Origin of the sequence: Caldimonas thermodepolymerans (assembly GCF_015476235.1) — a bacterium.
In the GTDB taxonomy this organism is placed as follows: domain Bacteria; phylum Pseudomonadota; class Gammaproteobacteria; order Burkholderiales; family Burkholderiaceae_C; genus Caldimonas; species Caldimonas thermodepolymerans.
Map to the genome: position 1 here is coordinate 2692866 of NZ_CP064338.1, position 54729 is coordinate 2747594.

General features: G+C 70.7%; 57 protein-coding genes and 1 riboswitch (2 of these 58 running past the window's edge). Of the genes, 28 read left to right on the forward strand and 29 right to left on the reverse strand.

Annotation, left to right across the window (positions count from 1 at the left end):
- Positions 1-173 carry the beginning of a bifunctional 4-hydroxy-2-oxoglutarate aldolase/2-dehydro-3-deoxy-phosphogluconate aldolase gene (locus tag IS481_RS12685; RefSeq protein ID WP_104355781.1) on the reverse strand. It extends 451 nt beyond the left edge of the window, so 173 of the gene's 624 nt are visible here — the first part of the coding sequence; its start codon is at positions 171-173; the stop codon falls past the left edge of the window.
- Positions 174-202: 29 nt separating this feature from the next.
- Positions 203-2017 (reverse strand): phosphogluconate dehydratase, encoded by a 1815-nt coding sequence (edd, locus tag IS481_RS12690; protein WP_104355782.1) that lies wholly within the window; start codon positions 2015-2017, stop codon positions 203-205.
- A 195-nt stretch (positions 2018-2212) separates the two neighbouring features.
- On the opposite strand from edd, the gene IS481_RS12695 reads away from it, so the two are divergent.
- Positions 2213-2857, forward strand: coding sequence for a gamma-glutamylcyclotransferase (locus IS481_RS12695; protein ID WP_194963300.1), 645 nt, complete (start codon positions 2213-2215; stop codon positions 2855-2857).
- On the opposite strand, the gene IS481_RS12700 is transcribed toward IS481_RS12695, so the two are convergent.
- Positions 2836-3465, reverse strand: a complete 630-nt coding sequence (locus tag IS481_RS12700; protein WP_104355783.1) for a nucleotidyltransferase family protein — start codon at positions 3463-3465, stop codon at positions 2836-2838. The two genes, IS481_RS12695 and IS481_RS12700, sit on opposite strands and share 22 nt — an antisense overlap.
- A 180-nt stretch (positions 3466-3645) precedes the next feature.
- Between IS481_RS12700 and pdxH the strand changes: the two genes are divergently transcribed.
- Positions 3646-4284, forward strand: a complete 639-nt coding sequence (gene pdxH, locus IS481_RS12705) for a pyridoxamine 5'-phosphate oxidase (RefSeq protein ID WP_104355784.1) — start codon at positions 3646-3648, stop codon at positions 4282-4284.
- A gap of 42 nt (positions 4285-4326) precedes the next feature.
- On the opposite strand, the gene IS481_RS12710 is transcribed toward pdxH, so the two are convergent.
- Positions 4327-4590, reverse strand: coding sequence for a hypothetical protein (locus tag IS481_RS12710; RefSeq protein WP_104355785.1), 264 nt, complete (start codon positions 4588-4590; stop codon positions 4327-4329).
- A gap of 144 nt (positions 4591-4734) precedes the next feature.
- A complete protein-coding gene (gene msrA / locus IS481_RS12715) occupies positions 4735-5283 on the reverse strand; it encodes a peptide-methionine (S)-S-oxide reductase MsrA (RefSeq protein WP_104355786.1) in 549 nt (182 codons plus the stop codon).
- 152 nt (positions 5284-5435) lie between these two features.
- Here msrA and IS481_RS12720 point away from each other — a divergent pair, with 152 nt between their 5' ends.
- Positions 5436-6248, forward strand: a complete 813-nt coding sequence (locus tag IS481_RS12720) for a YdcF family protein (RefSeq protein ID WP_104355787.1) — start codon at positions 5436-5438, stop codon at positions 6246-6248.
- A 214-nt stretch (positions 6249-6462) separates the two neighbouring features.
- Here IS481_RS12720 and ubiD read toward each other — a convergent pair whose 3' ends face one another.
- Entirely contained in the window at positions 6463-8028 is a 1566-nt protein-coding gene (ubiD, locus tag IS481_RS12725) for a 4-hydroxy-3-polyprenylbenzoate decarboxylase (protein WP_104355788.1), read from the reverse strand.
- Positions 8029-8279: 251 nt separating this feature from the next.
- On the opposite strand from ubiD, the gene IS481_RS12730 reads away from it, so the two are divergent.
- The 3 genes from IS481_RS12730 to nrdR all read left to right on the forward strand — a co-directional run bounded on the left by IS481_RS12730 (position 8280) and on the right by nrdR (position 11180).
- Entirely contained in the window at positions 8280-9194 is a 915-nt protein-coding gene (locus IS481_RS12730) for a lytic transglycosylase domain-containing protein (RefSeq protein ID WP_104355789.1), read from the forward strand.
- A gap of 63 nt (positions 9195-9257) precedes the next feature.
- Positions 9258-9386, forward strand: a riboswitch (ZMP/ZTP riboswitch).
- A gap of 84 nt (positions 9387-9470) precedes the next feature.
- Complete coding sequence (gene glyA, locus IS481_RS12735; protein WP_104355790.1) at positions 9471-10718, forward strand: serine hydroxymethyltransferase; 1248 nt, start codon at positions 9471-9473, stop codon at positions 10716-10718.
- 18 nt (positions 10719-10736) lie between these two features.
- Positions 10737-11180, forward strand: coding sequence for a transcriptional regulator NrdR (nrdR, locus tag IS481_RS12740; RefSeq protein WP_104355791.1), 444 nt, complete (start codon positions 10737-10739; stop codon positions 11178-11180).
- A gap of 73 nt (positions 11181-11253) precedes the next feature.
- Here nrdR and IS481_RS12745 read toward each other — a convergent pair whose 3' ends face one another.
- The 6 genes from IS481_RS12745 to IS481_RS12770 all read right to left on the reverse strand — a co-directional run bounded on the left by IS481_RS12745 (position 11254) and on the right by IS481_RS12770 (position 18066).
- Positions 11254-11703, reverse strand: coding sequence for a type IV pilin protein (locus IS481_RS12745; RefSeq protein WP_104355792.1), 450 nt, complete (start codon positions 11701-11703; stop codon positions 11254-11256).
- Between the two features lie 17 nt (positions 11704-11720).
- Positions 11721-15377 carry a pilus assembly protein gene (locus IS481_RS12750; RefSeq protein ID WP_170067424.1) on the reverse strand — a complete coding sequence of 1219 codons (3657 nt, stop codon included), beginning with the start codon at positions 15375-15377 and terminating at the stop codon, positions 11721-11723.
- A 64-nt stretch (positions 15378-15441) separates the two neighbouring features.
- Positions 15442-15960 (reverse strand): pilus assembly PilX family protein, encoded by a 519-nt coding sequence (locus IS481_RS12755; RefSeq protein WP_132763676.1) that lies wholly within the window; start codon positions 15958-15960, stop codon positions 15442-15444.
- Positions 15961-16058: 98 nt separating this feature from the next.
- Entirely contained in the window at positions 16059-16943 is an 885-nt protein-coding gene (locus IS481_RS12760; protein WP_165908627.1) for a PilW family protein, read from the reverse strand.
- Positions 16944-16945: 2 nt separating this feature from the next.
- A complete protein-coding gene (gene pilV / locus IS481_RS12765; protein ID WP_165908628.1) occupies positions 16946-17521 on the reverse strand; it encodes a type IV pilus modification protein PilV in 576 nt (191 codons plus the stop codon).
- Positions 17518-18066 (reverse strand): GspH/FimT family pseudopilin, encoded by a 549-nt coding sequence (locus IS481_RS12770; RefSeq protein WP_104355797.1) that lies wholly within the window; start codon positions 18064-18066, stop codon positions 17518-17520. The genes pilV and IS481_RS12770 overlap by 4 nt, the downstream gene beginning before the upstream one ends.
- Positions 18067-18205: 139 nt before the next feature.
- Between IS481_RS12770 and ribD the strand changes: the two genes are divergently transcribed.
- From ribD to tolA, 12 genes are all read left to right on the forward strand, one after another.
- Positions 18206-19318 carry a bifunctional diaminohydroxyphosphoribosylaminopyrimidine deaminase/5-amino-6-(5-phosphoribosylamino)uracil reductase RibD gene (gene ribD / locus IS481_RS12775; protein ID WP_104355798.1) on the forward strand — a complete coding sequence of 371 codons (1113 nt, stop codon included), beginning with the start codon at positions 18206-18208 and terminating at the stop codon, positions 19316-19318.
- 35 nt (positions 19319-19353) lie between these two features.
- Positions 19354-19986 carry a riboflavin synthase gene (locus tag IS481_RS12780; protein ID WP_104355799.1) on the forward strand — a complete coding sequence of 211 codons (633 nt, stop codon included), beginning with the start codon at positions 19354-19356 and terminating at the stop codon, positions 19984-19986.
- A gap of 47 nt (positions 19987-20033) precedes the next feature.
- Positions 20034-21137, forward strand: coding sequence for a bifunctional 3,4-dihydroxy-2-butanone-4-phosphate synthase/GTP cyclohydrolase II (gene ribBA, locus IS481_RS12785; RefSeq protein ID WP_104355953.1), 1104 nt, complete (start codon positions 20034-20036; stop codon positions 21135-21137).
- Between the two features lie 47 nt (positions 21138-21184).
- Complete coding sequence (gene ribH, locus IS481_RS12790) at positions 21185-21649, forward strand: 6,7-dimethyl-8-ribityllumazine synthase (protein ID WP_104355800.1); 465 nt, start codon at positions 21185-21187, stop codon at positions 21647-21649.
- Entirely contained in the window at positions 21646-22137 is a 492-nt protein-coding gene (gene nusB, locus IS481_RS12795) for a transcription antitermination factor NusB (RefSeq protein WP_104355801.1), read from the forward strand. The genes ribH and nusB overlap by 4 nt, the downstream gene beginning before the upstream one ends.
- A 15-nt stretch (positions 22138-22152) precedes the next feature.
- Positions 22153-23334, forward strand: coding sequence for a pyridoxal phosphate-dependent aminotransferase (locus IS481_RS12800; RefSeq protein ID WP_104355802.1), 1182 nt, complete (start codon positions 22153-22155; stop codon positions 23332-23334).
- A 111-nt stretch (positions 23335-23445) separates the two neighbouring features.
- Positions 23446-25068 (forward strand): serine/threonine-protein kinase, encoded by a 1623-nt coding sequence (locus IS481_RS12805; RefSeq protein ID WP_104355803.1) that lies wholly within the window; start codon positions 23446-23448, stop codon positions 25066-25068.
- On the forward strand, positions 25065-25454 hold the full coding sequence (locus IS481_RS12810; RefSeq protein WP_104355804.1) for a TssQ family T6SS-associated lipoprotein: 390 nt from the start codon (positions 25065-25067) through the stop codon (positions 25452-25454). The genes IS481_RS12805 and IS481_RS12810 overlap by 4 nt, the downstream gene beginning before the upstream one ends.
- 61 nt (positions 25455-25515) lie before the next feature.
- Entirely contained in the window at positions 25516-25941 is a 426-nt protein-coding gene (gene ybgC / locus IS481_RS12815) for a tol-pal system-associated acyl-CoA thioesterase (protein WP_104355805.1), read from the forward strand.
- Entirely contained in the window at positions 25938-26648 is a 711-nt protein-coding gene (tolQ, locus tag IS481_RS12820; RefSeq protein WP_104355806.1) for a protein TolQ, read from the forward strand. Before ybgC ends, tolQ begins: the two co-directional genes overlap by 4 nt.
- Position 26649: 1 nt before the next feature.
- Positions 26650-27078: a protein TolR gene (gene tolR, locus IS481_RS12825; protein WP_104355807.1), complete on the forward strand. Its 429-nt coding sequence runs from the start codon at positions 26650-26652 to the stop codon at positions 27076-27078.
- A 23-nt stretch (positions 27079-27101) separates the two neighbouring features.
- The gene (gene tolA, locus IS481_RS12830; RefSeq protein ID WP_104355808.1) at positions 27102-27989 is read left to right on the forward strand and encodes a cell envelope integrity protein TolA; all 888 of its coding nucleotides are present in this window, start codon (positions 27102-27104) and stop codon (positions 27987-27989) included.
- A 21-nt stretch (positions 27990-28010) separates the two neighbouring features.
- Here the strand turns inward: tolA and IS481_RS12835 are convergent, their stop codons facing one another.
- Genes IS481_RS12835 through IS481_RS12845 form a run of 3 tightly spaced genes read right to left on the reverse strand, consistent with a single transcriptional unit; the run spans position 28011 to position 31104 of the window.
- The gene (locus tag IS481_RS12835; RefSeq protein WP_104355809.1) at positions 28011-28574 is read right to left on the reverse strand and encodes a DinB family protein; all 564 of its coding nucleotides are present in this window, start codon (positions 28572-28574) and stop codon (positions 28011-28013) included.
- 47 nt (positions 28575-28621) lie between these two features.
- Positions 28622-29914 carry a GGDEF domain-containing protein gene (locus IS481_RS12840; protein WP_104355810.1) on the reverse strand — a complete coding sequence of 431 codons (1293 nt, stop codon included), beginning with the start codon at positions 29912-29914 and terminating at the stop codon, positions 28622-28624.
- Positions 29911-31104, reverse strand: coding sequence for a GGDEF domain-containing protein (locus tag IS481_RS12845; protein ID WP_146079500.1), 1194 nt, complete (start codon positions 31102-31104; stop codon positions 29911-29913). Before IS481_RS12845 ends, IS481_RS12840 begins: the two co-directional genes overlap by 4 nt.
- A 259-nt stretch (positions 31105-31363) precedes the next feature.
- Here IS481_RS12845 and IS481_RS12850 point away from each other — a divergent pair, with 259 nt between their 5' ends.
- The 4 genes from IS481_RS12850 to IS481_RS12865 all read left to right on the forward strand — a co-directional run bounded on the left by IS481_RS12850 (position 31364) and on the right by IS481_RS12865 (position 37061).
- Positions 31364-33931, forward strand: a complete 2568-nt coding sequence (locus tag IS481_RS12850; RefSeq protein ID WP_232529275.1) for a GspE/PulE family protein — start codon at positions 31364-31366, stop codon at positions 33929-33931.
- A 97-nt stretch (positions 33932-34028) separates the two neighbouring features.
- Positions 34029-35120 carry a sensor histidine kinase gene (locus IS481_RS12855; protein WP_104355812.1) on the forward strand — a complete coding sequence of 364 codons (1092 nt, stop codon included), beginning with the start codon at positions 34029-34031 and terminating at the stop codon, positions 35118-35120.
- Complete coding sequence (locus IS481_RS12860; RefSeq protein ID WP_104355813.1) at positions 35108-35809, forward strand: LytR/AlgR family response regulator transcription factor; 702 nt, start codon at positions 35108-35110, stop codon at positions 35807-35809. The genes IS481_RS12855 and IS481_RS12860 overlap by 13 nt, the downstream gene beginning before the upstream one ends.
- Positions 35810-35885: 76 nt before the next feature.
- A complete protein-coding gene (locus IS481_RS12865; protein WP_104355814.1) occupies positions 35886-37061 on the forward strand; it encodes an acyltransferase family protein in 1176 nt (391 codons plus the stop codon).
- A gap of 9 nt (positions 37062-37070) precedes the next feature.
- Here IS481_RS12865 and IS481_RS12870 read toward each other — a convergent pair whose 3' ends face one another.
- On the reverse strand, positions 37071-37616 hold the full coding sequence (locus IS481_RS12870; protein WP_104355815.1) for a peroxiredoxin: 546 nt from the start codon (positions 37614-37616) through the stop codon (positions 37071-37073).
- Positions 37617-37702: 86 nt separating this feature from the next.
- On the reverse strand, positions 37703-38680 hold the full coding sequence (locus IS481_RS12875; RefSeq protein WP_104355816.1) for a TraB/GumN family protein: 978 nt from the start codon (positions 38678-38680) through the stop codon (positions 37703-37705).
- A gap of 90 nt (positions 38681-38770) precedes the next feature.
- On the opposite strand from IS481_RS12875, the gene IS481_RS12880 reads away from it, so the two are divergent.
- Positions 38771-39814 (forward strand): NAD(P)H-dependent flavin oxidoreductase, encoded by a 1044-nt coding sequence (locus IS481_RS12880; protein WP_104355817.1) that lies wholly within the window; start codon positions 38771-38773, stop codon positions 39812-39814.
- A 17-nt stretch (positions 39815-39831) separates the two neighbouring features.
- Here IS481_RS12880 and IS481_RS12885 read toward each other — a convergent pair whose 3' ends face one another.
- On the reverse strand, positions 39832-40353 hold the full coding sequence (locus IS481_RS12885) for a DUF421 domain-containing protein (protein WP_104355818.1): 522 nt from the start codon (positions 40351-40353) through the stop codon (positions 39832-39834).
- A gap of 19 nt (positions 40354-40372) precedes the next feature.
- Positions 40373-40885 (reverse strand): hypothetical protein, encoded by a 513-nt coding sequence (locus IS481_RS12890; protein WP_104355819.1) that lies wholly within the window; start codon positions 40883-40885, stop codon positions 40373-40375.
- A gap of 83 nt (positions 40886-40968) precedes the next feature.
- Here IS481_RS12890 and IS481_RS12895 point away from each other — a divergent pair, with 83 nt between their 5' ends.
- On the forward strand, positions 40969-41664 hold the full coding sequence (locus IS481_RS12895; protein ID WP_104355820.1) for an aspartate/glutamate racemase family protein: 696 nt from the start codon (positions 40969-40971) through the stop codon (positions 41662-41664).
- 10 nt (positions 41665-41674) lie between these two features.
- Here IS481_RS12895 and IS481_RS12900 read toward each other — a convergent pair whose 3' ends face one another.
- The 5 genes from IS481_RS12900 to IS481_RS12920 all read right to left on the reverse strand — a co-directional run bounded on the left by IS481_RS12900 (position 41675) and on the right by IS481_RS12920 (position 45159).
- Positions 41675-42421 (reverse strand): sulfite exporter TauE/SafE family protein, encoded by a 747-nt coding sequence (locus tag IS481_RS12900; RefSeq protein ID WP_104355821.1) that lies wholly within the window; start codon positions 42419-42421, stop codon positions 41675-41677.
- On the reverse strand, positions 42418-42678 hold the full coding sequence (locus IS481_RS12905) for a hypothetical protein (protein ID WP_146079501.1): 261 nt from the start codon (positions 42676-42678) through the stop codon (positions 42418-42420). Before IS481_RS12905 ends, IS481_RS12900 begins: the two co-directional genes overlap by 4 nt.
- 164 nt (positions 42679-42842) lie before the next feature.
- A complete protein-coding gene (locus IS481_RS12910; RefSeq protein WP_104355822.1) occupies positions 42843-43685 on the reverse strand; it encodes an ABC transporter substrate-binding protein in 843 nt (280 codons plus the stop codon).
- Positions 43676-44446: an ABC transporter ATP-binding protein gene (locus IS481_RS12915; protein ID WP_104355823.1), complete on the reverse strand. Its 771-nt coding sequence runs from the start codon at positions 44444-44446 to the stop codon at positions 43676-43678. The genes IS481_RS12910 and IS481_RS12915 overlap by 10 nt, the downstream gene beginning before the upstream one ends.
- The gene (locus IS481_RS12920) at positions 44443-45159 is read right to left on the reverse strand and encodes an ABC transporter permease (RefSeq protein WP_104355824.1); all 717 of its coding nucleotides are present in this window, start codon (positions 45157-45159) and stop codon (positions 44443-44445) included. Before IS481_RS12920 ends, IS481_RS12915 begins: the two co-directional genes overlap by 4 nt.
- A gap of 70 nt (positions 45160-45229) precedes the next feature.
- Between IS481_RS12920 and IS481_RS12925 the strand changes: the two genes are divergently transcribed.
- A complete protein-coding gene (locus IS481_RS12925) occupies positions 45230-46327 on the forward strand; it encodes a substrate-binding domain-containing protein (RefSeq protein ID WP_104355825.1) in 1098 nt (365 codons plus the stop codon).
- A 10-nt stretch (positions 46328-46337) separates the two neighbouring features.
- Here the strand turns inward: IS481_RS12925 and senA are convergent, their stop codons facing one another.
- The gene (senA, locus tag IS481_RS12930; protein WP_336470031.1) at positions 46338-47531 is read right to left on the reverse strand and encodes a selenoneine synthase SenA; all 1194 of its coding nucleotides are present in this window, start codon (positions 47529-47531) and stop codon (positions 46338-46340) included.
- Between the two features lie 193 nt (positions 47532-47724).
- On the opposite strand from senA, the gene selD reads away from it, so the two are divergent.
- The gene (gene selD / locus IS481_RS12935) at positions 47725-48786 is read left to right on the forward strand and encodes a selenide, water dikinase SelD (RefSeq protein ID WP_104355826.1); all 1062 of its coding nucleotides are present in this window, start codon (positions 47725-47727) and stop codon (positions 48784-48786) included.
- A 371-nt stretch (positions 48787-49157) separates the two neighbouring features.
- On the opposite strand, the gene folE2 is transcribed toward selD, so the two are convergent.
- From folE2 to IS481_RS12955, 4 genes are all read right to left on the reverse strand, one after another.
- A complete protein-coding gene (folE2, locus tag IS481_RS12940) occupies positions 49158-49973 on the reverse strand; it encodes a GTP cyclohydrolase FolE2 (RefSeq protein ID WP_104355827.1) in 816 nt (271 codons plus the stop codon).
- 89 nt (positions 49974-50062) lie between these two features.
- Positions 50063-51955, reverse strand: coding sequence for a 1-deoxy-D-xylulose-5-phosphate synthase (gene dxs, locus IS481_RS12945; RefSeq protein ID WP_104355828.1), 1893 nt, complete (start codon positions 51953-51955; stop codon positions 50063-50065).
- On the reverse strand, positions 51955-52881 hold the full coding sequence (locus IS481_RS12950) for a polyprenyl synthetase family protein (protein ID WP_104355829.1): 927 nt from the start codon (positions 52879-52881) through the stop codon (positions 51955-51957). The genes dxs and IS481_RS12950 overlap by 1 nt, the downstream gene beginning before the upstream one ends.
- A complete protein-coding gene (locus IS481_RS12955; RefSeq protein WP_104355830.1) occupies positions 52878-53117 on the reverse strand; it encodes an exodeoxyribonuclease VII small subunit in 240 nt (79 codons plus the stop codon). The genes IS481_RS12950 and IS481_RS12955 overlap by 4 nt, the downstream gene beginning before the upstream one ends.
- A gap of 268 nt (positions 53118-53385) precedes the next feature.
- Here IS481_RS12955 and IS481_RS12960 point away from each other — a divergent pair, with 268 nt between their 5' ends.
- On the forward strand, positions 53386-54489 hold the full coding sequence (locus IS481_RS12960) for an aromatic ring-hydroxylating oxygenase subunit alpha (RefSeq protein WP_104355956.1): 1104 nt from the start codon (positions 53386-53388) through the stop codon (positions 54487-54489).
- Between the two features lie 180 nt (positions 54490-54669).
- On the forward strand, positions 54670-54729 hold the 5' portion of the coding sequence (locus IS481_RS12965; protein WP_104355831.1) for an adenylate/guanylate cyclase domain-containing protein. It continues 1617 nt past the right edge of the window; the window shows 60 of its 1677 coding nt (coding positions 1-60); its start codon is at positions 54670-54672; its stop codon lies off the right edge, out of view.

Genomic DNA, 54729 nt, shown 5'->3' on the forward strand with positions numbered 1-54729 from the left:
GCCTTGGCGATCGCCTCGATGCACTGCAGCGCCACCGGGGTGCGCAACGTCACCTCCAGCACGCGGATGCCGCCGGCCACCAGCGCTTCGGCCAGCGGCACCGCGTCGTCGACGCGTTCGATCACGATGACGGGGATGACGGGGCCGTGAGTGGCCAGTTCGAGGGTGTTCATGGTGGGGGGTCTCTTCCGGGGGACGGGGATCACAGCCAGGTGCAGGCGCCTTCTTCGGCCGAGCGCACGTTGCGGCGCATGCCCGCGAACAACTCGCGGCCCAGCTGGTACGCGTGCGCCTCGGCCAGCTCCTGCGGCATCACGGCCGGCTCGCGGCGCGCCCATTCGGCAGCATCGACCAGTGCATCGAGCGTGCCTGCCACGGCGTCGAGGCGGATCCGGTCGCCGCTGCGCACCTTGGCGAGCGGCCCGCCGGCCAGTGCCTCGGGGCTCACGTGGATGGCCGCCGGCACCTTGCCCGAAGCACCGCTCATGCGCCCGTCGGTGACCAGCGCGACGCGGAAGCCCTTGCCCTGCAGCACCGCCAGCGGCGGGGTCAGCTTGTGCAGCTCCGGCATGCCGTTGGCACGCGGTCCCTGGAAGCGCACCACGGCGACGAAGTCGCGCTCCAGCTCGCCGGCCGCGAAGGCGCGCTGCAAGGCGTCCTGGCTGTCGAACACGATCGCCGGCGCCTCGATCACGTGGCGGTCCTCGGGCACCGCCGAGACCTTGATCACCGCGCGGCCCAGGTTGCCCTGCAGCAGCCTGAGGCCGCCGCTCGGGCTGAACGGCGCCGACGCCGGCCGCACCACCGAGTCGTCGACGCTGTCCCGCGGCAGCTCGGCCCAGGTGAGCCGCCCGTCCTGCAGCGCCGGGATGCGGGCGTAGTCGCGCATGCCGCCCGGGGTGACGGTCAGCGCGTCCTCGTGCATGTAGCCGCCGTCGAGCAGCTCACGGATCACGAAGCCCGGCCCGCCGCAGGCCTGGAAGCGGTTCACGTCGGCCGAGCCGTTCGGATAGACGCGGGTCAGCAGCGGCACCACCGCGGACAGGTCGGAAAAGTCGTTCCAGTCGATCAGGATGCCCGCCGCGCGCGCCACCGCGACCCAGTGGATCAGGTGGTTGGTCGAGCCGCCGGTGGCCAGCAAGGCCACCATCGCATTGACGATCGCGCGCTCGTCGACCATCACGCCGATGGGCGTGTAGCGGCGCTCCTTCAGGTTGGCCAGCGCGGTGCGCACCGCCTCGCGGGTCAGCGCCTCGCGCAGCCCGTCGTGGGGGTGCACGAAGGCCGCGCCCGGCACGTGCAGGCCCATCGCCTCCATCAGCATCTGGTTGCTGTTGGCCGTGCCGTAGAAGGTGCAGGTGCCGGGGCCGTGGTAGGCACGCGATTCGGCCGCCAGCAGCTCGTCGCGCCCGACCAGCCCCTGCGCGTACTGCTCGCGCACCCGCGCCTTCTCGCTGTTGGACAGGCCGCTGCTCATCGGCCCGGCCGGCACGAACACGCACGGCAGGTGGCCGAAGTGCAGCGCGCCGATCAGCAGGCCCGGCACGATCTTGTCGCAGATACCCAGCAGCAGCGCCGCGTCGAAGGTGTCGTGCGTCAGCGCGATCGCCGTGCTCATCGCGATGGTGTCGCGCGAGAACAGGCTCAGCTCCATCCCGGGCAGCCCCTGCGTGACCCCGTCGCACATCGCCGGCACGCCGCCGGCGACCTGCGCGCTCGCGCCCTGGCGGCGCGCCTCGTCGCGGATCAGCGCCGGGTAGCCCTCGTAGGGTTGGTGGGCCGACAGCACGTCGTTGTAGGCGGTCACGATGGCCAGGTTCGGTGCGCGCTCGGCGACCACCTTGACCTTCATCGCGTCCGGCAGGGCGGCAAAGGCATGGGCGACATTCGCGCAGCCCATGCGGTCGGCGCCGCGCGGCCGGTTGGCCGCCTGCTCCACCCGCTGCAGGTAGGCGCGCCGGGTGGCCGCACTGCGCGCCCGGATGCGCTCGGTGACTTGGAGGACGGTGGGATGCATCTCGCAGGCGTCAGGTTTGTAACTATTCGATCGATTATTAGGTAACCCAGTTACATCGTCAAATCAACCGCGCACGCCGCCCCCTGGGCGCCGTGGTCATGTGACACCTGCGGTTGCGAGCCCGCCCGCCGCTTGCCAGCGCCTTGCCTGCGGGGTCATAGTGGACCTCTTGCCGTGCCGTCCTCACCTGCTGCCGTGTCGCAACTGCCTGCCCTGTCCTCCGATTTCGACGCGCTTGCCGTGCGCGACCCGCGTCCGCTGCTGGACCAGACCTTGCGCGGCTGGAACCCCGACGAGGATTTGTGGGTGTTCGGCTACGCCTCGCTGATCTGGCGCCCGGAGATCGCCCACGTCGAGCAGCGGCTGGCCGACGTGCGCGGCTATCACCGGGCGCTGAGGATGTGGTCGCGCGTCAACCGCGGCACGCCGGCCTGCCCCGGGCTCGTGTTTGCGCTGATGCCGGGCGGCGCCTGCCGCGGCATGGTGTTGCGCGTGCCGCGCGAACGCGCGCTGGCCGAACTGGTCAAGCTCTGGGACCGCGAGATGCCGACCGGGGTCTACGACCCGCGCTGGCTGCCCTGCCGCACCGCGCAGGGCACGGTGCGCGCGCTGGCCTTCACGCTGAGCCGGCGCAGCCCCAACTACACCGGCGAGCTGTCCGAGGCGCAGCTGCTGGCCATCCTGCGCGAGGCGCGCGGGCGCTACGGCACGACACTGGATTACGTGCTGCGCACCGATGCCTGCCTGCGCGAGCACGGCATCCGCGACCGCGCGATCGGCGCGCTGCTGGCGCTGGCGCGCGCGCACGGGCTGCTGGATCAGGACGCCGGCCCCTGCTGAGCCGTGGCCGGCGCCTCGTGCACCTGGCGCAGGCGCTCCAGGTCGTCCTGCGTGTCCAGGTCGAGCAGCACGCCGGGATCGTCGACCTCGACCGCGGCCGACGGATAGCGGGCGATCAGCCGGCGGGCGCCCTCGTCGCCGCTCAGCGTGGCCAGCTCGGAGAACAGCTCGCCCGAGAACGCCACCGGATGCCCGCGCCGCCCCTGGTGCTGCGCGTAGGCCACCGGGTGCTGCTGCAAGGCCGCAGCCACCGCGCGCAGCGTCGCGGGCTTGACCAGCGGCATGTCGCCCGGCAGGACCAGCCAGCCCGCGGCATCGCCGCGCGCACGCACGCCCGCGGCGATCGAATAGCCCATGCCGAGCTGCGGGTCGCCGCTGCCCACTTCGGGCAGCTCGACGATGTCCTGCGCGGCCACCCAGCCGTGCGCGACGTCGCGCAGCCCGCGCGTGGTCACGACCACCACGGGCAGCCGGCTGGACACCACCTGCGCGAGCGTCGTGCCCAGCACGGTGGAGTGCCCGAACGGTTGCGCGAGTTTGTGGTGCTGTCCGGCAAAGCGCGAGCCTGCTCCCGCGGCCAGGACGATCACCACCGGCACGGCAGTCATGAGGTCTTCCTGCGATCGCTGCGGTTGAACATCGTCTCGACCGGACCGGCGAGCGGCGCCGGCCCATGCCCACATGGGAACCCACCCGGACGGGACACGGAAGTGGGATTCGCACTTAAGGACTTGCCCACCCTGTCAAGTCGTACAGTGAGCTCGTCAGGGATTCCTATACTGGCATGCATGAATGACAAGATCGCCGACCTGCGCAAGAGCTACGAGCGCGCCGAGCTGGACGAGTCGGCCGCGCACCACGACCCGGTGGCCCAGTTCCGCCAGTGGTTCGACGAGGCGCTGGCCGCCCAGCTGCCCGAACCCAACGCGATGACCGTCGCCACGGTCGGGCCCGACGGACGCCCCTCGACCCGTGTCGTCCTGATCAAGGGCTTCGACGAGCGCGGCATCGTCTGGTACACGAACTACCACAGCCGCAAGGGCCGCGAGCTGGCCGCCAACCCCTATGCCGCGCTGCAGTTCCACTGGGTCGAGCTCGAACGCGTGGTGCGCATCGAGGGCCGCGTCGAGAAGGTCAGCGAGGCCGAGTCCGACGCCTACTACCGCTCCCGCCCGCTCGATTCGCGCCTGGGCGCCTGGGCCTCGCCGCAGAGCGAGGTGATCCCCTCGCGTGCGGTGCTGGTGGCCAACGCCGCGAAGTACGGCGCGAAGTTCGGCCTCAACCCGCCCCGCCCGCCGCACTGGGGCGGCTTCCGGCTGGTGCCGGACTGCTGGGAGTTCTGGCAGGGCCGCAAGTCGCGCCTGCACGACCGGCTGCGCTACCGGCTGCAGGACGGCCGCTGGATACGCGAACGCCTGGCCCCCTGAGCCCGCGGCCGGACGGCGAGCGCCCCGTCGCCCGGCATGCGGTCAATGCTGGTGGCGCATGCCGCAGTGCTTGCCGATCGCCAGCCCCTTGCAGGCCGCCTGCAGCTGCTGCTGGCAATCCTCCTCGGAGCGTCCCGACTCGAGGCAGCGCGCCGCCGCCTCGTGCGCGGCGGCCATGGCGCGGTGGCGCTTGATGTCCTTGCGCACATGCTCCGACACCGTCGCCCCGGCCTTGTCGGAATGCGCCGCCACCGGCATCGCGAGCGCCAGCGCCGCGCACCCCAGCGCGACCCACGTCTTCTTCATTCTTCTTCTCTCCACGTTCAAGGTTCCATCGACGCGGCCCCGGCAGGCGCCGGACGCCACGGCATCCAGCCTAGCAAGCCTGTCAAGACCGGCGCCCCTGGACGACGACCGGAACGGGCGGCCACCGATGCCGCCCGCGAGGCCTCAGGCGCGCCGCACCTTGTTCGCGAAGGTCTGGCGGAACTTCTCGACCTTGGGCGCGACCACGAACGCGCAATAGCCTTGCTGCGGGTGCTTCTCGAAGTAGTTCTGGTGGTAGTCCTCGGCCGGCCAGTACGAGCGCAGCGGCGCGATCTCGGTGACCACCGGGCGGTCGAACAGCTGCGCCGCCACGTGCGCGACCACGCCGCGGATGACGGTCTCCTGCTCCGGCGCATGGAAATAGATCGCCGAGCGGTACTGCGGCCCGACGTCGTTGCCCTGCCGGTCCGGCGTGGTGGGGTCGTGGATCACGAAGAAGATCTCCAGGATCTCGCGCAGGCTGATGCGCGACGGATCGAACTCCACCTTCACCACTTCCGCATGGCCGGTGGTGCCGGTGCAGACCTGTTCATAGGTCGGGTGGTCGACATGGCCGTTGGCATAGCCGGATTCCACGTCGAGCACGCCCTCGACGCGGTCGTACACCGCTTCCGTGCACCAGAAGCAGCCGCCGCCCAGGGTGATGGTTTCGGTCGTGCGTGCATGCGACATCGCCAGCTCCTTGCAGGACAAGAACGGGAAGCCCGCAGCTTACCCAAGCACGGCCCCCGCAGGTGTTTCCTGCACAATCGCGCCGATCGCGTCAGTCCCGGCCCAGGTGCGCCGGCCCGCCGCACCGTCTTCACTGCAGACCAGTCCGCTCCATGCTCGATACCCTGGCCTCGTTCAAACCCTTCCTCGCCGCCCTGCTGCTGCCGCCGGTGCCGCTGATGCTGCTGGTGCTCGTCGGCATCCGCGTGATGACGCGCCACCGCGGCTGGGGCTTCCTGGTCGTGCTGCTGGCACTCGGCAGCATGTGGCTGACCTCGACCCAGGGCTTCGCCGCCGTGCTGCAGACCTATGCGCTGCGCGCGCCGCGCCCGCTCGGGCCGATCGACCTGCAGGCACTGCGCGACGAGGTGCACGCGCTCCCCCGCGGCGAGGCGCCGGCGGTGGCCATCCTCGTGCTGGGCGGGGGCATGAAGCCGCGCGCGCCGGAATACGGCGTCTCCGACCTGTCCGGCGCCTCGCTCGAGCGGCTGCGCTACGGCGTGTGGCTGTCGCGGCAGACCGGTGCACCGCTGGGCTTCAGCGGCGGCCTCGGCTGGGCCCAGCAGGACGGCGAACACCCGGAAGCCCGCATCGCCTCGCGCATCGCGAAGGAGGAATACGGCGTCACGCTGCGCTGGATCGAGGAGCACTCGCGCGACACCCGCGAGAACGCCGGCCGCTCCGCGCCGCTGCTGCGCCAGTCCGGCGTGAAGAAGGTGCTGCTGGTCACGCACGCCTGGCACATGCGCCGCGCGGCCCGCGCATTCGGCGAAGCGCTGGGCAGCGACGTGGCCGTGGTGCCGGCCCCGATGGGCTACTTCAACCCGCGCCCCGACCGCCTGCTGGACTGGCTGCCCAGCACCGAGGGCATCGCGCAGAACCGCATCGCGCTGCGCGAGCTGCTGGGCTGGATCGCCGGCGCCTGAGCGCCGCAGCCGGTCCCAAATAGAAACCCCTCCAGACCATTGCAGCCTGAAGGGGTGCGTGGCTCACGCCACCTTCGGAGCTCCGGGCTTCACGGCGCGGGGCCCCTGTGCGCAGCGACTGCGCAAGTGGTAGGCCTGTATCGAACAGGCACCTCTAAGGTACCAAGCCCGCGCCTGGGGAGCAAGCGCAGCTTTCCAATGAGGGCAGGCGCCCTCATTGCCCGCGGCCATCGTCCATCAGCTGCGCGAACAGGCCGTCGACGCGCCGCTCGACCTCGACATCCATGCGGATCAGCCGGCCCCATTCGCGGTCCGTTTCGCCCGGCCACTTGTTGGTCGCATCCAGCCCCATCTTGCCACCCAGGCCCGACACGGGCGACGCGAAATCGAGGTAGTCGATCGGCGTGTTTTCGACCAGCGTGGTGTCGCGCACCGGATCGACCCGCGTCGTGATGGCCCAGATCACGTCCTGCCAGTCGCGGATGTTCACGTCGTCGTCGGTCACGACGATGAACTTCGTGTACATGAACTGCCGCAGGAAGCTCCACAGCCCGAACATCAGGCGCTTCGCATGACCGGGGTAGCTCTTGCGGATGCTGATGATGGCCATGCGGTAGCTGCAGCCCTCGGGCGGCAGGTAGAAGTCCACGATCTCCGGGAACTGCTTCTGCAGGATGGGCACGAACACCTCGTTGAGCGCCACGCCCAGCACCGCCGGCTCGTCGGGCGGCTTGCCGGTGTAGGTCGAGTGGTAGACCGGGTCCTGGCGCATCGTGATGCGCTGCACCTCGAACACCGGGAACCAGTCCTGCTCGTTGTAGTAGCCGGTGTGGTCGCCGTACGGCCCCTCCAGCGCGTGCAGGTAGCCACCCTTCTCCTTCAGCGGCACGCCGTGTTCCGAGGTCCCGGTGTAGCCCGGCGCAGCCGGCACGATGTGGCCCTCGAGCACGATCTCGGCGCTGGCCGGCACCTGCAGCTTGAGCTCGCCCTCGCCGACGCCCGAGGCCACCACCTCGGTCGGCCCGCCGCGCAGCAGCCCCGCGAACTGGTATTCGGACAATGTGTCCGGCACCGGCGTCACCGCGCCGAGGATGGTGGCCGGATCGGCGCCCAGCGCCACCGCGACCGGGAACGGCTGCCCCGGGTTGGCCAGCGCGAAGTCGCGGAAGTCCAGCGCCCCGCCGCGGTGGACCAGCCAGCGCATGATCAGCTGGCGACGACCGATGAGCTGCTGGCGATAGATGCCCAGGTTCTGCCGGCGCCGCGGACGCGCCACGCCCTGCGGCCCGCGCGTGATCACCAGGCCCCAGGTCACCAGCGGCGCGGCATCCTCCGGCCAGCAGTACTGGATGGGCAGGCGCGTGAGGTCCACGTCGCCGCCTTCCCACACCACCTCCTGGCAGGGCGCGCTGCGCCGCTGCACCGGCTTCATGGACCACAGCGCCTTGGCCATCTGCAGCAGCTTGCCGGCGTCCTTCAGGCCGCGGGGCGGCTCGGGTTCCTTGAGGTTGGCCAGCACCTGGCCGATCCGGCGCAGTTCGGAGACGTCATCGGCCCCCATGCCCAGCGCCACCCGCTGCGGCGTGCCGAACAGGTTGGCCAGCACCGGGAATTTGTAACCGATTGGCTGCTCGAACCACAGCGCCGGCCCGCCGGCCTTCAGCACGCGGTCAGCGAGCGCTGTCATTTCCAGCCGCGTGGAGACTGGTTCGTGCACCCGACTCAGCAGGCCCTGTTGCTCCAGCTGCGCCACGAAGTCACGCAGATCCCGATATTTCATTACCAAATCTCATTAGGCACAGCATTGAAATGCTTGACCGGTTATTTGCCGCATCCCTAGAATCCGCCAGTCCCCTTGCTTAGGGGATTACCCGCACCGGTCATCGGTGCGACGCTGCCTATCAAAGCCGCAGCCGGCGCGAGCCGCTTGGCTCGACGCCCGCATTCCAAGGACGCGGCGCATTATCGCCGTCGGGCATGAGCCACCCCACCAGCGCTCAGCATCGAACCCGACGGGAGGAAAGGAGTGACATGACAGCGTTCGATGGATGGCGCTCCCTGCAGAGCGCACGCGACGCGGCCATCAACTCGGCCTCGGTGTTCATCAAGGACGTCGGCCATGGCCTGCTGGAACTGAGCCACAACGGGCTGGCCTTCGTGGGCTTCCTGGTGCTGGCAGCCGCCGTGTTCGCCTTCGGCAAGCCCGAGCTGCGCCATGCGCTGGAGGTGCAGGCGCTGGGCTGGCTGCAGGCCCGCCACGAAGCGCGCGTGGCGTCCTCGCCCGACAGCTTCCTCGCCCACCTGGCCGACCCGAAGGCGATCACCCGCGCCACCGCGGCGGACCCGTCCGAGCTGTCCCAGCAGCAGGCCGCGATCACCCTGTGGCTGTCGCGCCGCTACCGGGTCGCCCCCGAGCCGCTGGCGCGGCTGGTGAAGGAAGCCTGGCACGTCGGCGAAGGCGCCGGAGTCGACCCGACGCTGATCCTGGCCATCATGGCGATCGAATCCGGCTTCAACCCGTTCGCGCAGAGCCCGGTCGGCGCGCAGGGGCTGATGCAGGTGATGACCCGCGTGCACAACGACAAGTACGAGCCCTTCGGCGGCACCCATGCCGCCTTCGATCCGGTCACCAACCTGCGCGTGGGCGTGAAGGTGCTGCGCGAATGCATCGCGCGCGCCGGCAGCCTGGAAGGCGGCCTGCGCCACTACGTCGGCGCGGCCAACCTGCCGGACGACGGCGGCTATGCCGCCAAGGTGCTGTCCGAGCAACAGCACCTGCGCAACGTGGCGGCCGGCCGCCACGTGCCCGTCATGGCGCCGCACACCATCCGCACCGTGCAGTCCAGTCCGGCCACGACCGCGCCGGCCACACCGCCGGCATCGGCCGAGCCGGCCGACGACAAGCTGACCCGCAGCGCCACGCAACAGGTCGCGCTGGCCGAGTGAGCCTGGCGCCGACGCCGACAAGGGGTCCCGCGCGGGCCCCTTTTTTCGTGATCCAGTACACTTCGCCGGTTGCACAACTGGCGATAAGGCCCCGGGACCGCCCCCTTGCGATCCCCGCGCGCCGAAGGTGGTGAACCACCGGGAAGTGCAGCCGGCGCCTCGCCGTTTCAGCCGTTCGCCTGGGCAGCCCTCTGTCGATCACGTCCGTTGCCATGCCGTTGGTGCGCGGCAGCTGTCGAGTAGAGGGACTTCTTGCCACGAAGAGGACTGCCAGTCATGTTTGACCGCTCCGTTTCCACCATTGCCAACGTCGATCCCGAACTCTGGGCTGCCATCCAGAAGGAAAACCAGCGCCAGGAAGACCACATCGAGCTGATCGCCTCGGAAAACTACGCCTCGCCGGCCGTGATGGCCGCGCAGGGCTCGCAGCTGACCAACAAGTACGCCGAGGGCTACCCCGGCAAGCGCTACTACGGCGGCTGCGAATACGTCGACATCGTCGAGCAGCTGGCGATCGACCGCGTGAAGGAACTGTTCGGCGCCGAGCACGCCAACGTCCAGCCCAACTCCGGCTCGCAGGCCAACCAGGGCGTGTTCTTCGGGCTGCTGCAGCCCGGCGACACCATCATGGGCATGAGCCTGGCCGAAGGCGGTCACCTGACCCACGGCATGCCGCTGAACATGAGCGGCAAGTGGTTCAAGGTCGTCAGCTACGGCCTGAACGAGAAGGAAGAGATCGACTACGACGCGATGGAGCGGCTGGCCCACGAGCACAAGCCCAAGCTGATCATCGCCGGCGCCTCGGCCTACAGCCTGCGCATCGACTTCGAACGCTTCGCCAAGGTGGCGAAGGCGGTCGGCGCCTACTTCATGGTCGACATGGCCCACTACGCCGGCCTGGTCGCCGCGGGCGTCTACCCCAACCCGGTGCCGTTCGCCGACGTGGTCACCTCGACCACCCACAAGAGCCTGCGCGGCCCGCGCGGCGGCATCATCCTGATGAAGGACCATGTCGCCAAGCAGATCAACAGCGCGATCTTCCCGGGCATCCAGGGTGGCCCGCTGATGCACGTGATCGCGGCCAAGGCCGTGGCCTTCAAGGAAGCGCTGTCGCCCGAGTTCAAGGCCTACCAGCAGCAGGTGGTGAAGAACGCCCAGGCCATGGCCGAGACGCTGATCGCGCGTGGCCTGCGCATCGTCAGCGGCCGCACCGAAAGCCACGTGATGCTGGTCGACCTGCGTCCCAAGGGCCTGACCGGCAAGGAAGCCGAGGCGGTGCTGGGCCGTGCCCACATCACCTGCAACAAGAACGGCATCCCGAACGACCCGCAGAAGCCGATGATCACCAGCGGCATCCGCCTGGGGTCGCCCGCGATGACGACGCGCGGCTTCAAGGAAGCCGAGGCCATCCAGACCGCACACCTGATCGCCGACGTGCTCGACAACCCGCACGACGAAGCGACCATCGAGACGGTGCGCGCCAAGGTGGCCGAGCTGACCCGGCGCTTCCCGGTCTACCGCTGAGCCCGAGGCCCTCGTCCCATGCGTTGCCCCTTCTGCGGCCACGAAGAAACCCAGGTCGTCGAGACCCGGGAATCGGACGAGGGCGACGTCATCCGGCGCCGGCGGCGCTGCCTGTCCTGCGACACCCGCTTCACCACCTACGAGCGGGCCGAGGTGACCATGCCGTCCGTCGTCAAGAAGGACGGCAGCCGCGCCGAGTTCGATCCGGCCAAGATGCGTGCCTCGATGATGCTGGCGCTGCGCAAGCGACCGGTCAGCCTGGAACAGGTCGACGCGGCCTTGCAGCGCATCGAGCAGAAGCTGCGTTCCAGCGGCATGCGCGAAGTGCAGAGCTCGAAGCTGGGCGAGCTCGTGATGCGCGAGCTCAAGAAGCTGGACAAGGTCGCCTACGTGCGCTTTGCGTCGGTCTACCGCAGCTTCGAGGACGTGGACGAGTTCAGCCGGCTGATCAAGGAGATCTGAAGCCGCTGGCCGCAGGCCGGCTCGGTGCGGCTGGCAGGCACATCGGGACGAACCGATGTGCCAGGCGGGATCCCTACTTCCAGCATTCGGCGACGGGTGCGCCACCGCTGGCCCCGCGCTGGCCGGTGCTGGTCAGCGTCAGGGTGCCGCAACGGTCATCGGCCATCCCGCCGGTCGGCACCGCCTGCAGGGTGTACGACGTCGCGGTCACGCTGGCCAGGCTGATCGCGTAGCTTTGCGTCCCGTTGGCGGGCGAGCGGCGCAGCGTCTCGGGCAGCGCCACTTCAGTCCCGTTGCGGGTCTCGTCGTAGCGGTCGTTGGCCGCATAGAAGCGGGCCATGAACTGCGCCGCCTCGAGCAACGTGGAGCGCGCCTCGGCACGCTGGCCGCGCCGCACGTACTCCCTGTAGTTCGGGTAGGCAATCGTGGCCAGGATACCCAGGATCACCACGACGATCATCAGTTCGATCAGCGTGAAGCCCCTGGCCCGACGGATCGCACGCTGCTTTGCGACATCACTCATAGAAACTCTCGATTCCTTCATTCGAACAGCTGGCGCCACCACCAACGCTGCGGCGGCGGGATCGGGATGCAGGTGGAGATGTTGCCCGCCGACGCGCCCGCCAGCACGGCCTGCTTGGTGCCGGGCGGGCACGGCGAAGGATTGTCCCCGCAGTCGCCCGACGGACAGGGGTTGGGACGCTCCCGCAGCACCACGTCGCGGCCGTCCCAGGTGGTCTGCGCGCCCGCGGCGACGGTGTCCCGCGAATCGATCACGCCGTCCCCGTTGGTGTCGAAGATCGGGATGGTCGGCATGGCACCGGTCAGCGGGTTGAGGACGAGGTTGTAGCCGACCCCGCTGTTGGCATCCTCGCACGGGTTGACCGTGCCCTCGGCCGACGGCGCCATGGTCTCGAACAGCGCATAGCCGAACAGGAACTGCGGCGACAGCAGGTTGCGCTGGCCGGCCACGATGGTCAACGGCAGGGACCAGCCACGGTGCGTGGTCCAGTCCAGCGGCGTCGTGGTCACCGTGTAGTAGGTCGAATCGCCGGAACCCGAGATCGTGTCCGCGTCGATGCTGTGGTCGACGATGCTCGAGCGGGTCGTGATCCGTTCGGCGCTGGACCAGACCCAGTTCTCGCCCGACTGCACCAGGATCTGCTGGTCCCACAGGCCGTACAGGCTCTGCTGCTGGGCGTTGGTCTGGTCCCCTTCCTCGTAGAGCTTGCCGGTGCCGACCAGCACCATGTAGCCCCCGCGCGGATGGCTGATCACCTGCGGCGTCGCCATGATCGGCTGGGGCGCACCGCCGGAATCGGTTGCGGTGAACAGCGGGGCGCCGCTGAACGCCACCCGCCATTGCGCCGAGGTCGTCGAAGTCAGGTCGAACTTCCAGACGTTGCCCTGCAGGTCGCCCGCGTAGGCACCGATCACCACCTGGTTGGCATCGCGGATCAGGCGCACGCCGCCCAGGCCGTTGTTGGTCGCGTTGCCGGCCTGGATGCTGCGGATCAGCTCGCCGGTGCGCAGGTTGACGATGAACAGGCGCGCCAGGCCGCTGGCGCTGTCCGGCCCGTTGCCGAACACCGCGGCCCACTCACCGTTCTTCATGCGGCCGACCTCGATCGGGGCCATCACATGGCCCAGCTCCGGATCGATGGTGGAGTCGAACTCCCACAGCACGCTGCCGGCGTTCATGCTGGTCGGGTTGGTCACGTCCAGCGCGTAGACCGCCCGCGCGCCCGCACCGGTGCTGCCGACCAGGACGTTGCGCCAGGAGCCGTTGAGGTAGGCATCGCTCTCGGTCTGCTGGCCATCGACGAAGTAGCGGTGCGTGTACGACGACGATGCGAGCGACGGCAGCGACGACAGCAGCGCGCGGGGGATGAACGCGAACACTTCCCGCCCGTCGGTGTCGCGGAACCCGTGCAGCATGCCGTCATTGGCACCGACGAAGATCACGCCGGTGCGGCTGCGCTTGGCATTGACGAAGGCCCGATAGGACTCACGCCCCGCCGTGCCTTCCGGCAGGTACTGGTACTGCATGTCCACCAGCCCGCCCACGTAGGTCGGCTGCGAGTTGACGATGTCGCCCAGCCGGGCCATGCGGCGGCGCAGCGTGATGCCGCCCTGCGTCGTGCCTTCCAGCGAGGTGTCGCCGCGCAGGTGGTTGACCCAGGCCGCGACCGCGTTCGCCCCCATCTCGGCCTTCATCTCTGTCGACATCGCATCCCAGGTGAAGGCCACCGCCTTCGCCCCGGTCGTGGCGCGGGTCCCGATGAAGATGTTCCGGCTCGCCGCAGCGGGCAGGCTGCTTTCGGCATCCCAGAGCTTCTCGAGCTGCTGCCCGTTGGCATCGAGCTCGTAGGCGGTCAGGTTGCCGGTCCAGGATCCGGTGCGGTAGGTCGGCACGTACTTGCGGTTGCCGGCCTGCAGCGTGGCGGCCGCGGCCGCCACGCCACCCTCGCTGGCCTCGCGCTCGGCGATCTCTTCCAGGATGCTGGTCAGGGCCGAGGCGAACTCCGCCGGATCGCGCGCGCTGAGGTAGCGCCCGCGGCTGTTGACGGCAGCGTGCCAGAGGTCGTCGACCGTGGTGGCATGGTTGTTCTGCACGGTCGGCCAGTTCAGCGTGCCGGCCTGGATGCGCGCCAGGTCATCCGGGTAGGCCAGCGTGCCGCCCACGCCCAGGCCGACGGTGAAGTTCACCATGTGCTGCCAGAACGCCGGGTTGCTCGCGTCGGGACGCACGCGGTTGGCCAGGTTCGGGTTGAGGTCGCGGTTCCAGTAGTACATCGCCAGGTCCGCCAGCGTGCCGCCGCCCGAGGCCTGGTAGGGACGCGAGGGCGTGTACTGGTAGCTTGCCCCGCCGGGCCCGGTGATCACCGGGCCGTTGGAGTTGTCGAAGTCGCCCTGGCGCGCTGTGTCACGTGCACCGCCGGTTTCGTTGGCGTAGCCGTCGGTCATCAGGATGTGGTAGGCCTTGCGGCACTCCAGCTGCGCGGACGTGTCGTTGGTGCCCGGCGTGTTGCCCCAGGGGCCGCGCGCATCGGTCCAGGAGTAGTACTGCCCGACGTCGTCCATGGCACGCTTCAGCGGCGTACCGGAGTCGCTCCAGCCCTGGCCGTGCAGCCAGTTGAAGAACTGCTCGCGGTCGTTGCCGATGAAGCGCCGCACCCCCCGCTCGATCGTGCCGGTGCTGCGCCCGTCGATGTTGGTCTGATCCTTGTTGATCCGGCCGTAGCCGACCCGCAGCCCTGAGTCGGGATCCAGCGTCGCGAACGCCTGCGTGCTGGCGCCGATCGCGAGGTACTGGCGCGTCCGGTAGTAGGTGAACCAGTTGGCGAAGTTCTGGTATTCCTGCTCCTGCGTGCAGGTGGCGACGTTGCCGACCACGGTGCAGTCGGTGCGCCCCGGCCCGCGGGTGAAGGTGGTCGAGTCCATGATGCGGACCCGTGTGAAGTTCGCGTGGTTGTTGGGGGCACCGTTCAGCACGTAGTACGTCGCCGGCGCGTACTTCTCCCTCCCCGAGTCCATCGTGTTGCAGGTCCAGCTGGTGCGGTTGGCGCTGTCGTTCACCGACGTCGGGTTGGCCGTCCGGCTGGTGTTGGAGCGGCACCAGACGACGTTCGAGGGGGCCTCGATCTCGCCGATCAGGTTGACCGCCAGCCCGTTGTTGATGGCGTTCTCCCGCTCCGTGTCAGTGCCCACCGGGGGACGGTCGGTCGGATAGATCCATGCCGCCGCAGGGTTGGAGTTCTCGAACTGGGTCCCGTCGGACCGGTACCACGGTTGGTAGCGGATCTCGGGGTTGTAGTAGAGCGTGTTGTACGCGGGGGACCGCATCCGCGCCGAGATCAGGTCGTTGGTCCGTGTCGGGATGACCTGCGGCTCGTACCTGGTGTTGCCCGACAGCACCCGTGCCCGACGATCCTGGTGATGGAAGGTCATGCGGTACCTGTTCTCGGTGCTGCTGGGCAACGTCGAGTCGGGCATGGACTGCCACTGCATCGAGCCGGAATCGTCCAGCGTGTAGACCAGGTTGGGATGCGCCGGGTTGGTGGTACGCGTCAGGAACGGCATCTGGGCGGGCGCCGACCAGGCCGGGACCGCCTGCATGCCGGCCAGCACGGCCGCCAGTACGAATGCGCTGCGGCGTCGGGCAGCGCGGCGGGCAATGGAAATCGGAGCGTCCATGTCAGTCATCCTTTGCGTGACCATCGGTCCTGCGATACGGTGGATTTCGTGCATCGCGCAGTGCTCACAGGATCGCGCGCAGCGCCGATTGCACCGTCACCTGTGCGCCCGAGACGGGTCGCCCGTCTCCGTCCCGACGGAAGTCCGGGCTGTAGCCGCGGGCCGTGATGCGGAAGATGAACACGTACTCTTCGCCATCCTCCAGGCGATCCCTGATGCGCTTGGCGTTCGGCGGCACGTTCTCGGCGGGGAAGGCTTCCGCATAGCTCATGCGCTTGACCATGCACTGCGGCGTCACGGCATAGTTGATGTTCGAGCCGAGCACGCTGGCCGGCACCGAGTTGGCCGTATCCCAGTTGCTCTCGGTGCGCCATTCGTCGTCGGTCCCGCCCTCGATGACGGAAATGGCGGCGTAGTTGCCTGCCGCGACCTGGCTCTCGCAGTAGCGCAACGCCAGCTCCGCGGCCTCCAGGGCCAATGCCTGGGCCCGCATGTTCTGGCTGACCAGGTCACCGAACAGCGAAGTGCGGATCGCCACAGACGAGCTGATGCCGATCACGACCAGCAGGATCAGTGCGATCACGAGCACCACGCCGCGGGACTGCGCGCGGCGCGGTCCTCGGTGCCGGCGCCTGGCGCCCCCGGAACTTGCCCTTTGCATCGTCATGGCGGCCTCTGTCATCACGGAGCGGAAACGGAAGTGCGATTGCGCAGGCTGATGGTCGTGACCATCGCGCGGCGGATGCGACGGTCCGCCTGGGAGGTCGTGTTGCCGTCGCAATCGATGTACGGCGTGTTGGGCTCGTCGGCTGCACCGTCTTCGGTGCGCATCAGCAGGCAGACGCGGATGCTGGTGACCGCACACCACGAGTTGGCCGGGGTCGACCCGGAAGCGCAGCTGGCAATGCTGTCCGCGTTCAGGTACCGGACGGTACGCCCGCCATAGGCCGGGGGATCGAAGACCACCGGATCGTCCGACAGGGTCCCCTGAGCCGCGATGCCGTACTGGATGCGCATCGCTTCGACGTTGTCGACCAGCGCCTCCGGCCCGCCGCCACCGTTGCCGCGGCAGTACAGCGCCGGATTGCCGGTGCTCGGGCTCTGCGCGATGTAGAAGCGGTTGTCCACCCACCCGTCGGCCGGGATGCCGGCGGACGCGCCCAGGCAGTCGGTCGGCGTGATCCCCGGCTGGCGACCGTCGTAGCGCACCGCGATCGCGTCGTTGCCGGCGCCGCTGGCGCAGCTGAGGTTGGCGAAGTTGGCCGCCGTCGGGTTGTTGAAGCCGTTGCGGCAGCCGCGCAGCATGTCCTCGCTGTCGAGCGACTGCACGGGCGAGCCCGGGATCCAGAACCCGGCCATGCGCAGGTGGCGGTTCATCAGGCTCAGCGCCACCTGGCCCTCGTCGTTCAGGCGGGCCTGCGCGTCGTATCGCCGTCCGGACAAGCCCGTCCCCGAGACGGTGATGAGGATCGCCGCCAGGATCACCGCGGCGATCGCCAGCGCCACCATGATCTCGACCAGCGAACGGCCCGCCTGACGGCGACGGTCATGTCGAAGTCGATCCATCCTCATAGCACCACCCTCACCGGCATGCATTGCGGCCGTGGCGACGACACGCCCGCGCCTTCAGGACACAGCCCGGACAGCGAGGCCGAGTCGTCCTGCTCGTCGTTGCCGTGAGCCTCGGGATCCAGCCACAGGACCCAGACGTTGTAGGCGTTGGGCTGCGCCGCGTCGCGTTCGACGTACAGCCCACCGCCCGGCAGGGCCAGGCGGACCGTGTTGAGCATCTGCGCCAGGTCCACTTCCGCGATCTCGGCCGGCGTGCATTCGGCGGGGTTGGCGCAGGCGGGCACCGTGACCGCCGAGGCGCCGCTGTCGTAGGCTTCCTCGTGGACGTAGTTCCCCGCCATCGCCCCGTCGACGTTGGCGCGCATGCGGTCGGCCATCTCGGTGGCCAGCTGCGTGGCCACGCCACGGAACTGGGACATCTTTCCGTACCTGAAGGCCGCGGCATGCAGGCCGGCCATGGCCAGCATGCCGAACGACAGGATCAGCAACGCCACCAGCACCTCGATCAGGCTCGCCCCGCGGGCGGCGGAGCGCCTGCGGCCATGGCCTGCGGCAAAGGAAGGTCTCATCATGAACATGTCCCCGTGGTGCTCATGCGCGTGGAACCGACGAAGTTCACGCACACGACACGGCGCAGTCGCGCAAAGTTCGCATCGCCTTCGGGCAGGGTCGGCAGGAAGGTGAAGCTGCCCGCCGCCCCGGTGGCGACACCGCTGGGCAGGAAGGTGATGGAGGCGCTGCCGCTGCGCGTGATGCCGCCACTGTTGGTCACCGGCCCGTGGACCTGGACCACCTGGTCGGTTTCCGCGTTGAACTGTCCCTGGGTGCCGCGATCGACGAAGATCACCCAGCCCGTGGTCCAGTCACCGGACGAGCAGGAAGGCTCGTCGCTGTCCGGCTCGGTCGTGCGGCACAGCGTCACCGGCGCGCCGCGCTTGATCGCCTCCGCCCGCGCCAGGCGCATGGCGCTCGCGATCTCGCTCACGTGCCCCGTGACGGCGCGACCGGCAACGAAAGTGCGGAAGCTCGGCACGCCGATGGCAATGAGCACCCCCATGATGGAGATCACTGCCAGCAATTCGATCAGCGTGAAGCCGCGATTGGGTCTGCTGTTCATGTTCGCCTTATCCTGACGGTCGCCACTCTATCGACCGCCACCTGCACCGACAATTTGATCGCGACAACCGGCGCCCGCCGTGTGATGAAAGGCAGGGCCGCACCACCTGTCCGCGACCGAACGCGATGAATTTCACGAAATGAGCCGATCCGACGACGACCGCCACTGGATGGCGCAGGCCCTGGAGCAGGCCCGCCAGGCCAGGATCATCTGTCCGCCCAATCCCGCCGTGGGCTGCGTGCTGGTGCTGCCCGACGGGTCCAGCGTGGCCGCCCATACCCAGGCGACCGGATCCGCCCATGCGGAAGTCGCGGCCCTGCAGGCCCTGGCAGCCAGCGGGCGATCAGCGCACGGCGCCACGGCCTACGTGACCCTGGAACCCTGCTCCCACTTCGGCCGCACCCCGCCCTGCGCGGACGCGCTCGTCCGCGCCGGGGTGCGCCGCGTCGTGGTGGCGGTGCGCGATCCGAACCCGCTGGTCGCCGGCCGCGGGATCGAGCGCCTGCGCGCGGCCGGCATCCAGGTGGACGAGGGGCTGATGGCCGACGAGGCGCGCGAGGTCAACCTCGGGTTCTTCTCGCGCATGCTGCGCCAGCGACCGTGGGTGCGCATGAAGGTGGCCGCCTCGCTGGACGGCCGCACCGCGCTGGACAACGGCGTCAGCCAGTGGATCACCTCGCCCGCGGCGCGGGCCGACGGCCATGCCTGGCGGGCCCGGGCGGGCGCGGTGCTGACCGGCATCGGCACGGTGCTGGAGGACGATCCGCGGCTGGACGTGCGCGAGGTGCAAACGCCCCGGCAGCCGCTGCGGGTGATCGTCGACTCGCGCCTGCAGACGCCGCCTACGGCGCGCATCCTGCCGCCGCCGGGCCAGGTCCTGGTCTACGCGGCCCGCCCCGACGAGGCCGCCGCGCAGGCCCTGCGTGCGGCCGGCGCCGAGGTGCAGTACCTGCCCAACCCGCACGGCAAGGTCGACCTGCCGGCCATGCTGGCGGACCTGGCGGCGCGCGGCATCAACGAGCTGCACGTCGAGGCCGGGCACAAGCTCAACGGCTCGTTCGTGCGCGAGGGACTGGTCGACGAGTTCCTGGTCTACCTGGCGCCCAGGCTGATCGGCCCGGGACGCGGCATGCTGGAGCTCGCCCCGCTCGCCGCGCTGGACCGGTCCGTCGCGCTGGAATTCGTCGACGTGCAGCGCGTCGGCCCCGACCTGCGCGTCATCGCCCGCCCGCCGGGACGGGACCGCTTCTGAAAACGCCTGCCCGCGCTCCTGCGACAATCCGGGTCATGTTCACCGGCATCATCATCGGCCTCGGCCACATCCGTTCCGTTTCTCCCCTGGGCGACAGCGCGCAGCACGGCGTGCGGCTGGCGGTCGAGACGCCCGAGGGCTTCCTGGACGACGTCCAGCTGGGCGACAGCATCGCGCTCAACGGCGCCTGCATGACCGTCACCAGCTTCGACCCCGCGCAGCGCGTGTTCACGGTCGACGTCTCGGCCGAAAGCCTGGCGCGCACGGCCGGCCTGGCCGAGCCCGGCCCGGTCAACCTCGAGAAGGCGCTGCGCGCGCACGACCGGCTGGGCGGGCACCTGGTCAGCGGCCATGTCGACGGCCTGGGCACGGTCACGCACCTGGGGCCGGTGGGCGAATCCTGGCAGCTGCGGGTGCTGGCGCCCACCGAGCTGGCGCGCTTCCTGGCCTACAAGGGCTCGATCACCGTCAACGGCGTGAGCCTGACCGTCAACCGGGTCGAGGACCGCGCCGACGGCTGCGAGTTCAGCATCAACCTGATCCCGCACACGGTCCGGCACACCACGCTCGGCACGCTGAAACCGGGCAGCCGGGTCAACCTCGAGGTCGACCTGATCGCCCGCTACGTCGAGCGCATGCTGGGCACAGCTGCCGTCCCCGCCCGCTGAGCTGCCGCCGGCCGGCCGCGGGCCGGCCACCTACAATGGCGTCCATCATGCCGATTTCACCTGTTCCCGAGATCATCGCCGAGCTCGCCGCCGGGCGGATGGTCATCCTCGTCGACGAAGAAGACCGTGAAAACGAAGGCGACCTGGTCCTCGCCGCGGACCATGTCACGCCCGAAGCGATCAACTTCATGGCCAAGTACGGCCGCGGGCTGATCTGCCTGACGCTCACGCGCGAGCGCTGCGAGCAGCTGCAGCTGCCGCCCATGGCCGCACGCAACGGCACCAAGCACGGCACCGCGTTCACCGTCTCGATCGAGGCGGCCACCGGCGTGACCACCGGCATCTCGGCCGCCGACCGCGCCCGCACCGTGCAGGTCGCGGTGGCCAAGGACGCCAAGCCGAGCGACCTGGTGCAGCCGGGCCACATCTTCCCGCTGCAGGCCCAGGACGGCGGCGTGCTGATGCGCGCCGGCCACACCGAAGCCGGCTGCGACCTGGCGCGCATGGCGGGCCTGACGCCGGCCGCGGTGATCTGCGAGATCATGAACGACGATGGCACCATGGCCCGCCTGCCGGACCTGGAGGTGTTCGCCGAGAAGCACGGCCTGAAGATCGGCACCATCGCGGACCTGATCGAGTACCGCAGCCGCAACGAATCGCTGGTCGAGCGCGTCGGTGAACGGCCGCTGCGCACGCCGTACGGCGAGTTCCGCTGCATCGCGTTCCGCGACCGCTCCGAGGGCCTGCACCTGGCGCTGGTCAAGGGCAGCTGGGGGCCGTCGGACGAGGTGCTGGTGCGCGTGCACGAGCCGCTGTCGGTGTTCGACCTGCTCGCCTCCGAACACAGCCCGCATTCCTGGCCGCTGCCCAAGGCACTGGCACGCCTGCAGCAGGAGCCGGCCTGCGTCGCGGTGCTGATGAACTGCGGCGAGTCGGTCGAGGACCTGCTGGGCATCTTCCGCGAGGAGGAACGCCCGCACACGCCGTCGCGCGCGCAGATGGACCTGCGCACCTACGGCGTCGGGGCCCAGATCCTGCGCGACCTCGGCGTCAAGCGCATGAAGCTGCTGGGCACGCCGCGCCGCATGCCCAGCATGATGGCCGGCTACGGCTTCGAGGTGACCGGCTTCCTGTCGCCCGAGGGGCAGTGAGCCGGCGGCCGTCCGTGTCTGCCACTACTTGAACTTGAAGGATCCTCATGCAAGGCGCTGACAAAGGCCAGGCTGCCCGGCTCGATGGCACCGACCTGCGCATCGGCATCGTCCAGGCCCGTTTCAACGAGGCCATCACCGCCCGGCTGGCGCAGGAATGCCTGGCCGAACTGAAAGCCCTCGGCGTGGCGGACAAGCACGTCCAGCACGTGACCGTGCCGGGCGCGCTCGAGGTGCCGCTTGCGCTGCAGGCCATGGCCGACAGCGAGCGCTTCGACGCGCTGATCGCGCTGGGCTGCATCATCCGCGGCGAGACCTACCACTTCGAGCTCGTCGCCAACGAAAGCGGGGCCGGCGTCACGCGCGTCTCGCTCGACTACCAGATCCCGGTGGCCAACGCCATCCTCACGGTCGAGAACGAGGCGCAGGCCTGGGCCCGCGTGGAAGAAAAGGGCCGCGACGCCGCCCGGGTGGCGGTGGAGATGGCCAACCTGCTGGAAGACCTGTCGTGACCTCCTCCGGAAAATCCCCCGCCAAGGCCGCCGGCCGGCGCTCGCCGCAGAAGTCGGCGCGCCGCCGCTCGCGCGAGCTGGCGCTGCAGGGCCTGTACCAGTGGCTGGTGTCCGGCTCGGACGCCGGCGAGATCGAGGCCAACCTGCGCGAGATCGAAGGCTTCGACAAGGCCGACAGCGCCCACTTCGACGCGCTGCTGCACGGCTGCATCCGCGAAGCCGCCGACCTGGACGCCATCCTCTCGCGCCACGTCGACCGCAAGACGACCGAGCTGTCGCCGGTCGAGCATGCGGTGCTGATGATCGGCACCTACGAGCTCAAGCACTGCATCGACGTGCCGTACAAGGTGGCCATCAACGAAGCGGTCGAGCTGGCCAAGAGCTTCGGCGGCACCGACGGCCACAAGTACGTCAACGGCGTGCTGGACAAGGCCGCCGTCGACCTGCGCCCGGCCGAAGTCGAGGCCGCGCGCAACGCCCGCCGCTGACTCTCCCGCCCCGCCATGAGACTCGCCGCACGCACCGGGCTGATCGAACCCTTCTACGTGATGGAATGCGCCAAGGCCGCCGCCGAACTGGCGCGCAGCCCGGCGTGCGACCCGGCGCAGGGCGGCCGGCCGATGATCTACCTGAACATCGGCGAGCCCGACTTCACCGCCCCGCCGCTGGTGCAGGAAGCCGCCGAGCGCTGCATCCGCGACGGGCGGACGCAGTACACCCCGGCGCTGGGCCTGGAGGCGCTGCGCGAGCGCATCAGCGCCTGGTATGCGCAGCGCTTCGGCATCGACGTGCCGGCGCGGCGCATCGTGCTGACCGCCGGCGCCTCGGGGGCGCTGCAGCTGGCCTGCCTGGCGCTGGTCGACGTCGGCGACGAGGTGCTGATGCCCGACCCGAGCTACCCCTGCAACCGGCACTTCGTGCACGCGGCGCAGGGCAAGGCGGTGATGATCCCGAGCACGGCTGCAACGCGCTTCCAGCTCACCGCCGACCAGGTCGAGGCCCACTGGGGCGAGCGCACCCGCGGCGTGCTGCTGGCCTCGCCCTCCAACCCCACCGGCACCTCGCTGCACCCGCAGGAGATGCGCCGCATCGTCGAGGCGGTGCGTGCGCGCGGCGGCGTGACGCTGGTCGACGAGATCTACCTCGGCCAGAGCTTCGATGCGACCTTCGGGCACAGCGCGCTCGAGCACGGCGACGACGTCGTGACGATCAACAGCTTCTCGAAGTACTTCTGCATGACCGGCTGGCGGCTCGGCTGGCTGGTGGTGCCCGACGCGCTGGTGCCGGCGATCGAGAAGCTGGCGCAGAACCTCTACATCTGTCCGTCCACGGTGTCCCAGCACGCCGCGCTGGCCTGCTTCGAGCCCGACAGCCTGGCCGAGTACGAGCGCCGCCGCGACGAGTTCAAGGCGCGGCGCGACTTCCTGGTGCCGGCGCTGAACCGGCTCGGGCTGACGGTGCCGGTCGAGCCGGACGGCGCGTTCTATGCCTGGGCCGACTGCTCGAAGCACCACGCCAGCAGCTGGGACTTCGCCTTCGAGGTGATGCAGCGCGCGCAACTGGCAATCACGCCGGGGCGCGACTTCGGCCACGCCGACACGCAGCGCTACATCCGGCTGTCCTATGCCAGCCGGCGCGACCTGCTGGAAGAGGCCGTCCACCGCCTCCAGCAGCTGCTCGGTTAGCGCCCGGACCGCCGCTGCGGTCACACCCCGTTACCCGAGTGGGCGAAATGCGGGGCTTTTGTCACGGTTACGGTTATTGAGCCTGCCTATCGCATGCACTAAGCTGCCGCCGTGGATTTTCAGAAGACCGTCTTCGCGATGACGCCCGAGCAGGCCCTCGAGGCCGAACGGGCCCGCCTGCGCGCGCCTTCCCGCGCCGACGGCGCCGGAACCACCGCGACCGCGCCGGTCGTCGACCCGACCTCCGCGATGGCGGACGCGGTGCAGGCCCGCGACCTGCCGACCATCGGCCACATCGGCCGCTACGCGCTGAAGTACCGCCTCGGCGAAGGCGGGCTGGGGACGGTCTACGCCGCACAGGATCCGCTGCTGTCGCGCCTGGTCGCGATCAAGACCGTCAGCCTGGACCTCTCGCCCGAGGCGCGCGAGCGGTTCACCGCGATGTTCCTGAACGAGGCCCGCGCCGCCGCCGGCCTCAACCATCCGCACATCGTCACGGTGTTCGACGCCGGCACCAGCCCGCAGGGCGCGTACATCGCGATGGAGCTGCTCAAGGGCAAGGACCTGCGCCAGCTGCTCAAGGAAGGCTGGCGCCCCTCCCCCGTCGAGGCCGCGCTGCTGGTGCGGCGCGTCGCCGACGCACTGGCCTACGCGCACGCCAAGGGCGTCGTGCACCGCGACATCAAGCCGGCCAACATCTTCATGGTCGGGCGCACCCAGCCCAAGGTGCTGGACTTCGGCATCGCGCGGGTCGCCAGCCAGCAGGACGACGCCGACGATTTCGCGGCCGGCTCGCCCTACTACATGGCCCCCGAGCAGGTGAAGCAGACGCAGCCGGTGGACCGCCGCTGCGACGTGTTCTCGCTCGGCGTGGTGCTGTACGAGCTGCTGACCGGCACCCGGCCGTTCACCGGCGCCACGCTCACCGAGATCGCCACCGCGGTGGTCAGCCACACCCCGCCGCCGGCGCACGAGGTCAACCCGGCCGTGCCCGTCGCACTGTCGCTGATCGCCGCCCGGGCGATGGAGAAGGACCCGGACCAGCGCTACCGATCCGCGCGCCTGCTGTCGCGCGAGCTGCGTCACTGGCTGGACGAGCAGGCCGAAGCCGCCCAGCAGGAGGAGGCCGAGGCCGATGCCCGCCGCTCCCGGCGCACCCGGCTGATGATCGGCGCCGGCGCCGCCGTGGTGGCCGTGCTGGCCGCCCTCGGGCTGCACCTGGCGGGTACCCCGGCACCCGCCCCGACCCTCGCCGCCGACGCCCCTGCCGGCCCCGCGGCCGGGACGGAACTGCCTGCCGAACCGCTGCCTCCCGCCGCGCCCCTGGAGACGGCGGACGCCCCGCCGCCTCCCGCACCGGTCGAAGGCACCGGCGAGGCGTCGGCGCCCGTGGTCGCCGCCACGCCCCCGGCGGCGACCGCACCCAGGCCGACCCGTGCCGCGGACACCGCCCGCGAGCGCCGTGCGCGCGAACGCGACGCCGCCCGCACCGCGGCTGCAAGCCCCGCCCCTGCTGCCGCGGCCACCGGCGTGGTGCAGCTGGCGGTGAGCCCCTGGGGCCACATCGAGGTGAACGGTTCGCCGGCCGGTACCGTGCCGCCGCTGTCCACGCTGACCCTGCCCGAAGGCCGGCACACGATCACCCTGCGCAACGATGCCTTCCCGCCCCACCAGGTGACGGTGCACGTCACGCCGGGGCAGCCCGTGACCATCAGACACAAATTCGGATCATGAAACCGTCGTGGACACTGACCGTCGCGCTGCTCGCCGTGCTGACCGGCTGCGCCCAGCTGCCGCAGCAGCCCGTCGTCGGGATCATCGAGCTGGCCGCCCGCCCGGCCGAAGGGGCCCTGCTGGCCGGCATCCGGGCCTACGAGGACGGGCAGTACGCGCAGGCGGAAAAGCGCCTCAACGCGGCGCTGCAGGCCGGCCTGCCCTCGCCCAAGGACCAGGCCGCCGCACACAAGTACCTCGCCTTCATCTACTGCACCAGCCGGCGCACCGCCGAGTGCGAGGCCGCGTTCCGCGCGGCGCGCGCCGCCGATCCGGGCTTCGCGCTGGGCAAGTCCGAGGCCGGCCATCCCCTTTGGGGCCCGGTCTACCAGCGCAGCCAGCGATAATTGATCGCTTTCGACCCCTGGACAGGCGCCGGCCCCTGCCGGCCGCACCCCACCATCCTGCATGTCCGATGACCGCCTGAGCCGGCCGGCTCGACCCTTTGTCTTCCCCGTGCGCGTTTACTGGGAGGACACCGATGCCGGCGGCGTCGTGTTCTACGCCAACTACCTGAAGTTTTTCGAGCGCGCCCGCACCGAGTGGCTGCGCGCGCTCGGCCACAGCCAGGAACGCATGCGGCGCGAGGCCGGCGTCATGTTCGTGGTGGTGCACACCGAGGTGAAGTACCTCGCCCCGGCCCGCCTGGACGACCTGCTGCACGTCACGGTGCAGGTGCGCGAGGCCGGCAAGGCAGCGCTGGTGATCGCCCAGGAGGCCTGGCGCGACGGAACCTTGCTGGCCCAGGGGGATATCAAAATCGGTTGCGTGGATGCGTCCACCTTCCGGCCGCGGCGCATCCCCGCCGGCATCCTTCAGGAAACGACAACATGAATCAGGACTTGTCGATCATTCAACTGGTGCTGCACGCAAGCGTGATCGTGCAGCTGGTGATGGCGCTGCTGCTGGTAATGTCGCTGGCGAGCTGGACCATCATCTTCGGCAAGTACTTCGGCCTGGGCCGGGTGCGCAGCCTGAACGACGAGTTCGAGCGCGAGTTCTGGTCCGGACGCAACCTCAACGACCTGTACCAGCTGGCCAGCGACAACCCGCGCCAGGGCGGGCCGATGGAGCGCATCTTCGCCTCGGGCATGCGCGAGTTCCTCAAGCTGCGCGAACGCCGCGTCACCGATGCCGGCGCCCTGCTCGACGGTGCGCGCCGCGCGATGCGCGCGAGCTTCCAGCGCGAGCTCGATGCGGTCGAGTCGCACCTGTCCTTCCTCGCCACGGTCGGCTCGGTCGCGCCATACATCGGCCTGTTCGGCACCGTGTGGGGCATCATGCACGCCTTCACCGGGCTGGCCAACCTGCAGCAGGTGACGCTGGCCACCGTCGCGCCGGGCATCGCCGAAGCGCTGGTGGCCACCGCGATCGGCCTGTTCGCGGCCATCCCCGCGGTGGTCGCCTACAACCGCTTCGCGCGCGACATCGACCGCATCGCGATCAAGCTGGAGACCTTCATCGAGGAGTTCTCCAACATCCTGCATCGCAACATCGGCCACGCCTCCGGCGTGACCGGCGCGGCGACGGGAGGCCGCTGAGATGCCGGCCGTCACGCCCCGTGGCGGCGGCTCGCGTCGCCGTACCATCAGCGAGATCAACATGGTGCCGTTCATCGACGTGATGCTGGTGCTGCTGATCATCTTCATGGTCAGCGCGCCGCTGATCACCACCGGCGTGGTGGACCTGCCCACGGTGGGCAAGGCCTCCAGCAAGCCGGACCGGGTGGTCGAGGTGGTGGTCGGCACGGATGACGCGCTCAAGCTGCGCGTGGACGGCAAGGACCAGGGCAGCACCAGCCTCAACCGCCTGGTCACCGACGTGCAGTCGGCCCTGCAGGGCACCGAGAATGCGCCCGTGGTGATCTCGGCGGACAAGGCCGTCAAGTACGAAGCGGTGGTCCGGGTGATGGACCTGCTGCGCCGTGGCGGCGTGCAGCGCGTCGGCCTGCTGACCAAGACCACCGGATGACGGCTGAAGAACGAAGTACCGGCATGAACCCGAGCACCTACAGCCGCGACGACCTGATGCCCCGCGCGCCCGACCGGCGCGGCCGCGGGCTGCTGCTGGCCCTGCTGATGCACGCGCTGCTGGTGCTGGGGCTGGCCCTGGGGGTGAACTGGAAATCGAGCGAGCCCGATGCGGTCGAGGCCGAACTGTGGGCCGCCGTCCCGCAGGCTGCCGCCCCCGCGCCGCCGCCTCCGCCGCCACCACCCGTCGTGGAGGAAAAGCCCACGCCCCCGGCCCCGCCGGTGCAGCGCGAGGAGCCCGACCGCGCGGCCGAGATCGCGCTCGAGAAGGAACGCGAGCGCAAGAAGGAAGAACAGCGCCAGCGCGAGGAAGCCGAGCAGCGCAAGCGCGAGGAGGAACAGCGCCGCCTCGCGGAGGAAAAGCGCAAGCAGGAAGAAGCCGAGAAGCGCCGGCAGGCCGAACTGCGCAAGCAGGAGGAACAGCGTAAGGCCAGGGAAGAGGCCGAACGCAAGCGCCTGGCCGCCGAGCAGGAGCAGCGCCTGCAGGCCCAGCGCGAGGAGCGCCTCAAGCGCCTGATGAGCCAGGCCGCCAGCGGGGTACAGGACACCGGCGCGGCGCAAGGCGGCGCGGCGGGTTCGCCCTCGCCCAGCTACGCCGGCAAGCTCAAGGCGGCGATCCGGCCGCACATCGTGTTCACCGACACCTCGGTGGCGAACATCGTCGCCGAAGTGGAAGTGCGCGCCGCACCCGACGGCACCATCCTGTCGTCCAGGCTGACGAAGTCCAGCGGCAATGCCGAGTGGGACGACGCCGTGCTGCGTGCGATCGAGAAGGCGCAGAAGCTGCCGCGTGACGACAACGGCCGCGTGCCCTCGCCGATCGAGATCACCTTCCGCCCGCGCGACATGTGACCCGGCGCGCGCGCAGGCGCCTCAACCCTGCGCGCCGTCGGCCAGCACGATCAGGTCCGTGACGCCCGGGTCGATGCCGGCTTGCACCAGCAGCGTCGTCACCTGCCCGCGATGATGGGTCTGGTGGTTGAAGAAGTGGCTCAGCGCCTGCCAGAACGGGTGGCTGCGCTCCACGCCCCGGGTGTTGGCGTAGCGGAAGGTGCCGCTCGCCTGCGCCGGCGTCAGGGCCTGCGCGAACGCGACGATGGCACGGTCCATCACCTCGCGATGGCGGCGCATCGCCTCGAAGTCGGCGAACAGCACCATGTCCAGCCCGGTGAACGCCGGCAGCGCGAGCACCTCCTCCGTGAGCATCGGGAAGTCCATGCCGCTGTCCGCAAAGCGGCGCAGCCAGATCTTGTCGGCCACGCACAGGTGGTTCAGCGTGCCGTGGATGGAACCGAAGAACGCGCCGCGGTCGCGCTTGCGCTCGGCATCGTCCAGGCGCGCCGCCGCGTCGTACAGGCGCCGGTTCATCCATTGGTTGTAGCGTGCCATCCACGCATAGTGGTCGACCAGCGTGGCCGGGGCAGACGTCTCAGGCATGGCGTGGCTCCTCCCGCAAGCCCGTGCCCTGCAGTCTATCGGCCCGCTCAGCCGGCCGCCGTGGTCGGCGGCGGCAGCGTCGGCTCGAAGTTGCTGCTCGGCGCGAACAGGCGCGAGTCGAGCCGGCTGGACAGCACTTCGGGCGAGGCGAAGAAGCGCACCCGGTTGCGCCCGGCGCGCTTGGCCTCGTAGAGCGCCTCGTCGGCCTGCTGCAGCAGGTCCAGCACGTCGGTGCGGCCGCTGCGCAGCGCCGCGGCCGACGCGTAGGCCACGCCCACGCTCACCGTGCAGCTGAGGAAGCTGCGGCCGGTGTCGATCTCCAGCGTCTCGAAGCTGCGCCGCAGGCGGTCGGCGAACACCTTGGCACCCGGCACGTCGGTGCCCGGCAGCACCAGGCAGAACTCCTCGCCGCCCAGCCGCGCGAACAGGTCGGTCTCGCGCTTGGCACGGAGCACCAGGCGCGCCAGCGCCTTGAGCACCAGGTCGCCAACATGGTGGCCGTGCGTGTCGTTGACCTGCTTGAAGTGGTCGATGTCCAGCACCAGCACCGCCACCGACTGGTCGAGTTCGGCCGACAGCGAGGCCAGCCGGTTGGTGGTTTCCTCGAAGCCGCGACGGTTCAAGGCACCGGTCAGGGGGTCGCGCACGGCCTTGTCGTGCAGCTCGCGGGCCAGGCGGAAGTTCACCAGCAGCACGTAGAGCATGACCAGCACGCCGGTCGCGACGAAGGACGGCACGAGCAGCACCGCGTTCGCCTGCACGATGCCCAGCCCCGCCTCCCCCTGCAGCGACCGCGCGAGCACGACGGCCCGCGCGCCCCAGCCGGCGGCTTCCACGATCGCGCACAGCATCAGCCCGACGGACAGCAGCAGGCAGTCCGCCTGCGTGTGGCGGATCGCGGTCCAGGCGATCCACAGCCACAGCGCGCCGACCAGCACCGACATCGCGATGCCGTGGTGCAGCGGGCGCCCCGCGGCCTCCAGCACGGCCCCCAGCAGCAGCTGCAGCGCGGCGAGGGCCGCGACCCAGCGCAGCGAGGACTGCCTTCCGCAGAACCGGCGCAGCCCCTCGCCGACCAGCGCGATGCCCAGCACCACCAGCGTTTCGCCCAGCACGAACAGCCCGCGCTGCCAGGCGGCCGTGCCCTGCATCTGGCTGCCGGCCAGCGTCATCCCGGCCAGGGCGACGAGCGCTGCGACGCTCCACAAGCCCGGGCCGGGGGTGCGCACCATGCGGTGCAGCACCCACAGCAGCACCGAGGTGATGAGCAGCAGCAACCCGAAGCCGAACACCAGCCCCCAGTAGCTCGCCAGGTCGAACACGAGCAGTGCGTCGGTCATGCGTGGCGCTCCCCGGTGCGCAGGCGGCGCACCGGCACCGACGGCGGCGCCGCCTGCGCCACCACGATGCGGTTGCGCCCGCCCTCCTTGGTCTGGTAGAGCGCCTGGTCCGCGCGGCGCAACAGGTCGTCCCAGCTCGTCTCGGAACGCGCCTGCACCGCCACGCCGATGCTGAGCGTCAGGTGCAGCGAGTGACCGCTCGACAGTGCGAAGGGGTGCCGCTCGACCTGCAGCCGCAGGGTTTCAGCCGTGGCACGGGCCTGGGCCTCGTCGGCCCCGGGCAGCAGCACGACGAACTCCTCCCCGCCGACGCGGCCGACCAGTTCCGCGGCGGCGAAGTGCTCGGCCAGCAGCCGCCCGAACGCCTTCAGTACCTCGTCGCCGCCGGCATGGCCATGGCGGTCGTTGATGGCCTTGAAATGGTCGACGTCGCAGGCCAGCAGGGCCACCGGGCAGCCAAGCCGGCGCGCGAACGACAGCGTGGTCGCCGCTGCCGCCTCGATCCCGCGGCGGTTGAAGACGCCGGTCAGCGGGTCGCGCACCGTCAGGCGCGCCAGGGCGTCGTTCATGCGCGCGGTCATCAACAACGCCAGGCCGGCCACCACGGCGAGCACCAGCATGGTCATCACCAGCGTCAGGGCGGCATGGAGGTACTGCGCCCGTGCACCGTCCTGTGGCAGCAGGAGCACGCCGGCGCGCACCACCGCGAGGACCGCGATCGCGCAGAAGCAGGCCTGCAGGTAGTACCGCACGTCGCGCAGCATCTCGTCGCGCAGGTGCCGCAGGGCCAGCAGCGCCGCGCACATCAGCACGAAGATCCCGGCGCTGCGCACCGCCACGCGCGCGGGCGGATACGGCACCACGGCGGAGAAGAAGGCCGCGGCGACCAGCGCCGTCAGGACCACGGTCCCGGCCAGCACCCAGGGCCGGGAGCGGCGCAGGTACTGGCGCAGGCCGATCAGCAGCAGGCCGTAGCCCGACAGCAGGATGGGTTCGCGCAGGACCTGCCACAGCGCCGGCAAGGCATCGCCCTGGCCCACCAGGAAGCTGCCGATGCTCAGGGGAACGAATGCCAGCGCCCAGTAACGGGCCCCTTGGCTGTCCGGCACCCGGCGCACCGCAAGCCCCGTCAGCCCCGCCAGCAGCAACACCAGTGCAGCACTCGCGATCGAAACGGCAGAAAGGTCCAAGGGCAAACGCGTCGTCCTAGAAGGTTGGCGCGGGGCATACGCCACGGGGTCTTGCACGCAGTATGCCAACCGCCTGATCGGGCAGCAAGGTTGCGCCACAGGGGTGACAATGGTGCCAAATCTGTCGCACCGTCGGTGCTTTTGCTCCCTTCCTGCTCACGCGCGTCCGGCATAGTTGGCGGTTTCGCCGCTCGCGATGTAAGCGAGCACAAGCCTTGCTTGAAAATCAGATGCAACAACAAGAGGATGTGAGGTCGACATGCCCGTCCCGGCACCGCTGTCCCTGATCGAGACCCGGCGCATACCGCCGGACGACCTGCCCGAGCCGACGTCCGGCCCGATCTCCGCCGCCCCCGCGGTGCGGGAGAAGTCGCGGCGTTCGGTGTTCCGCTGGCCGACACCGCCCTTTGGCGCCTACCCTGAAGCCACCGAACAGCAGCACCCGATCTGCTGCGAGATCGAAGGCCTCAACGGCCGGCAGATGGCCGGCCGGCTGATCTTCTTCGTCCCGGAGGAGACGGTGGCGCACGTCCAGGTGCCTCCGGCGCGCACGACCATGCCGGTGCAGTTCTCCCACTTCCGGTCGCTGCACCTGCTGGAGGTGCTGCGGCCGATCGGCGTGGCCCCGGACGACCCGCATGCGGACATGCTCGACCGCCGCCCGCGGGTGCACTTCATCGTCCGCGCCACCACCGGGCGCGACCTCGAAGGCGAGACGGTGGGCCACGTCGAAACCAAGCTGGGGCTGTTCCTGTTCCCCCCGGCAGACGAACACGGCGGCGTGACCCGCCTGTTCATCCCGCGCCATGCCTACCGTTCGGTGGAGATCGGTCCGCGCGTCGGCGAGGTGCTGGTGACGCGCCAGGTCACCACGCAGGACCAGGTGGACACCGCCGCGAGCCAGCAGACCCAGCTGCGCGGCCGCAAGCTCGGAGACCTGCTGGTGGCGCAGAAGATCGTCAATGCCGACAGGCTGATGGCCGCGCTCGAGCAGCAGGCACGCGCCCCGGCCATGCGCATCGGCGAGGCGCTGGTGTCGCTGGGCGTGATCGACGAACAGCAGCTGCAGCAGGCGCTGGCCCAGCAGGCCAGGGAACGCTCGATGCCGCTGGGCGAGCTGCTGGTGCAGCGGCAATGGGTGTCGCGCCAGGAGCTGCAGACCGCGCTGGCCTACAAGATGGGCTACCCGCTCGTCGACGTGACGCAGTTTCCCGTCGAGGCACAGGCGCTGGGCAAGCTGCCCTACCTGATCGCGGTGCGGCTCAACGCGCTGCCGCTGCTCCTGCGCGGCGGGCGGCTGGTCGTCGCGCTGGAGGACCCCTCGCGCTCCGAGGTGCTCGAAGAGCTCGAGTTCCACACGCAGCTGAAGATCGTGCCGGCGCTCGCGCAGTTCGGTGCGCTGCCGGAAGCGATCCAGACCGCCTACGAGGCGCACAGCCTGGACCTCTGGGCCGCCAGCAGCGAGCTCGGCTACATCAGCCCGGTCATCGGGTCGGTGGACCCGCAGCCGGAGAACGCCCGCCAGCTCGCCGCCACGCTGATGCGCGAGGCCGAGGCGGGCCGGCACCTGCAGGTCGGCCCCGCCGACCCGACGCTGCTGCGGCTGGTGCACGCGATGATCGTCGACGCCCACGAGCAGGGGGTGACCGACATCCACGTCGAGTGCTACCCCGGGCAGGAGACCATCAAGGTGCGCTTCCGCAAGGACGGGCTGCTGCAGGACCACTTGGAACTGCCGTATACCCACCGCCAGGCCCTGGTCTCGCGCCTGAAGATCATGAGCAACCTGGACGTGGCCGAGCGCCGCCGGCCGCAGGACGGGCGCATCGACTTCGCGCGCTTCGTGCCGAACCGCCCGGTCGAGCTGCGCGTGGCCACCATCCCGACCCACGACGGCCTGGAAGACGTTGTCATGCGCATCCTGACCGCCGCCCAGCCCTTGCCGCTGGAGAAGCTGCGGCTGTCGGCCGCCAACCTGGACCGCCTCAAGGAAGTGCTCGAGCGTCCCCAGGGCCTGGTGCTGTGCGTCGGCCCGACCGGTGCCGGCAAGACCACCACGCTGCATTCGGCACTGAGCTTCATCAACGTGCCCGAACGCAAGATCTGGACGGCCGAGGACCCGATCGAGATCGCCCAGCCCGGACTGCGCCAGGTGCAGATCGACCCGCGCATCGGCTGGACCTACGCGCGGGCCCTGCGCGCCTTCCTGCGCGCCGACCCGGACGTCATCATGGCCGGCGAGGTGCGCGACCGCGACACCGCGCTGGTCGGGATCGAAGCCTCGCTGAGCGGGCACCTGGTACTGTCGTCGCTGTATGCCGGGCATGCGGTCGAGGCCGTCTCGCGCCTCGTGGACATGGGGCTGGACCCGTTCAACGTCGCCGACGCGCTGCAAGCCGTGCTGGCCCAGCGCCTGGTGCGCCGGCTGTGCGAGAAGTGCCGGCAGACGCACCCGGCCACCGACGAGGAAGTCGAGGAGCTGCTCGACGACTACCTGCACGGTTGCCCCGCCGACGCCCCGGAGTTCGACCGCGACCAGGTGCTGGACGACTGGCTGCAACGCTTCGGCCACGACGGCCGGCTGATGCACCACTACAGCCCGGGTTGCCCGCACTGCCACGGCACCGGCTTCCACGGCCGCACGGGCATGCACGAGCTGATGGTCGTCTCGCGCGAGCTGCGCCGCCTGGTGCGCACCGGTGCGACGTCGGAGGAACTCCAGCAGCAGGCGCTGCGCGAAGGCATGCGCACGCTGCGGCAGGACGGCATCGAGAAGGTGCTGCAGGGCATCACCTCCCTGGACGAGGTGCGCGCCGCCAGCGCCTAGCGCCGCGCCGGCGTCGTCCTGCCCGCCGCAGGCGGTGGACGCTGCGCGGCTTTCGCTAACATGGGTCCGGGCATCCGCCCCGCGTGGAGGCGCGACGATGGACGACGCAGCGCAAGCGGTCGCGTCGTCGCCCGCGGCCCGGCGCTCGCTGGGCTGGGCGATGGCAACGGCCTGGGCCGGCTTCTGGCTGCTGATGATGGTGGCCGAGATGCGCAACCATCCGCAAGGCGGCTGGGAGGCGGCGTGGCGCGCGCTGGTGCTGGAAGGCAGCTCGGCGCTGCTTGCCACCGCGGTGCTGCTGGTGCAGTGGCACCAGGCCCGCCGCCTGGACCGCTGGCTGGACCAGCCGGCGCGCTGGTTCGGCACGATGCTCGCGATCACGCTGCCGCTGTCGCTGCTGTTCGTGCCGCTGGTCCACCTGCTGCGCGTCGCGCTGTACGCCGCCGCCGGCCAAGCTTACCCGCACGAACCGCTGGCCGAGGTGGTCCTGCCCGAGACCGCGCGCTTCGCGGTGTTCTACCTGCTGTTCTGCGGCGTGCAGTTCGGCGTGCGCTCCTACCTCGCCTGGAACGGCGCACGCCTGCAGGCCGAGCGTGAACGGGCGCTCGCGCGCGAGGCACAGCTGTTGCTGCTGGCGCAGCAGCTGCAGCCGCATTTCCTGTTCAACGCCTTGAACACCATCTCGGCCCTGATCCATGCCGACCCCGATCGCGCCGACGCGCTGCTGACCCGGCTGGCCACGCTGCTGCGCGCCGCCACCGACCTGGTGCAGCGCCCGCAGCAGCCGCTGCACGAGGAGCTGAGGTTGCTGCACGCCTACGCCGAGATCATGGGCGAACGCTTCGCCGACCGGGTCTCGATCGCCTGGCAGGTCGACGCCGCGGCGCTCGCGTGCCCCGTGCCCACGCTGTCCCTGCAGCCGTTGCTCGAGAACTGTTTCCGGCACGTGGTCGAACGCCGGCGCGAGCCGACCCGCATCGTCGTCCAGGCCGGCGTCGAGGCCGGCCGGTTGCGCGTGACGGTGCGCGACGACGGCGGCACGCTGGCGCCGTCCGCCGCCCCCGGCGTGGGGCTCGGCAACGTCATGCAGCGGTTGCAGGCCCTGCACGGCAAGGCCGCCTGGCTGCGCCTGGAGCCGCTGGCCGGCGGCGGCGTGGCGGCCGTGATGGAGCTGCCATGCGCGTGCTGATCGTCGACGACGAGCCGCTGGCGCGCGCCAAGCTGCGCCGCATGCTCGCCCCCTGGCCGGCGCTGGAAGTGGTGGGCGAAGCCGGCGACGGCGTGCAGGCCCTGCAGCTGTGCGCCACCCTGGCCCCGGATGCCGTGTTCCTCGACGTGCAGATGCCCGGCTGCAGCGGGCTGGACGTGGCCGCCTCGCTGCCCGACCCGGCGCCGGAGGTCGTGTTCGTCACCGCCTTCGACCGCTATGCGCTGCAGGCCTTCGACGCCGCGGCCCTGGACTACCTGCTCAAGCCGGTGGAGCCCGAGCGCCTGGCGCGCGCGGTGCAGCGCCTGCTCGAGCGCGACCGCCCGGCCGCCGCCCCCGCCCTGCCCGCGCAGCAGCTGCTGATCGCCGACCGCGGCCGGGTCCACGTGGTGGACTGCGCGCAGATCGACTGGCTGGAAGCGGCGGACAACTACGTGCACGTCGGTGCGCGGGAGTGGCTGATGCGACGGCCGCTGGCGGCGCTGCTCGCGGACCTGCCGTCGCACTTCGCGCGGGTGCACCGCAGCGCGGCCGTCAACCTGCACCGCGTGGCCCATGTGCTGCCGCGCGGCGACAAGGGCGATGCGCTCGTCGTACTGCGCAGCGGCGCCGAGGTGCCCTGCAGCCGGGCGTGGCGGGCGGCGCTGGTGGCGCGGCTCGGGCCCGGCTGAGTCCGGTTCGCCCCGGCCTGCCCGCGCTTCGCCCCAGGCCGCTGCCGCACGGTGCGCCAGCGCCTAGGCTGCTGTCATGACGCACGCACCGACCTCCCGCCTGTACTTCCTGGACTGGCTGCGCATCGCCGCCTTCGGCGTGCTGGTGCTCTACCACGTCGGCATGTACTACGTCAGCTGGGACTGGCATGTGAAGAGCCCGCACGCCGGCCCGGCACCCGAGCCCTGGATGCTGCTCAGTTCGCCGTGGAGGCTGGGGCTGCTGTTCTTGGTCTCGGGCGTGGCCACGTCGACGATGCTGGCGCGCGACGCAGGCCGCGGCTGGCTGCGCGCGCGCTCGCAGCGCCTGCTGCTGCCCCTGGCCTGCGGCATGCTGCTGGTCGTGCCGCCCCAGCCGTACTTCGAGGTGGTGCAGCAGCACGGCTACGCCGGCGGCTACCTGGACTTCCTGCGGCTGTACTTCCAGGGCCACGGCGGCTTCTGCCGCCCCGGTGCCGGTTGCCTGATCCTGCCGACCTGGAACCACCTCTGGTTCGTGGCCTACCTGTGGGTCTACACGCTGGTGCTGTGGGCGCTGGTGCGCGGCGTTCCTGCGGCGCTGGAGCGCGCGGCCGTCCCCGCGCTGCGCCTGCTGCGTGGCCCGGCGCTGCTGCTGGCCCCGCTCGCGTTGATGGTCGCCTGGCGGGGGATGCTGGCACCGCGCTTTCCGTCCACCCACGCGCTGGTCGACGACTGGTACAACCATGCCGCCTACCTGAGCCTGTTCCTGCTCGGTGCGGTGCTCGCCCGCCGGCCCGAGGCGTGGGACGGGTTCGCGCGGCTGCGCCATGCGGCGCTGGTGCTGGCCCTGGCCGGTTGGGCGATGCTCGCGCTGCGCTACACCGGCTGGCCCGGGGCAGAAGCGCTGCGCGGCCTGCGGCCGGTGGCGTTCGGCACCGCGCAATGGTGCGGGATCGCCGCCGCGATCGGCTTTGCGCGCGTGCACTGGGACCGCGACCACGCCTGGCGCCGCTACCTGTGCGATGCGGTGTTTCCGGTCTACCTGCTGCACCAGACGCTGATCGTGCTGCTGACGCAGGCGCTCGCGCCGCTGGCATGGCCGCCGCTGGCCGAAGGCCCGGTGCTGGTGGTGCTGACGCTGGCGCTCAGCTTCGCGGGCTACGAGGGGGTGCGACGCGTCGCGCTGCTGCGGCCGTGGTTCGGCCTGGCGCGACGGCGGCCGTCCGCCCCGCTGGCCGCGGCCCCGGCCTGAACCCCGGCCTCACTTGCCGGCCTGGCTGCGCCGCCATGCCTCCACGGCCTGCAGCGTGCTGCGCACGTGGGCCAACGGGTCCGACCCGGCGTGCACGTGCAGCACGCGTCCCTGCGGGCCGATGACGTAGGAAATGCGGTCCGCGGTGTCGGGACGCGCGGCCAGCGCCGCGTCGTACTGCCGGATCACGCGCGCCTCGCGGTCGGCGGCCACCGGGAACTTGCTGCCGCAGGCCTCAACCGAGAAGCGCTGCAGCGTCGCGATGTCGTCGGCCGACATGCCGATCACGCGCGCACCGAGTGCCTGGAATTGCGGCGTGGCCTCGGCGAAGGCGTGCGCCTCGATCGTGCAGCCGCTGGTGAAGGCCTTGGGGTAGAAGTACAGCACCACCGGCCCTTCGCGCAGCGCCTCGGCCAGCGAGAACGTGAAGGTCCGGCCGCCGAGCGCGGCCTCGGCGGTGAACACCGGCGCCGGAGCGCCGACCGGCAGCGCCGCGTGCGCGGCGCCCAGCGTGCAGGCCGCCAGGACCATGGCGGCAAGGGGCTTGGGCTTCATCGACGGCATCTCCTGTCGCGTCCACCGACTCTACTCCGGCCGGGCTTGCCTCGCACGAACCCCCACGCGGCAAGCGGGCACGCGGGCTACCGCGCAGGCCCTGCCACGGGGGCGCCGGAATGCACCCGCTCGACCCGGAAGCCGCGCGCGGCCAGCAACGCCGGCAGGCCCTGCGGCCCCACCATGTGCAGCGCACCGACTGCGGCGAACACCTCCCCCTCGTCGTGCAGGGCGGCGATGCGCGCGGCCATGCCGGGATTGCGGTCGACCTGCAGGCGCCGCAGCGCGGCCCGGTCCGCCTCGCTGCGGATGCAGTCACACCACTGCTCGTAGCCGGCCAGGTCCTCCAGGTCGCCGCGCTCCCAGGCGTCGGCCAGTCTGCGGGTGATGCGACGGACCTGGCCCTGCTCCAGCTGCTCGAGCTGGTCCTCGATCGCCCGCAGCGCCTCCTCGGCGCTGCGCGGCAGCAGCGCGTCGGCCTGCTGCTGCGGCGTCTCCAGCGACACCACCGGCTTGCCGGTGCGGCGCGCGTACCCGGCCAGCATGAACTCCTGCGCCCAGGCCGAATGCAGGCCCTCCCAGCGCGCCTCGAGCACGCCGTAAGTGATCGCCTGGACCACCGGATGCAGCCCCGCCAGCTGCTCCGCGTCCACGCAGGCGCGCTCGGCCTGACGCGCCAGGCGACGCCGCAGCGGCTCGGGCAGGTCCAGCGAACCGGTCAGCACCTGCTGGACCTGCTGCACCGTGGCGGGATCGGTCAGGTCCAGTTCCACCGCGATGCGGCGGCTGCGCGCCAGGGCCGCCCGCACCGCCGGGCCGGGCACGCTCCACTCGTGGCGGCCGACATGGATGGTGCCGTACAGCCAGGAGCTGCGGCCGTCGCGCTCGATGCGCCACAGCAGGCCGCGGTCGCGTGCGTTCAGCCGCGCGTGCTGCGCATCGGCACCGGAAGGCGGCACGGGCTGCGGCGGACAGGGGTCGGCCGCAGCCGTCGCCGCCTGCAGGCCGATGACCATCGCCGCCACGCAGGTCGCCAACCTGCGGCACCATCGAGTGCTGTCCATGCGTTCCTCCCGCTTTCACATCACAGACGTCAGTATCCTTCCTGCCGCAGGCCGGCAGGTTGCCCGACGGACCCTTGCCGACGAGACGCCATGACCACCTTGCGTGAACTGCTGAACATCGAGATCCCGCTCATCCAGGCGCCCATGGCCGGCGTGCAAGGCGCCGCGCTGGCCGTGGCCGTCTGCAACGCCGGTGCGCTTGGTTCGCTGCCCTGCGCGATGCTCACGCCCGAAACGATGCGGCAGGAACTGCTGCGCCTGACCGCGCAGACCCCTCGACCGTACAACGTCAACTTCTTCTGCCACGCGCCGCCGGAGCCGGACGCGCAGCGCGAAGCCGCATGGCGCGAGACGCTGGCGCCCTACTACCGCGAGTTCGGCATCGATCCGGCCGGCATCCCCGCCGGCCCGGGCCGCGCGCCGTTCAGCGCTGCGGCCGCCGAGGTGCTGGAGGCGTTCCGGCCCCCGGTGGTGAGCTTCCACTTCGGCCTGCCCGACGACGCGCTGCTGGCGCGCGTGCGCAGCTGGGGCGCGAAGGTGCTGGCCTCGGCCACCACGGTCGAGGAAGGCCGCTGGCTGGCGCGGCGCGGCGTCGACGCGGTGATCGCGCAGGGCGTCGAGGCCGGCGGCCACCGCGGCATGTTCCTGACCGACGACCTCAGCACCCAGGTCGGCACGCTGCCGCTGGTGCGCCAGCTGGTCAAGGCGCTGGACCGCCCGGTGATCGCCGCCGGCGGCATCGCCGACGCGCAGGGCGTGGCCGCCGCGATGGTGCTGGGGGCCGCCGGCGTACAGGTCGGCACTGCCTACCTGCTGTGCCCGGAAGCGACGACCAGCGAGATCCACCGCCGCGCGCTGCGCAGCGAGGCGGCGCGCCACACCGCACTGACCAACGTGTTCACGGGGCGTCCGGCGCGCGGCATCGTCAACCGCGTCATGCGCGAGCTGGGGCCGATCTGCCCGACGGCACCGGCATTTCCGCTGGCCACGGGCGCGATCGCGCCGCTGCGCGCCAAGGCCGAAAGCCTGGGCAGCGGCGACTTCACGCCGCTGTGGGCCGGGCAGGACGCGAGCGGCTGCCGCGAGGTCGGCGCGGCCGAACTCACCCGGGAACTGGCGCGCGGCTGCGCCTGAGCCCTCGCTCAGGGGCGTCAATCCGGCCGCGGCTCGGCGAGTGCGCGCCGCACGGCCTGCTCGACCAGGCGCGCGATCGCGTCCGCGTCCGGTGCATCGTCCCGGGGCACGATGGAGATGCCGCCGCTGGACTCCAGCACCGCAAAGCGGATCTGGTCCAGCCGCTCGAGGCCGTGCGTGAGCCGCGCGCTTTGCAGCACGTCGTCCTCGGTGACCAGCGAGCGCCGCATCGGGCCGTGCAGCACTCGGCCGTGCTCGACCAGCAGCAGCGGCGTGCCCTCGATGATCTTCTCGATGGTCGCCGACCGGCTCTTGACGACGGACAGTCCCAGGTCCATCAGCACCAGCGTCAGGATCACCGTCATCCCGGTGACCAGCGAATGGTCGTCGCCGATCAGCGCGTTCTGCGTGGCCTCGCTGACGATCAGCAGCAGGATGAAGTCCAGCGTCGACAGCTCGCTCAGCGCGCGCTTGCCGGCCAGACGAAACAGCACCAGCAGGAACAGATAGATCGCCAGCGTGCGCAGGATGACGTCCATGGTGCAGCTCCCACCTTCTTCACGGATAGACGAAGTGGCCGATCGGCTGCCGGGGCCCGCCATCCACCGCCAGCCATCCCTGCGCGGTGCCGACGCCGCGGGGCTGGAGCTGCACGCGTACCACGGTCCATTGCCCCGGCCGGGCGTGGAACACCAGCGTCGCCGCCTCGTCGTCGGCCGTCACGCGCAGCGGCGCCGGGAACACCTCGCTCCACGCCACGGATTCGAGGTAGCGCGCGGCCACCTGCAGGCGCACCTCGTCCGACGCGGCGCGCAGGCGCAGCTCCAGCGCCTCGGGCGAGCCCCGGCGCAGGAAGCGCTGGTAGCGCATCGTGAGGCCCGCCGCCTCGGAGCCGCCGGAGGCCCGGGCCGCAGGCCCCTGCCCCAGCAGGCCGGCGGCCACCGCGACCAGCAGCAGCGCCAGCAGCGGCCAGACGATGCGCTGCAGGCGCCATTCGAACCGCTGCTGGCGGGGATCGGCATTCAGCGACAGGCGGTGAGGGTCGGGCGAGCTCATGCGGTCCAAGGCCATGCCAGCCGTCCGGGCAAGCCCTGTGCCTTGCGTGCCCGCGTTGCAGAATCGGCCGAGCCCCGCCGGGGCACGGGAGCCTGTCCATGCCGCAACACATCGGTATCGTCGGTTGCTCGGCCGAGGGTGCCGCGCTGTGCTTTCGCACGATCTGCACCGAAGGCCCGCGCTGGCTGGGTGGCCACGCCCACCCCGAGGTGTCGATGCACACGCATTCGCTGGAGGACTACGTCGCCTGCCTCGATCGCGGCGACCTGCAAGGCGTGGCTGCGCTGATGCTCTCCTCGGCCCGCAAGCTGGCGCAGGCAGGCGCCGACGTCCTGATCTGCCCCGACAACACCATCCACCAGGCGATGCACCTCGTGCGGCCGGCCTCGCCGCTGCCGTGGCTGCACATCGCCGAGGTGGTGGCCGACGAAGCGCTGCGTCGCGGCTTCCGCCGGCTGGGCATCACCGGCACGCGCTGGCTGGTCGACAGCGACGTCTACCCCGCAGCCCTGGCGGCGCGCGGCCTCGCATGGCAGCGCCCCACGGCGGCCGAACGCGACATGCTGGGCCGCCTCATCATGGACGAGCTGGTGCGCGGCATCTTCACGCCCGAGGCGCTCGCGAGCTTCCGCCAGGTGATCCAGCGCATGAAGGAGCAGGGCTGCGACGCCGTGGTGCTCGGCTGCACCGAGATCCCGCTGCTCGTCGACGACGACCGCTCACCGTTGCCGACGCTGGACTCCACCCGCCTGCTCGCGCGTGCGGCGCTGCAGCGGGCATTGCGCCCCGCCTGAGGCCCTGCGTTCAACTGCGCAGCAGCGCGACCAGGCCCGAGACGAACACGACCCCGCCGGAGGCGGTCAGCAGGCCCAGCACCACCTGCCGGAACGCCTGCTGGCTCAGCCGCGCATACCAGCGCGCCCCGAGCAGCACCGGCACGCACAGCGACACGCCCACCAGGCCCAGTGCCGGCGCCATCGCCGGCTGCACGGCACCGGAGGCGAGGTAGGCCACCATCGTCGCGATCAGCGTGGCGAGGTTGAAGTTCTGGATCAGCGCGCGCTGGGTTTCCTTCTCCAGCCCGCGCAGGGTGCACCACAGCGTCGGGATCACGCCGGTGAAGCCGCCCAGCCCGCCCATCACGCCGCCGGCCATGCCGGCCAGCGCATCGCCCCGCCAGCCACCCTGCACCCGCGGCAGGCGCGGGGCAAGCAGCATCAACGGGCAGGTGACCAACAGGAAGGCCCCGAAGGCCAGCTTGAACCAGTGCACGTCCAGCATCGGCAGCACGCGCACCCCGAGCGGCACGCCCAGCGCCGCGCCGCCCAGCAGCGGCAGCAGCATCGCCCAGTTCCAGCGCCGCGGCAGGGTCAGGGCGGCCAGCACCTGCCCGGCCAGCGAACCGGCCACGGTCAGTACCGCGGCCAGGTGCGGATCCAGGCTCCAGACCCAGATCGACATCGCGACCATGCCGAAGCCGAAGCCCGACAGCCCCTGCACGAAGCCGGCCGCCATGGCGCCCAGCGCGATCACCCCCATCTCCGACGTCATGCCGCCTTGCCTGTCCGTGACGACCCTGGCGCCGATTGTCGCGTGTGCCGCCGCGTGGCCAGGTGCCACACCCCGCGCAGGGTCACGCCGGGCCGGCCCCGGCGCTCGCGCAGGCCGCCGGTTCGCCCACCTGCAAGCATGACCAGCGCCGCCGGCAGGATGCCGGCTTGCGCTCGAACGGCTTCCGGCGCGGCACCAGCGGGTTCATGGCCAGCGAGGATGGCGCGGTCGTGGCGGTTGCTCAGGATGCCGGCCATGAAGGCGTCATGGCCCGGGGACGGGGAAGCAGGGAAAGTGCGCGAGGGAGCGTGGCGGGACATCCGGCCAGGATGCCGCCCCGGCGACGGCCGGGTGATCTCCCCGCAGGCCGAGGTCCGGCCCGGCCGGGCCGGGCGGCCCGCATGGCGCGGGCGCGTGCGGCTCAGCGCTCTTCGTTGGCGTTGGGGAAGAACAGCTGTTCGCCGTTGATCTTGTACTCGGCGATGGTGGCCTGGCCCTGCGGCGAGACCACCCAGTCGGCGAAGGCCTGGGCCAGGTCGCGCTTGACGTGCGGGTGCCGGGCCGGGTTCACGACGATCACGCCGTACTGGTTGAACAGGCGCTTGTCGCCCTCGACCAGCACGACCAGGTCGCCGCGGTTCTTGAACGACAGCCAGGTACCGCGGTCGGCCAGCACGTAGGCATTGGACGACGAGGCGATGTTGAGCGCCGGGCCCATGCCGCAGCCGCAGGCCTTGTAGCCCGCCACCTTCCCGGCCGGGTCGTCGACGCCGGCTTCCTTCCAGTAGCGCAGCTCGGCCGAGTGGGTACCGCTCTTGTCGCCGCGCGAGACGAACGGATGGGACGAGGCGGCCAGCTTGCGGAAGGCCTCCACCACGTCCTTGCCGCGCACGCCGGCCGGGTCGTCCTTCGGGCCGATGACCACGAAGTCGTTGTACATGACCGGCTGGCGCTTGATGCCGTAGCCCTCGGCGACGAACTTCTCCTCGGCCGCCTTGTCGTGCACGAACATCACGTCCGCATCGCCGCGGCGCCCCATGTCCAGCGCCTGCCCGGTGCCGAGCGCGACGACGCGCACGGCGATGCCGGTGGCCTGCTTGAACGCCGGCAGCAGGTGGGCGAACAGGCCCGACTGTTCGGTGGAGGTGGTCGACGCCATCACGATGTGGCGCTCCTGCGCCCAGGAGGTCGTGCCGGCCGCAGCCAGCACCATGCCGGCACACGCCAGCAGCGCGCGCCTGCGCAGCCCGGTAATCAATGCCATGGAAGTTCTCCTTTGAGAAAAAGCTCGGCTTCGCGGGGAAGCGGTCCTTGGAAGAAGTGGTCGGTCGTGACGTCGCAGAGCATGCGGCCCTGCTCCAGGTAGACCACGCGACGGGCCAGGCGCTTGACCTGGCCGAGGTTGTGCGAACTCATCACCACCGTGATGCCGGCCGCGGCGAACTCCTCGATCAGTTCCTCGACCTCGCGCTTGGCGGTCGGGTCCAGGCTCGCGGTGGGTTCGTCGAGCAGCAGCAGCTGCGGCCGCAGCGCCCAGGCACGTGCCAGCGCGAGGCGCTGCTGCTGGCCGCCGGACAGCACGCGGCCGTTGCGGCGTGCCTCGTCGGCCAGGCCCACGCGCTTCAAGGCCGCTTCGGCCCGGTCACGCCGTTCGGCACGCGGCACGCCGGCAAGGAACAGCGCCAGCTCGACGTTGGCCCGTGCCGACAGCCGCAGCATGAACGGGCGCTGGAACACCATGGCCAGGCGCAGGCCGGGCGCCACCTCGCGGCGCCCCTCGCTGAGCGGCACCAGGCCGTGCAGCGCGCGCAGCAGCGTGCTCTTGCCGCTGCCGTTGGCACCGACCAGCGCGACGCGCTCGCCGCCGCGCACGGCCAGGTCGACCTGCTGCAGCGCCAGCTTGCGGCCGAAGCGCACGCTCGCCTGGTGCAGCGCAAGCTGCGGCAGCGCCGCCGAGGGCGCCGCCTCTGCGGGCACCGCCGGCGCGCCGAGCCCCTGCGGGGACGGTTTCAAGGCTGCACTCATGCGTAGGCCTCGTCGGCACGCACGCGCCACTCGCGCAGCAGCGCGATCAGCGCATTGAGCAGGAGCACGATGGACAGCAGCACCACGCCCAGCGCCAGCGCGAGCGGCAGGTCGCCCTTGCTGGTTTCCAGCGCGATCGCGGTGGTCATGACCCGCGTCACGCCCTCGATGTTGCCGCCGACGATCATCACCGCGCCGACCTCGGAAATCGCCCGGCCGAACGCGGCCAGCGCCAGCGTCAGCATGGCCATGCGTTCGTCCCACAGCAGGATCAGCGCGCAGCCCAGCCGCCCGGCGCCCATCGAGCGCAGCTGCTCGCCGTGGTCGCGCATCGCATCCTCGATGGTCTGGCGCGACAGCGCGGTGACGATGGGCAGCACCAGCACGGTCTGCGCCACCACCATCGCGGCCGGGGTGAACAGGATGCCCAGCGCGCCGAGCGGGCCGGCGCGCGACAGCAGCAGGTACACCAGCAAGCCGACCACCACCGACGGCAGGGCCAGCAGGGTGTTGAGCACGACCAGCACGGCGCGCCGGCCGGGAAACTGGTTCACCGCGATCCACGCGCCCAGCACCAGGCCCAGGCCGGTACCGATGGCGGTCGCGGCGGCGCTGACGCTCAGGGACAGGGAGGCGATCTGCAGCAGTTGCGGGTCCAGCGTGACGAGCAGATGCAACGTGCTGCGCAGGGCTTCGACGAAAGAGGATGACATGGGACGACGCCGCAGCAAGGCAGCCCGGCTATCCTAGGCGAGCCTTTCACGTCACGCGATATGAACTCGCATGCATAGGATTCGCCTCACCTACTCCCTGGGCAACGACAGGACGCCGGACGACGACCTGCATCACCCGTTGCTGCACCTGCTGGAAGCCATCCATCGCAGCGGGTCGATCTCCGCTGCGGCGCGCGAGGTGAACCTGTCGTACCGCCACGTGTGGGGCGAACTGAAACGCTGGGAGCAGGAGCTGGGCCAGTCGCTGCTGGTGTGGTCCAAGGGCCAGCGCGCGCAGCTGGCCCCGTTCGGCGAGAAGCTGCTGTGGGCCGAGCGCCGTGCGCGTGCGCGCCTCGCGCCGCAGGTGGAGGCCCTGCGCAGCGAGCTGGAGCGCGCCTTCGCGGTGGCCTTCGACGCCGAGGCGGGCGTGCTGTCGGTCTATGCCAGCCACGACGCGGCGTTGCCGCGGCTGCGCGAGATGGCCATCGCGCAGCACAAGCTGCACCTGGAGATCCAGTTCATGGGCAGCGTGGATGCACTCGCCGCGCTCAACGAAGGCCGCTGCGTCGTCGCCGGGTTCCATGCACTGGTGCAGACCCCGCCGAGCTCGCCCACGGCGCGCGTCTACCGGCCGATGTTCAAGCCCGGCCACCACAAGCTGATCGGCTTCGCGGAACGCACCCAGGGGCTGATCCTGCCGGCCGGCAATCCGCTGGGCATCCAGGGACTCGCGGACCTGGCCCGCCCCGGGCTGCGCTTCACGAACCGGCAGCGCGGCACCGGCACGCGGGTGGTGCTGGAGCAGCTGCTCGCGAGCACCGGGCTGGAACCCTCGGCGATCGCCACCTGGGAGCAGGCCGAGCCGTCGCACGAGGCGGTGGCCGAGGCGGTGGCCAGCGGCAGCGCCGACGTGGCCTTCGGCATCGAGGCAGCGGCACGCCGGCGCGGGCTGGACTTCATCGAGCTGGCGCGCGAGCAGTATTTCCTGGTCACGCTGCGCTCGCACCTGGAACAGCCCGAGGTGCTGAAGCTGCGTGCCTTGCTGCGCAGCGCGGCCTGGCAGCAGGTGCTGGCCACCCTGCCCGGCTATGCGCCGGCACGCAGCGGCGAGGTGCTGTCGTTGCGCCAGGTGCTGCCGTGGTGGACCTGGCGCAAGCCCAAGCGCTGAACGGCCCCGTTCACACCGCGCAGCTGCGGAAACCGCAGAACAGGTCGTCGCGCTCGGGCGCGCAGGCGAGGCGCCCCTTGAGGTGCTTCATGCGCGGGCGCGTCGCGAACGAGGCCCCGCGCAGCACCCGCAGGCCGCCGGCCGGCGGCGCGCTCTCTGCGGCCTGGCGAGGCCGCTCGCTGCCGGGATAGGGGGCGTAGCGGCTGGCGGTCCACTCCCACACCTCGCCCCAACGGAAGCCGCGCCCCGCGGCCACGCCGGCCGCCGTTTCCCACTCCAGCTCGGTCGGCAGGCGCCGCCCGGCCCAGCGGCACCAGGCCTGCGCCTCGTGCCAGCTGACATGCATCACCGGGGCGTTCATCGCCGCGCGCACCATCATGTCGCCGCGCTGCACCAGCACGCCGTGGCGCACCTGCTCGACGTAGCGCGGCGCACGCCGGCCGGTGGCCTGCAGCCAGGCCCAGCCCTCGGGCGACCACCAGCCGCGCTCGTCGTACCCACCGTCCTCGATGAACTCGACGTACTGCGCCCACGTGACCGGCTGCGCGTCGATCTCGAACTCCGCCACCGGGCAGTCGTGCGCCCCGCACTCGTTGTCGAACACGAAGCCGCGGCCGGGCTCGCAGCCCAGCCGCCAGCGGGTCGCGGGCACGTGCACCGCCGGGCGCAGCGCAAAGGGCACCGGCCAGGACAGCTCCGGCATCGGCAAGCCCAGCGCCTGGGCCATGCGCGCCAGCGCTTCGGCGTGCCGGTCCTCGTGAAACAGCGCGAGACGGAAGAAGTGCAGCCCCGCATCGGTCTCCGGTGCTCGCGCAAGCAGGTCCAGCGTGGTTTCCAGCGTGTCGACCAGGTACGCGCGGGTGGCTTCGGCATCCGGCAGCGACAGCGTCCACCGCTGCTCGTGCGGCACGCGCACCGGGTCGTACAGGCGGTCGGCGCGCGGTTCGATCGACGCCAGCCGCGGCCGCGTGCCGTCGGCCTCCGGACCGCGATGGCGCTCGACGTTGCGGGCGATCCAGTACTCCTGGAACCAGCCCACGTGGCCCAGTTCCCACAGCGGCGGGTTCAGCTCGGGCGACGGCAGCACCGGCTGCGCGTGCTCGAACGCGCCGAACCGGTGCAGGGTGCAGTTGCGGCTGTCGATCAGGGCCAGCGACAGCAGGTCGCGGCCGGCACTGCGCATCTCCGGGGAATCGATGTCCACCTCAGCTCCACCCTCGCTCGTGGTCGCTCGCGCGCCAGGCCGTCGCGGCAGCCGGCGCGGCGTCAAGCGCAGGGCATTGTCGCACCCGCGCCGGCACGGCCCGTGGCAGGGAAAGCCCCGTCCGGCGCAGACAATGTCACGCCCGGCGCCTAAACTTTGATGTTTGCCCGCATCCTTGCCTCCGCACCAGACGATGACTGCCTCTTCCTCCATTGCCGTTCCGCGCCTGACCTCCCTCTCCCACGGCGGCGGCTGCGGCTGCAAGATCGCGCCCGGCGTGCTGTCGGACATCCTCAAGCACAGCGGCACCGCCCTGCCGGTGCCCCCGGCCCTGCTGGTCGGGCTGGAGACCTCCGACGACGCCGCGGTCTACCAGCTCAACGACGAGCAGGCGCTGATCGCGACCACCGACTTCTTCATGCCCATCGTCGACGATCCGCACGACTTCGGGCGCATCGCCGCCACCAACGCGATCTCCGACGTGTACGCCATGGGCGGCCGGCCCATCATGGCGCTGGCGCTGGTGGGCATGCCGATCAACGTGCTGCCGCTGGACGTGATCGGCCGCATCCTGGAAGGCGGCCAGCGCGCCTGCGCCGAGGCCGGCATCCCGGTCGCGGGCGGCCACACGATCGACTCGGTCGAGCCCATCTACGGGCTGGTGGTCATGGGGCTGGTGCACCCCTCGCGCATCAAGCGCAATGCCGACGCCCGGCCGGGCGACGTGCTGGTGCTCGGCAAGCCGCTCGGCGTGGGCGTGCTCTCTGCCGCGCTGAAGAAGGAGCAGCTCGACGCCGAGGGCTACCGCCAGATGGTCGCCAGCACCACGAAGCTGAACACCCCGGGCCCGGACCTGGCCGCCCTGCCGGGCGTGCACGCGCTGACCGACGTGACCGGCTTCGGGCTGGCCGGCCACGGCCTGGAGCTGGCGCGCGGCGCGAACGTCACGGTACAGGTCGACTGGACACGCGTGCCGCTGCTGCCCGGCGTGCGCGAGCTGGCCGCGCAGGGCTTCGTCACCGGCGCCTCGGGGCGCAACTGGAACAGCTACGGCGCGCAGGTGCAGCTGCCCGAGGGCTTCGCGGCCGAAGACCGCGCGCTGCTGACCGACCCGCAGACCAGCGGCGGCCTGCTGGTCTCGTGCGCGCCGGACGCCGTGGACCAGGTGCTGCAGACCTTCCGGCAGCACGGCTTCGAGACCGCGGCGGTGGTCGGTTCGGTGGCCGAAGGCCCGGCGGGCCTGGTGGTGCGCTGAGCCCCTGTCCAGGAGGGCCCGCGATGCGCGCGATCCCGTCGACACGGCGTGATCGCGTTTCCGTGTGCGGGCGATGACCGCGGCAAACGGATGATGCTGGCAGCCGCAGGCTGCCCGCCCTCGGCGGCTCAACGCACCGTCGCGCCCTATGTCACGGGACGCGTCATTCGCAGGCGTTCGCCGCGGATGCCGGGTGGTTGTGACAACCGCAGGCTGCCCAACCCTCGGGGGCGCAATGCGCCGTCGCGTCCCGCGCAGCGGGACGCGTCATTCGCGGTCGATGACCGCGAATGCCGAGTGATTGTGACAACGCGAGTTGCCCAATCCTCGCCGGCGCGGCAGCGCCGCCACGGGCCGCACGGCGGCCCGTGTCATTCGCGGTCGATGACCGCGAATGCCGAGTGATTGTGAATCGACTCGAAGTTCTCGACCTCGACGCGGTAGCGGCCGATGCGCGGCTCGGCGTTGAGGCGCAGCGCCACGTCGCGTACCAGGTCCTCGACGAACTTCGGGTTCTGGTAGGCGCGCTCGGTGATCCACTTCTCGTCGGTGCGCTTGAGCAGCGGCCAGATCTCGCTGGAAGCGCTCTCCTCGGCGAAGCGCACGAACTCGTGCCAGTCCAGGTCGCCGAGCAGCTCGGCGCGGATGGTCACGTGCGAGCGCTGGTTGTGCGCACCGAAGTCGGAGATCTCCTTCGAGCAGGGGCACAGCGACTTGACCGGCACCACCACCTCGGCCCACACCGTGGTGCGGCCCGCGCGGGTCTCGGCGATCCACTTGCCCTGGTAGTCGAGCAGGCTCTCGACGCCCGACACCGGCGCGGTCTTGCGGATGAAGAACGAGAAGCTCGCCTCGATGCGGCCCTCGCTGGCATTGAGCAGCCGCAGCATCCCGGCCAGGTCCTCGCGCAGGCCGGACGCGTCCATCGGCTTGCCGTGCTGCTCGTTCAGCCAGGCGACGAAGCGCGACATGTGCGTGCCCTTCTGCTCCGCGGGAAGCGCCACGTCCAGGCTCCACAGCGCCACGCCCGGTTGCACCTGGCCGCCGACGCGCAGCTGGATGGGGTAGCGCACGTCCTTGACGCCCACGCGCTGGATCGCAAGGCGACGCTCGTCGCGCGAACTCTGCACGTCCGGCATCGCCTCGGATGCAGGCACCAGGTTTTTCAGGCTGGTCATGTCGTTCATCGTTGTCCTCTGCCGCGGGCGCTTGGGCACCGCCCGCGCGACAGTCTGCGGCCTTCAGGCTTTCCTTTGCAGGCGCAGGGAGATCGTCATCACTGGTTGGCGGCCGGCCACACCAGCTGGAGTTTCGCACCAAAGCGTTGCCGGATGGAGCGCTCGATGCCGGCCGCATCCAGCCCCTGCAATGCCAGCAGCCGGGCCGGATCGCCGTGTTCGACGAACTCGTCCTTCAGGCCCAGCATCAGCACCGGCGTGGTCAGCCCGGCCGCGTGCAGGGCCTCGGCCACCGCACTGCCTGCGCCACCCATCACGCAGCCTTCCTCGACCGTCACCAGCGCATCATGGGTGCGCGCCAGTTCCTCGACCAGCGCGGTGTCCAGCGGCTTGACGAAGCGCATGTTGGCCACCGTCGCGTCGAGCGCTTCGGCGGCTTGCAGCGCCGGGTACAGCAGCGTGCCGAAGGCGAGGATCGCGATGCGCCGGCCCTGGCGACGCACCTCGCCCTTGCCGAACGGCAGCTCGACCATCTCCTTGCGCACCTCCACGCCCACGCCCGTGCCGCGCGGATAGCGCACCGCCACCGGGTGGTCCTGCCGGAACGCGGTGTAGAGCATCTGGCGGCACTCGTCCTCGTCGGCCGGGGTCAGCACGCTCATGTGCGGGATGCAGCGCAGGTAGGCGATGTCGAACGCGCCCATGTGGGTCGCGCCGTCGGCACCGACGATGCCGGCGCGGTCCAGCGCGAACACCACCGGCAGCTTCTGGATCGCCACGTCGTGGATCAGCTGGTCGTAGGCGCGCTGCAGGAAGGTGGAGTAGATCGCCACCACCGGCTTGAGCCCTTCGCAGGCCAGGCCGGCGGCGAAGGTCACGGCGTGCTGCTCGGCGATGCCGACGTCGAAGTAGCGCTTCGGGAAGCGCTGCTCGAACTCGACCATGCCCGAGCCCTCGCGCATCGCCGGCGTGATGCCGACCAGCCGCTCGTCGCGCTCGGCCATGTCGCACAGCCACTGGCCGAACACCTGGGTGAAGGTCGGCTTGCCGCCGGAGGTCTTCTTCAGTCCCTCCTGCGGGTCGAACTTGCCGGGGCCGTGGTAGGCGACCGGGTCGGCCTCGGCGAGCTTGTAGCCGTAGCCCTTCTTCGTGACGATGTGCAGGAACTGCGGGCCCTTGAGGTTGCGCAGGTTCTCCAGCGTCGGGATCAGCGCATCGAGGTCGTGGCCGTCGATCGGCCCGACGTAGTTGAAGCCGAACTCCTCGAAGATGGTCGCCGGCGCGAGCATGCCCTTGGCGTGCTCCTCGATGCGGCGTGCCAGCTCCAGCAGCGGCGGCGCGGCCTTGAGCACCTGCTTGGCGCCTTCGCGCGCGGCGGCGTAGAAGCGCCCGGACATCAGCCGCGCGAAGTACTTGTTCAGCGCCCCGACCGGCGGCGAGATCGACATGTCGTTGTCGTTCAGGATCACCAGCAGGTCGGCCGCGCCCACGGCATGCGGGTCGCCGGCGTTGTTGAGCGCCTCGAAGGCCATGCCGGCGGTCATCGCGCCGTCGCCGATGATGGCCACCGCCTTGCGCTCCTCGCCCTTGAGCCGGGACGCCAGCGCCATGCCGAGCGCGGCAGAGATCGAGGTCGACGAATGCGCGGTGCCGAAGGTGTCGTACTCGCTCTCGTCGCGGCGCGGGAAGCCGCTCATGCCGCCCAGCTGGCGCAGCGTCGGCATGCGGTCACGCCGGCCGGTGAGGATCTTGTGCGGGTAGGTCTGGTGGCCCACGTCCCACACCAGGCGGTCGTGCGGGGTGTTGAAGACGTAGTGCAGCGCGATCGTCAGCTCCACCGTGCCCAGGTTGGACGACAGGTGGCCGCCGGTCTGGGACACGCTTTGCAGCACGAAGTCGCGCAGTTCCGCGGCCAGCCGCTTGAGCTCGCTGCGCGGCAGCCGGCGCAGGTCCGCGGGCGACTGGATGGTTTCGAGCAGGGGGTATTTCATCAGCTTTGCCGATCCACGACTTTGTCGGCGAGCGCAGCCAGCCGGCGCACGTCGGCGAGGCCCGAGCGTGCCAGGGCCTGGTGGGCCTGCTCGCGCAGCTGCCCGGCATAGCGACGCGCGGCGTCGAGGCCGAGCACCGAGACATAGGTGGGCTTGCCGTTGTCGGCGTCCTTGCCGGCCGTCTTGCCGAGCGTCTCCGAGGCCTGCGTCACGTCCAGGATGTCGTCGACCACCTGGAACGCCAGCCCCAGGCTCCAGCCGTAGTCGGACAAGGCATCCCACGCCGGGCCGTCGGTGCGCCCGCAGGCCGCGCCCATCTGCACGCTGGCGCGCAGCAGCGCGCCGGTCTTGCGGCGGTGCATGTCGCGCAGCTCGGTCTCGTCCAGCATGCGGCCGACGCTGGCCAGGTCGATCGCCTGTCCGCCGGCCATGCCCTCGCAGCCCGAGGCACGCGACAGCAGCCGGCACAGCGTCGCCTGCAGCGCGGGCGGCACGACCTCGCCCTCGGGCGTGAGCACCTCGAAGGCCAGCGCCTGCATCGCGTCGCCGGTCAGCATCGCGACCGCCTCGCCGAACTTCACGTGCACGGTGGGCTTGCCGCGCCGCATCACGTCGTTGTCCATGCAGGGCATGTCGTCGTGCACGAGCGAATACGCGTGGATCAGCTCCACCGCGCAGGCCGCGCGCAACGCGGCTTCGGCGTGGCCGTCGACCGCTTCGGCCGCGGCCAGCACCAGCAGCGGCCGCAACCGCTTGCCGCCGTCGAGGACGCTGTAGCGCATCGCCGCCCCGAGACCGGCCGGCGCATCGGCCGGCACCCAGCGCGACAGCGCGTCTTCCACGCGCAGCAGCTGGGCCTGCATCCAGCCGTCGAAGTCCGCCGCGGCGCAGGCGGCAGGGGTGCGATCGGTCGAGGTCAGGCTCATGCTTGCATCCACGGTTTGAGCTGGCCGTCTTCCAACACCTTGACCTGCTGCTCCACGGCTTCCAGCCGGGCGCGGCAGTACGACAGCAGCTGGGCCCCGCGCTGGTAGCTCTGCAGCAGGCGGTCCAGCGGCAGCTGGCCCGATTCGAGTTCGGACACCAGGCGCTCCAGTTCGGCCAGCGCCTCTTCGTAGCTGGCCGGTTCGGGAGGTGCGGCGGGGGACGTGGTCTTGGGCATGACGTGCGCTGAAACTGTTGATTGTAGTCAGCGAGCCGCGCACCATTGTGGTGCATTTTGCGACGAAAGCCCGCATTTGACGGGAGATTGACCGCAGGCAAACCCCGCCCCCCCGGGCCGACTAGAATGAGGGGTTCCCCCTCTTGCGATCCGGTGCGCCTGCGCTGCTGCGAGGCCCGGGCTTCCCACGGTCCGGATCGCCCCGCCCGGGGAGATGGGCCCACCGTGGGTGGTGGTTGGACATTGGTTTTTGGAGATCCTGGGGATCATGTCAGACCTGAGCATTGCCCTCGCGCAAAGCCGCACGCAGCTGCCGGTATCGGTGTATTTCGACGGCGAACTGTTCCGCCGCGAGATGGAGCTCATCTTCCAGTCCGGTCCGCGCTACCTCGGGCACGAGCTGGCAGTGCCCGAGGTCGGCGACTACTACGCCCTGCCGCAGGAAGGCGAAGGCCGCGCGCTGGTGCGCACGCCCGAAGGGATCGAGCTGATCTCCAACGTCTGCCGCCACCGCCAGGCCGTGATGCTGCGCGGGCGCGGCAACACGAAGAGCAACATCGTCTGCCCGCTGCACCGCTGGACCTACGGCCTGGACGGCCAGCTGCTGGGCGCGCCGCACTTCCCGCAGGACCCGTGCCTGAACCTCAACCGCTACAAGGTGCGCACCTGGAACGGGCTGGTGTTCGAGGACAACGGCCGCGACATCGCCGCCGACCTGGCCCAGCTGGGCCCGAAGGCCGAGCTGGACTTCTCCGGCTACGTGCTGGACAAGGTCGAGCTGCACGAGTGCGACTACAACTGGAAGACCTTCATCGAGGTCTACCTCGAGGACTACCACGTCGGCCCGTTCCACCCTGGCCTCGGCAACTTCGTCACCTGCGACGACCTGCGCTGGGAGTTCGGCCGCGAGTACTCGGTGCAGACGGTGGGCGTGGCCAACGCGCTGCAGAAGCCCGGCTCCGAGACCTACCGCAAGTGGCATGACGCGGTGCTGCGCCTCAACGGCGGGCAGCCGCCCAGGCAGGGCGCGATCTGGCTGACGTACTACCCGAACATCATGATCGAGTGGTACCCGCACGTGCTGGTGATCTCCACGCTGTTCCCCAAGGGGCCGCAGAAGACCCTCAACGTGGTCGAGTTCTACTACCCCGAGGAAATCGCCGCCTTCGAACGCGAGTTCGTCGAGGCCGAGCAGGCCGCCTACATGGAGACCTGCGTCGAGGACGACGAGATCGCGCAGCGCATGGACTGGGGCCGCAAGGCCCTGCTGGAGCGGGGCGACAACGAGGTCGGCCCGTACCAGAGCCCGATGGAGGACGGCATGCAGCACTTCCACGAGTGGTACCGCAAGGTCATGGACTTCAAGGACTGAGCGGTCCTTCCTTCCCGTGCACGCCCGGCCCGTCCGGGCGTTTCCGTTTCTTCCGCCTGATGCCATGTGGCACGCCGGTCTTATCATCGCGGGCGTGTCGCACGGCCTCCCTTCTTCGTGAACGCCGCGCCTGCTGAACTCCAGCGCCGGTCCCTCAGTCGCACCCTGCCCGCGGCAGTGTTGCTGCTGACGATCGTCCCGCTGGTGATCGCCGGCCTGCTGGCGCTGACCGAAAGCACC

Excerpts from the sequence above, each read along its gene's own strand:
- edd (WP_104355782.1), bottom strand. The coding sequence starts at position 2,017 with ATGCATCCCACCGTCCTCCAAGTCACCGAGCGCATCCGGGCGCGCAGT.
- IS481_RS12700 (WP_104355783.1), bottom strand. The coding sequence starts at position 3,465 with ATGACTGCCGTGCCGGTGGTGATCGTCCTGGCCGCGGGAGCAGGCTCG.
- pdxH (WP_104355784.1), top strand. The coding sequence starts at position 3,646 with ATGAATGACAAGATCGCCGACCTGCGCAAGAGCTACGAGCGCGCCGAG.
- IS481_RS12710 (WP_104355785.1), bottom strand. The coding sequence starts at position 4,590 with ATGAAGAAGACGTGGGTCGCGCTGGGGTGCGCGGCGCTGGCGCTCGCG.
- msrA (WP_104355786.1), bottom strand. The coding sequence starts at position 5,283 with ATGTCGCATGCACGCACGACCGAAACCATCACCCTGGGCGGCGGCTGC.
- IS481_RS12720 (WP_104355787.1), top strand. The coding sequence starts at position 5,436 with ATGCTCGATACCCTGGCCTCGTTCAAACCCTTCCTCGCCGCCCTGCTG.
- ubiD (WP_104355788.1), bottom strand. The coding sequence starts at position 8,028 with ATGAAATATCGGGATCTGCGTGACTTCGTGGCGCAGCTGGAGCAACAG.
- IS481_RS12730 (WP_104355789.1), top strand. The coding sequence starts at position 8,280 with ATGACAGCGTTCGATGGATGGCGCTCCCTGCAGAGCGCACGCGACGCG.
- glyA (WP_104355790.1), top strand. The coding sequence starts at position 9,471 with ATGTTTGACCGCTCCGTTTCCACCATTGCCAACGTCGATCCCGAACTC.
- nrdR (WP_104355791.1), top strand. The coding sequence starts at position 10,737 with ATGCGTTGCCCCTTCTGCGGCCACGAAGAAACCCAGGTCGTCGAGACC.
- IS481_RS12745 (WP_104355792.1), bottom strand. The coding sequence starts at position 11,703 with ATGAGTGATGTCGCAAAGCAGCGTGCGATCCGTCGGGCCAGGGGCTTC.
- IS481_RS12750 (WP_170067424.1), bottom strand. The coding sequence starts at position 15,377 with ATGGACGCTCCGATTTCCATTGCCCGCCGCGCTGCCCGACGCCGCAGC.
- IS481_RS12760 (WP_165908627.1), bottom strand. The coding sequence starts at position 16,943 with ATGGATCGACTTCGACATGACCGTCGCCGTCAGGCGGGCCGTTCGCTG.
- pilV (WP_165908628.1), bottom strand. The coding sequence starts at position 17,521 with ATGATGAGACCTTCCTTTGCCGCAGGCCATGGCCGCAGGCGCTCCGCC.
- IS481_RS12770 (WP_104355797.1), bottom strand. The coding sequence starts at position 18,066 with ATGAACAGCAGACCCAATCGCGGCTTCACGCTGATCGAATTGCTGGCA.
- ribD (WP_104355798.1), top strand. The coding sequence starts at position 18,206 with ATGAGCCGATCCGACGACGACCGCCACTGGATGGCGCAGGCCCTGGAG.
- IS481_RS12780 (WP_104355799.1), top strand. The coding sequence starts at position 19,354 with ATGTTCACCGGCATCATCATCGGCCTCGGCCACATCCGTTCCGTTTCT.
- ribBA (WP_104355953.1), top strand. The coding sequence starts at position 20,034 with ATGCCGATTTCACCTGTTCCCGAGATCATCGCCGAGCTCGCCGCCGGG.
- ribH (WP_104355800.1), top strand. The coding sequence starts at position 21,185 with ATGCAAGGCGCTGACAAAGGCCAGGCTGCCCGGCTCGATGGCACCGAC.
- IS481_RS12800 (WP_104355802.1), top strand. The coding sequence starts at position 22,153 with ATGAGACTCGCCGCACGCACCGGGCTGATCGAACCCTTCTACGTGATG.
- IS481_RS12810 (WP_104355804.1), top strand. The coding sequence starts at position 25,065 with ATGAAACCGTCGTGGACACTGACCGTCGCGCTGCTCGCCGTGCTGACC.
- ybgC (WP_104355805.1), top strand. The coding sequence starts at position 25,516 with ATGTCCGATGACCGCCTGAGCCGGCCGGCTCGACCCTTTGTCTTCCCC.
- tolQ (WP_104355806.1), top strand. The coding sequence starts at position 25,938 with ATGAATCAGGACTTGTCGATCATTCAACTGGTGCTGCACGCAAGCGTG.
- tolR (WP_104355807.1), top strand. The coding sequence starts at position 26,650 with ATGCCGGCCGTCACGCCCCGTGGCGGCGGCTCGCGTCGCCGTACCATC.
- tolA (WP_104355808.1), top strand. The coding sequence starts at position 27,102 with ATGAACCCGAGCACCTACAGCCGCGACGACCTGATGCCCCGCGCGCCC.
- IS481_RS12835 (WP_104355809.1), bottom strand. The coding sequence starts at position 28,574 with ATGCCTGAGACGTCTGCCCCGGCCACGCTGGTCGACCACTATGCGTGG.
- IS481_RS12840 (WP_104355810.1), bottom strand. The coding sequence starts at position 29,914 with ATGACCGACGCACTGCTCGTGTTCGACCTGGCGAGCTACTGGGGGCTG.
- IS481_RS12850 (WP_232529275.1), top strand. The coding sequence starts at position 31,364 with ATGCCCGTCCCGGCACCGCTGTCCCTGATCGAGACCCGGCGCATACCG.
- IS481_RS12855 (WP_104355812.1), top strand. The coding sequence starts at position 34,029 with ATGGACGACGCAGCGCAAGCGGTCGCGTCGTCGCCCGCGGCCCGGCGC.
- IS481_RS12860 (WP_104355813.1), top strand. The coding sequence starts at position 35,108 with ATGCGCGTGCTGATCGTCGACGACGAGCCGCTGGCGCGCGCCAAGCTG.
- IS481_RS12865 (WP_104355814.1), top strand. The coding sequence starts at position 35,886 with ATGACGCACGCACCGACCTCCCGCCTGTACTTCCTGGACTGGCTGCGC.
- IS481_RS12870 (WP_104355815.1), bottom strand. The coding sequence starts at position 37,616 with ATGAAGCCCAAGCCCCTTGCCGCCATGGTCCTGGCGGCCTGCACGCTG.
- IS481_RS12875 (WP_104355816.1), bottom strand. The coding sequence starts at position 38,680 with ATGGACAGCACTCGATGGTGCCGCAGGTTGGCGACCTGCGTGGCGGCG.
- IS481_RS12880 (WP_104355817.1), top strand. The coding sequence starts at position 38,771 with ATGACCACCTTGCGTGAACTGCTGAACATCGAGATCCCGCTCATCCAG.
- IS481_RS12885 (WP_104355818.1), bottom strand. The coding sequence starts at position 40,353 with ATGGACGTCATCCTGCGCACGCTGGCGATCTATCTGTTCCTGCTGGTG.
- IS481_RS12890 (WP_104355819.1), bottom strand. The coding sequence starts at position 40,885 with ATGGCCTTGGACCGCATGAGCTCGCCCGACCCTCACCGCCTGTCGCTG.
- IS481_RS12895 (WP_104355820.1), top strand. The coding sequence starts at position 40,969 with ATGCCGCAACACATCGGTATCGTCGGTTGCTCGGCCGAGGGTGCCGCG.
- IS481_RS12900 (WP_104355821.1), bottom strand. The coding sequence starts at position 42,421 with ATGACGTCGGAGATGGGGGTGATCGCGCTGGGCGCCATGGCGGCCGGC.
- IS481_RS12905 (WP_146079501.1), bottom strand. The coding sequence starts at position 42,678 with ATGGCCGGCATCCTGAGCAACCGCCACGACCGCGCCATCCTCGCTGGC.
- IS481_RS12910 (WP_104355822.1), bottom strand. The coding sequence starts at position 43,685 with ATGGCATTGATTACCGGGCTGCGCAGGCGCGCGCTGCTGGCGTGTGCC.
- IS481_RS12915 (WP_104355823.1), bottom strand. The coding sequence starts at position 44,446 with ATGAGTGCAGCCTTGAAACCGTCCCCGCAGGGGCTCGGCGCGCCGGCG.
- IS481_RS12920 (WP_104355824.1), bottom strand. The coding sequence starts at position 45,159 with ATGTCATCCTCTTTCGTCGAAGCCCTGCGCAGCACGTTGCATCTGCTC.
- IS481_RS12925 (WP_104355825.1), top strand. The coding sequence starts at position 45,230 with ATGCATAGGATTCGCCTCACCTACTCCCTGGGCAACGACAGGACGCCG.
- selD (WP_104355826.1), top strand. The coding sequence starts at position 47,725 with ATGACTGCCTCTTCCTCCATTGCCGTTCCGCGCCTGACCTCCCTCTCC.
- folE2 (WP_104355827.1), bottom strand. The coding sequence starts at position 49,973 with ATGAACGACATGACCAGCCTGAAAAACCTGGTGCCTGCATCCGAGGCG.
- dxs (WP_104355828.1), bottom strand. The coding sequence starts at position 51,955 with ATGAAATACCCCCTGCTCGAAACCATCCAGTCGCCCGCGGACCTGCGC.
- IS481_RS12950 (WP_104355829.1), bottom strand. The coding sequence starts at position 52,881 with ATGAGCCTGACCTCGACCGATCGCACCCCTGCCGCCTGCGCCGCGGCG.
- IS481_RS12955 (WP_104355830.1), bottom strand. The coding sequence starts at position 53,117 with ATGCCCAAGACCACGTCCCCCGCCGCACCTCCCGAACCGGCCAGCTAC.
- IS481_RS12960 (WP_104355956.1), top strand. The coding sequence starts at position 53,386 with ATGTCAGACCTGAGCATTGCCCTCGCGCAAAGCCGCACGCAGCTGCCG.